This window comes from Kitasatospora sp. NPDC002543, assembly GCF_053594915.1.
In genome coordinates this window covers 1-55806 of the sequence record NZ_JBSFWR010000051.1, presented here as the reverse complement: position 1 = coordinate 55806, position 55806 = coordinate 1, and the positions used below count along the sequence as shown (strand labels likewise).

The window sequence follows — 55806 nt, the reverse complement described above, 5'->3', positions numbered from 1 at the left end:
GCAGGGGGGACCCTGTGGGAGAGTAGGACGCCGCCGAACAATTCTTCTGAAGAACCCCCATCCGGGACCCGGATGGGGGTTCTTCGCATTTCCGGATCATCTCACCTGCTGGTGAGCGGAACGACACCAGCAGGTGGTCCTAGGTCCACCCCGGAATTGGGGTGCCATGGCCAGTGTGGGTGGTGGACGGTTCGTGAAGACTGATGGAGGACGATCGGTACCGGCATCAGGAGCTTCCCGTGACAACAGCGAGTCGTACGAGCGGCGCCTCCGTACGCGCTCAGGCCCAGGCGGCCTTCGTCGCCGGCGGTGAGGGGCTGGCGCGGCTTGCCGTGGTGGTGCTGGCGGCGGTGCCCGGGGCGGCTCTCCCGGTGGGTGCCGCGGTCTTCTCGGGGGCGGTGACGGCCCGGGTCCTGGAGTCGTACGAACTCGGGCTCCTCCTCGCCCTTCTGGTGGCCGTGGCTGTCGGCGGAGCGGTGGCCGCGGCCAACATCCGGCGGACGGCGAACCGCACCCGCCGTCAGCTGGAGCGCTGGTTCGGCATACGGCTGCCGGCGGTCTACGAGCCCATGCCGGAGCTCGAGCAGGACGGCCGGGGGCACTGGTGGACGGGCTACACCTACCACCGGTCGCAGCTGGTGGCGAAGTACGCGCAGCTGGTCCACTGGGGCCTTCGGGACCGGACGACCCGCGCCGAGCTGGCCTGGCTGCTGGTGAACCCGTTCCTCGCGGTGGCTCTGGTCGGTCCGGTGCTCGTCCTGCTCGGGCTCGGTGCCGCCTACACCATGGCGGGGCCGGTGCCGGCCGACGGGTTCGGCCCGTTGAGCAGCAGGATGGTGTCCGTCGTGCTGAGCGCCGTGCTCGGGGTCGCCATGATCGCCGTCGGGATAGTCGTGGCACCGCTCGCGGTGCGCTGGTACGCGGAGGTGGCCCGCCGGGTGCTGGACCAGGACGGCCGGGCGACGAACGCCCAGCTGACCAGGCGGGTGGCCGAGCTGACGGAGACGCGGGCCGACGCGGCGGGCAGCCAGGCGGCGGAGCTGCGGAGGATCGAGCGGGACCTGCACGACGGTGCCCAGGCGCGGCTGGTCGCGATCGGGATGACGCTGGGCACCATCGAGCACCTGATGGACACCGACCAGGCGGCCGCGCGCGAGCTCCTCGCCGAGGCGCGGCAGTCCTCGGCCCGGGCCCTCCAGGAGCTGCGGGACCTGGTGCGCGGCATCCACCCGCCGGTGCTCGCCGAGCGCGGGCTGGGCGACGCCGTCCGGGCCCTGGCTCTGGACAGCGCGCTGCCGACCGAGGTGTGCGTGAGCCTGCCGGACCGTCCGGCGGCCCCGGTGGAGGCCGCCGTGTACTTCAGCGTCTGCGAGCTGCTGGCGAACGCGGCCAAGCACTCGGAGGCGGAGCAGGTGTGGGTGGACATCCTCCACCGGGCCGGCTTCCTGCGGGTCACGGTGACGGACGACGGAGTGGGGGTGGCGGATCCTTCGCGGGGGACCGGACTGCGCGGAATCGAGAAGCGATTGGGTACCTTCGACGGTGTCCTCTCCATCGACAGCACGTCGGGCGGACCCACCACCATCACCTTGGAGTTGCCGTGCGAGTTGTCCTCGCCGAGGACCTCTACCTCCTTCGCGAAGGCCTGATCCGGCTGCTGGAAGCGCATGGCTTCACCATCGCCGCGGCGGTGGAGACGGGGCCCGAACTGCTGGAGGCCCTGCTGACCCACCGGCCGGACGTCGCCGTGGTCGACGTCCGGCTGCCCCCGACGCTCACCGACGAGGGCCTGCAGGCCGCGCTCAAGGCGCGGCGGGAGATCAAGGGCCTGCCGGTGCTCGTGCTGTCCCAGCACGTCCAGCAGCTCTACGCGCGGGAGTTGCTGGCCGACGGCACCGGCGGCATCGGCTACCTGCTGAAGGACCGGGTGTTCAACGCCGGGCAGTTCATCGACGCGGTCCGCCGGGTGGCGGCGGGTGGCACGGCGATGGACCCGGACGTGATCGCCAAGCTGATGCAGACCACCTCGCGTCGGCCCGGTCCGCTGCTGGGGCTCTCCCCGCGCGAGCGCGAGGTGCTGGAGCTGATGGCCGAGGGCTGTTCCAACTCGGCGATCGCCGCTCGTCTCTCGGTGAGCGACGGCGCGGTGGCCAAGCACATCGCCAACATCTTCAGCAAGCTCGGACTCGCCCCCGACGAGGACGCCAACCGCCGGGTGATGGCCGTCCTGGCCTATCTCAACGGAACGGCGGAGCAGGCCCGCTGACGATCCGGCCGGTCCCCGTTCCGGCCCCGCGCGATGCCGGGCCGGGTCCCGCACCACCGCACGGTGACACCCCAGGCTGTGGAAACGCCTAAACACGTGTACGAGTAAACTCCGGTGGGCCGAGCCCGGAGGTTGCTTGCCCAGCCGTCCGGCGGCCCGACCAGCGGCACCCGGCAGCCGAGGCAGCGTACGGCAGCAGCCGACATCCAGGGGTTGATAGACGTAATGGCACGCCCAACGCTCACCAAGGCCCATCGGGGCCTGCTCGGCCTGGTCGCGGCCGGTGCCTTCATCATCTCGGGCATCGGCTTCGCGGGTTCGTACAACGCGGTGCGCGAGCTGGCCGTGGAGAAGGGCTTCGGAGCCTTCTCCTATGCCTTCCCGATCGGCGTGGACGCCGGCATCGTCGTGCTCCTCGCGCTCGACCTGGTGCTGACCTGGCTGCGAATACCCTTCCCGATGCTCCGGCAGACCGCCTGGGTGCTGACCGTCGCCACGATCGCCTTCAACGCGGCCGCCTCCTGGGGAGACCCGCTGGGCATGGGGATGCACGCCGTCATCCCGGTGCTCTTCGTCGTCGTGGTCGAGGCCTCGCGGCACGCGGTCGGCCGGATCGCGGCGATCACGGCGGACCGCCACATGGAGTCGGTCCGGGTGATGCGCTGGATCCTCTCCCCGGTCCCGACCTTCCGGCTCTGGCGGCGGATGAAGCTCTGGGAGCTCCGCTCCTACGACGAGGTCATCCGACTCGAACAGAACCGTCTGGTCTACCGGGCGCAGCTGCGCTTCCGGTACGGCCGTGGCTGGCGCCGCTCGGCACCGATCCAGGCGCTGCTGCCGCTCAAGCTCGCCAAGTTCGGCGTTCCGCTGGACCCGGCACTGCTCGACCGGCTGGACGACGAGGGCCGTGAGCGCGAGGCCAAGGAACTGTCGAAGGACCAGCAGGCGCAGGAGGCCGTCCCCCAGGAGGGCCGCGCCACCGCGGCCATCGCCCCGGCTGCCGGGGCCGGCGCCCCGCGGCAGGCCCCGCACCCGCAGCAGGCACCGCAGGTCGTCCAGCAGACGGCGCCGCCGCAGACGGTCCCGCAGCCTGCCCCGCAGGTGCAGCAGGACCAGCCCGAACAGCCCCAGCCCCAGCCGCAGGCGCCCGCTGCCGTCGCGCCGATGTCCGCGGAGGTCGCCGCACCGATGCTCGCGAAGCTGGCCGCCGTGCGGTTGCGGGCCGCCCAGGAGCCGGACGGGGTGGCCGACGCCGTCCCGCAGTCGCGCGGCGAGGAGCTGAACGTCTGGACCGAGCGCCCGGTCCGCACCACCGGTCACCCGGCGGACGCGGCCCCGGGCGGCCGGGTGCCCGGGCAGGCCTCGCCCTGGTTCAAGCCCCCGCGCCCGGTCGCCGGTGAGCCCGCCGCCGCTCCCGCCGCCGAGCCCGTGCCCGGTCCGCAGATCCAGGACCCGGCCGGCCCGCAGCAGCAGCCCGAGCAGTCCACCGAGTTCGAGCAGCCGGTCCCGGCCGAGGAGCGTGCCCGCACCGAGCAGCCGACCCGCACCGAGCAGCCGGTCGGTGCCGAGGAGCGCGCGGTTCCCCCGGCTCCCGCGCGCCTCGACCCGGACCTCGCCTACGAGGCACTCGTCTCGTACATGGACAGCTACGGCCACCAGCCCGACCCCCAGCGCCTCGCCGACTGGCTGACCAGGGAGTTCGGCGTCACCGGCAAGGGACCGGACGGTTCGGTCCACCCCAAGGAGGTCGCCGACCTGTACCCGGAGCTGAACGAGCGCTACGCCGCCGCCGGGAGGGACTGACCGCGGCCGCCACCGGCCCGGGCTCGTCCGGCCATTGACGCCCGATCCCGCCGGAGCTACCTTCGCCTCAACAAATTGTTGAAGCGCTGGTTCGGCACGGAGGAGTGCGGATGACACGGGTCGGGGTCGACGGGAACGGACCGACGGACGGGGCCTCCTTCTCCACCGCGGCCCGCGCCGCCGTCGAGGCACTGCTCGCCCCGGTCGACGCCGACCTGGCGCGCCGGTACCCGGGCGAGCCCGGGACCAGGCAGCCGGTGCACACCGTCTACGTCCCGGCCGACGCCTTCGGCGCCGACACCGTGCGGGAGTGGGGCCGCCGGGCCCTGGAGTCCTTCGACCGCCACGCCGCCACCCCCGCGCAGCTGGCCCGTGCCCTCGGCGTCGCGGACGACGAACTGCTCGCCGACGTCCACGCCCGCGTCCGCGCCAAGCTGGTGCGCGAGCCGGTCGAGGACCTGCGGATCGACTTCGAGGACGGCTACGGCCCCCGCCCCGACACCGAGGAGGACGCGGACGCCGTCCGCGCCGCCGGACTGGTCGCCGCGGCGGTGGCGGCCGGCGACGCCCCGCCGTACCTCGGCATCCGGATCAAGTGCATGGAGGCCGCCGTCCGGGCCCGCGGCATCCGCACCCTGGAACTGTTCCTGGCCACCCTGCTGGCCGGCGGAGGGCTGCCGGAGGGCCTGGTCCTGACCCTGCCCAAGGTGACCTACGCCGAGCAGGTCACCGCGCTGGTCCGGCTGCTGGAGGACTTCGAGGAGCGGGCCGGGCTGCCCGCCGGCCGGATCGGCTTCGAGATCCAGATCGAGACCACCCAGGCGATCCTCGGTCCGGACGGCCGGGCCACCGTGGCCCGGATGATCGAGGCCGCCGAGGGGCGCGCCACCGGCCTGCACTACGGGACCTTCGACTACAGCGCCGCCTGCGGGGTGAGCGCGGCCCACCAGAGCATGGACCACCCGGTCGCCGACCACGCCAAGGCGGTCATGCAGGTGGCGGCCGCGGGCACCGGGGTGCGGCTCTCCGACGGTTCGACCAACGTCGTCCCGACCGGGTCCACCGGGCAGGTGCACGCCGCCTGGAAGCTCCACCACGACCTGGTGCGCCGCTCGCTGGCCCGCGCCTACTACCAGGGCTGGGACATGCACCCGGCGCACCTGCCCACCCGCTACGCGGCGGTCTACTCCTTCTACCGGGAGGGACTGACGGCGGCCGCCGCCCGGCTGGCCGCGTACGTCGCCGGGGCGGGCGGCGACGTGATGGACGAGCCGGCCACCGCCCGGGCGCTGAGCGGCCACCTGCTGCGCGGGCTGGACTGCGGTGCCCTCGACCTCGCCGAGGTCACCGCGCTGACCGGCCTGGACCGCGGGCGGCTGAACGCCCTGGCCGGGCGCTGACCCCGCCGTACCCGCTCGCCGCACCCGGTCCTCGTGCCCGGCTCTCGCACCCGGTCGTCCGCGGCCGATGACGCCTCCCGTCGCACGGCAACTAGGCTGGCGGTGCCGTTCCGCTCTCCGGGGCGTGCGCCGTCAGCCTTCACCGTCCTCGGGAGGACCCCCGCACCATGTCCGCCACGCCGGAGCCCACCGCCAGGCCGTACCTGACCATCCGGCGGGCCGGCAGCCACGAGACCGAGATCAAGAAGTCCCGGTTCATCTGCCACCTCGCCCGGGTCACGGACGAGGAGGAGGCCCAGGCCTTCATCGCCGGCATCCGCAAGCAGTACTGGGACGCCCGGCACAACTGCACCGCCTTCGTGGTCGGCGACGAACAGCGCCGCGAGCGCTCCAGCGACGACGGCGAACCCGGCGGCACGGCGGGGGTGCCGATGCTGGAGGTGCTGCGCCGGCGCGGGCTGACCGACACGGTCGCCGTGGTCACCCGGTACTTCGGCGGGATCAAGCTCGGTGCGGGCGGCCTGGTGCGGGCGTACGGGAACGCGGTGTCGGAGGCGGTGGACGGGATCGGCCTGCTGGAGCGCCGGCCGGTGGCGCTGCTCGCGGTGACGGTGGACCACGTCCGGGCCGGGCGGGTGGAGAACGACCTGCGGGCGGCCGGGTACGCGGTGAGCGACCTGGCCTACGAGGCGACCGGGGTGCGGATCGAGGTGGGCGTGCCGGAGCCGGACGTGGCGGACTTCCACACCTGGCTGGCCGAGGCGACCGGCGGCACCGCGGTGGCGGTCCCGGCCGGCCGCACCTACGTCGAGGTGCCGGTCTGACCACGGTGGCGGGTGCCGTCCGGTGAGGCCCGGGAGGCGGACGATCCGTCGGGCGGACCGCCCGTGACCGGCCGTTTCTCGTAGCCCAGGCTGCTCGCCACGCGGAAGACCGCTTGAGCAGATTCACCCGAACGTAGTGTCGTAGCCCGGAGTTGGAACTTCCGCTCCGGGCTGTGGCGTTTCCTGGGCAAGGATCCGGCAGAACCGGACGAAACCATCGATGGAGGACACAGGACCCCACCCCGCACCGCGGAGGTATGCGCATGGCCTCAGACCGTTCGACCTCGAATCCCCAGTCCGCGACGAACACGACGACCTCGAACCGCCCCACGAACCGTCCGACTTCGAACCACCCGATCGCGAACCACCCGACTTCGAACCACGCGGCCCCGAGCCTGCCCGCCCCGAACCGCGTCCGCTCGCACGCCGCCGCCGACCTGCCCGGCCCCCGCGGCCCCGCGACGCCCTACCGGATGACGGTCACCACGGCCCTGACCCACGCCGACGCCGTCGCCCTGGCCGACGAGCAACTGGCCTCCTGGCTGAAGCAGGAGGGCTTCGAGGAGCCCCCGCCGGTCCGGCCCGCCGCCACCGGGCAGGGCGCCGAGCCGACTCCCGGCCCCGAGCGCCTCCGCCTGGGCGAGCGGGTCCTGCTCGACCGCGACCACGGTCCGCTGCGCGGCGACCCGAGCGCCGGCCGGTACGACCGCCGCCGTCTTCGCACCCCGGCCCCGCACGGCACCCAGCAGCTCACGCTCACCGTGGCCACCGGTTCCGAGGGCCCCACCTGGGTCCGCTTGGAGGCCGAGACCCACAGCACCGGCAGCGGAGTGCGCACCCCGTGCCGGGTGCCGGTGCCCGAGCTCGCCCGCACACTCCTCCCGCTGCTCGACGCCACCGACGGGCCGACCGTCGTCCGCTCCGCTCCCCGGGTGATCACGGCCGACGAGGTCGACGCCCTGATCGACGAGCTGTGCGACCCCGAACGCAGACTGCCCACCGTGGTGGCCAGCATCCCGGTGAACGAGCCGCTGGACGGCTGGGTCCAGGACGTGGTGGTCCCGCTCTGCCAGCAGCTGCCCGGCCTCGCCACCGCCTACGTGCTGGACCCCGGCGCCCGCACCGGGTTCAACGTCGCGCTGGAGTACCACACCGTGTACGGCGGGGCGGTGCGCACCTACCTGCCCGAGGTCGACCCGGCCTCCCGGCAGGACAGCACCCGACATCCGGTACTCGCGCGCAGCCGAATAGAAGAGGATCCGCGCCGCGCCGCCGGGCTGCTCGCCCGCGAGCCGCGCCGCCTGGCCGCGGAGCAGCCGCTGCCACCGCCGTTGGCGGCCGTCCCGGTGCTGCGCGTCCCGCCGCCGCAGCTCCGCCGCACCGCGGAGCAGGCCGCCGAGCAGGCCGTCGAGCGGACGTCCGAGCACCCCGTCGAGTGCGCCGCCGAGCAGACCGCGGAGCAGGCCGCCGACCTGGCCGGGGAACGGGCCGCCGGCCGTCCCGGCCCGTACCGGGGCGTCGAACTGGCCGCGCTCGCCCGCGAGGAGCAGCAGGACCGCGCCGAGCAGCAGGCCAGGGCCGACGAGCTGGAGCGGGTCCGGCACACCCTGCGCCTGGAGCGGCGGGACCACCGGGAACGGGGCCCGGGCCGGGAGGTCCGCGACGGCCGGGACATCCGGGAGGGCCGCCTCCGCTCCGGGGCCCGCGCCCTCACCGGCCGCCACTGCGTCGTCCCGGGCAGCGGCCCGGCCGCCGGGCCGCACTCCGCCGCCCAGCCCCCCGACCGCCGCGGCACGCCCGAGACCTTCACCGAACTCATGGCCAGACTGGGCGAGTTCCCACTGGTCACCTTCACCGGTGACCAGAAGGTCGCGCTCGCCCTGGACGAGCTGCAGTGCGCCGGTGCGGGCTGGGCCCGGCTCGCCTGGGACGGACTGACGGCCCTCCAGGAGTACGCCGAGGCGGCGGTGCGCGGTGCGGCCGGCGGGGACTTCAAGCAGTGGTGCGAGCGCACCCCCGAGGGCTGCCACCGCTTCCCGCCCCGCAAGGCGGTGCGCGGGGAGTCCCGGACGGTGTTCAGCCACACCAAGTGGAAGCGCGAGCGGATGCTGCCGGTGCCGGAATGCGTCGACTCCTCCCGGCGCGCGTTCATGGGTGCGCACCTGCGGATCGGCGGTGGTCGCACCGCGCCGCGGCTGCACTACCTGGACGACTGTTCCGGCAGCGGCCGGATCTACGTCGGGTACATCGGTCTGCACCTGACCAACACCCGGACCAACTGAGCGGCTTGGCTGACCGCCACGCCCGTTCGGGGGACAATGTCCGGCAGCGGCGGGTCCACAGGCCCGCCGATCGCCCCGGGCAGGCGCCGGACGAGCATGGGGGAACGACGACCGATGCAGCACTCAGCAGACGGCCGGTCCGACGGCACCGCCACCGTCCAGTTCCCCCGACCGGGCTTCCTCGCCTCGGTCTTCCGCGACCTCGGCACCGAGGAGGGCCGGGAACCGGGCGCCGCCGCCGGCCGTCCCGGCGAGAGCCCGTCCGGCGGCGGCCCGTCCGGAGAGAGCCCGTCCGGCGACGGGCCACCCGGTGACGGCCCGTCCGGTGCTGCCACCACCGCTGACGGCACGGCCGGACCGGACCCCGTCGGCCCCGCTCCCGGCGGGGCCGACCCGGACGCGGCCGTGGCGGCGCACGCCCGGGCCGCCGCCCTGACCCACCACCGCACGCTCACCGTCCAGGCCGAGCACGACCGGCTGGCCGACCTGCTGCGGCGGGCCGCGCTGCCCGTCTCGGCCATGGACTTCGAGAGCCAACTGCGCCACTACCAGCCCCGCCCCTACCCGGCCGACGGCCCCGACGCCGACGCCGAGGAGCAGCCCGAACCCCGCTGGGAGGACTTCGCCCCCGCCGAGCCGCCCGCGGCCGACCCGCAGAGCGGCCCGTCCCGCCGGCTGCTCGACTCCGGCTACCAGCGCGAACTGGCCCAGGCACGGCTCACCCACCAGCGGGCCCTGCGGGAGTGGCGCACCCGTCGGGCCGAGGCCGGCAGCCCGGCCGCCGACGAGTCCCGGCGCGCCCACGAGGCGGCCGAGGAGGCCCGGGCCCGCGCCGTGCGCGAGTACAACGAGAGCCTGGAGGAATGCCGGAGGGCCTACCGGCTGGCCGAGCCGGCCGCCGTGGAGTCGCTGCTGGAGCGGGCCCTGGCCGCCGCGGAGACCGCCACCCAGGACCTGCCCGCCCCCTGCCGGGCGGTCTTCCGCCCGCTCACCCGCGCCGCCGTGCTGGACCTCGACCTGCCGCCGCTCGACCTGGTGCCCTCGCTCACCGGCTACCGGCTCGCACCGGACGGCGACGTCCTCCCGGTGCCGCGCCCGCCCGCGGACCGGGCCACCGACTACCTGCGGCTGGTCGCCCGGCTCGCCCTGCGCGCCCTCCAGGCGGCCGACGCCGTGGACACCGACGAGATACTCGCCGGTGTCGTCCTCAACGGCTGGCTGCGCGACCCCGCCTCGGCCGAGCCGCTCTGCCTGGTCAGCGTGGACGCCGACCGCGACGCACTGGCCCGCACCCGGCTGCTGCCGCCGGGCACCCCGTACGAGGAGCGCGACGACGAGGGCGTCTACGCCGACGCCGAGCAGGACGAGGCCCTGGTGCGGCTGCGCCGGCTCGGTGCGGCCGTCACCCCGGACCCGTACGACCGGGTGGGTGTCCAGCCGGCCGCCCGGGCCGGGGCCACCGTGCCGGCCGCCTCCGACCTGTCCGCCAACGAGTTCGCCCAGCTGGTGCGGGACCTGCTGACCCGCGGCGGGATCGCACAGTGGAGCGTGCGGCTGCGCGGCCCGGCCGGGCTGGTCGCCACCGGTGAGGGCGCGCCCGGCACCGCGCTGCCCGGCCGCTGGGTGGTGTGGGCCTCCCGGGACACCGAGCCGGTCGGCGTCGAGCAGATCGAGACCCTGGCCGAGGCGGTCGGGGAGGAGGCCGCCGAGCGCGGACTGCGGCTGACCACCGGCCGCTTCACCGAGGAGGTGCTGGACCTCACCGCGGAGGAGGGCCACCGGCACATCCATCTGATCGACGGCGCCGGCGTCCGCGAACTCGCCCACACCCACCTCGGCCTGCCGCTCGCCACGGGAGGCTGACCGGTCCCCGCCCGCCGTCCCGCCCGCGGCCCCCGTCGCCCGCTCCTGCCGACCGCCGCTCGCCCGCCCGGCCGGCCCGGTGGCGGCGTCACTCGGACGGCCCAGTCGACGGCCCGTCCGAGGGGCGGCCCGGGACCCCCGGGCCGAGGCTGGGGGAACCGCACCCCGGCCCCGGCACCCCCGGGTGATCACGGCCGAACGGGCGTCCGGTACGGTCGGCGGTCGGCCCGGCCACGGGCGGATCCCAGGGGGAGAGGAATGGGCAGAGCGCTCGGCGGACCACTCGGCACAGGCCCCGGCGACGACCCGGCCGGACGACCCGCGGCGGAGCCGGCCCGATGACCGCGGTCCTGGTCGCCGCCGCGGCGTTCCTGATGACCCTGGTCGGCGGTTTCGTCGCCCAGCGCACCCGCGACCGCCGCCACCTGGTGCTCGGCTTCGCCGCCGGGCTGATGCTCGGCGTGGTCGCCTTCGACCTGCTGCCCGAGGCGCTCCACCAGGCCCCCGGCGAGGTGCACGGAGTGCCGCAGGCGCTGCTGATGTTCGCGGGCGGCTTCCTCACCATCCACGTGGTCGAGCGCGCGGTCGCCATCCACCGCGGCCACGAGGGCGAGTACGCCGCGCACTCGCACGGCCACCACGGCCACGCCCATTCCTCCGGGCGCCAGGGCATCGGGTTGACCGCCGCGCTGGCCCTGGTCGGGCACAGCGTGATGGACGGCTTCGCGATCGGCGCCGCCTTCCAGGCCGGCAGCACGGTCGGCACGGTGGTGGCCATCGCCGTGGTCGCGCACGACTTCGCCGACGGCTTCAACACGTACACGATCACCCGGTTGTACGGGAACAACCGGCGGCGGGCGCTGACCCTGCTCGCCGCGGACGCGCTGGCCCCGGTGTCCGGCGCGGCGATCACCCTGGCGTTCACCATCCCGGGGCACCTGCTCGGCCTCTACCTGGGCTTCTTCTCCGGATTCCTGCTCTACCTGGCGACCTCCGACATCCTCCCCGAGGCGCACAGCCCGCACCCCTCGCGCAGCACCCTGCTCTGCACCGTGGCCGGGGTCGGCTTCATGTGGCTGGTGATCGGCCTCGCCGGCTGAGGCCGTACGGCCCGGGCCGTACAGCTCCGGGCCGGACTCGGGCGGGACTCCCGGCTGCCAGGCCGCCCGTCGGTCCTCAGACCGTAAGCCGCCCCCAGCACTCCCGCATCGAGGCCAGCGCCTCGGTGATGGCCGGCCGCCGGGAGGCCTGGGAGCGCCAGAGCGCGAACACCCGGCGGCTCGGCTCCGGAGTCACCCGGCGGGCCGCCACCCCGGGCGGCAGCGGGCCCCGTCCGAGCCTCGGCACCAGCCCCATCCCCAGACCGGCCGCGACCAGCGCGATCTGCGTCTCGAACTCCCCGACCTGGTAGCGCACGTCCGGTTCCTCGCCGGCCTCGCGCAGGGTGCGGACCAGCCAGTCGTGGCAGATGTTGCCCGGCGGCACGCTGATCCAGCGCTGCCCGCACAGCCGCTCCACCGGCACCGGGTCGAGTGCGGCCAGTCCGTCGTCGGCGGGCAGCAGCAGGTCCACCGGGTCCGTGCCGAGGTCCATCCGGGAGACCCCCTCCTGCACCGGCAGCGGCACGGTCGGCCAGTCCTGCACCAGTGCCAGGTCCACCTCGCCCCGGGCCACCAGCTCGGCCGCCGGGTACGGGTCGCGCTCCAGCAACCGGACGTCCAACTCCGGGCAGCGCCGTCGCAGATCGGCCAGCGCCCCGGGCATCAGCCCGCGGGCACCGGAGGGGAACGCGGCCACCAGCAGCCGCCCGACGGCCCGGCCGCGCTGCTCCTCCAGCCGCACCTCGGCCCGCTCCACCAGTCCCAGCACGGTCTGCGCGGTGGCGGCCAGCTCGCGTGCCGCGTCGGTCAGCACCACGCCCCGGCCCTGCCGCTCCAGCAGCACCGTCCGGGTCTCCCGCTCCAGCTTGGCGATCTGCTGCGAGACCGCCGAGGGCGTGAAGCCGAGCGCGGCCGCCGCCCCGCCGACCGAGCCGTGCACCGCCACCGCGTGCAGCGCCCGCAGGCGCCCCAGGTCCATCATGCAGCGATCCTAAAGTGTCCCCTTCAATATTCATCGCTGGTGCTACACAGTCCGGCCCACCATGCTCGTCCCATGACCGCGACGACCACCGCCGCCCCGAGCGGCCCTCCCAGCACGGGCGGTACCGGCACCACGAGCAGCACCGGCACCACGAGCAGTCCCGGCGGCGCGGCCGGCCGGGGCGGCATGAGCCCGCGCCACATCGCGCTGGCCGTCCTGGTGGCCGCCGTCTGGGGCCTCAACTTCGTCCTGATCCACGTCGGCCTGGACAGCTTCCCGCCCCTGCTGTTCTGCGCCCTGCGGTTCGCCGTCGTCGCGGTGCCGGCGGTCTTCTTCGTCGGCCCGCCCAGGGTGGCCTGGCGCTGGGTGGTGGCGGTCGGTGTGGTCCTCGGAGTGGTCAAGTTCGGGCTGCTGTTCCTCGGCATGCACGCCGGGATGCCGGCCGGGCTCTCCTCCCTGGTGCTCCAGGGACAGGCCGGCTTCACCGCGCTGTTCGCCGCCGTACTGCTGCGCGAACGGCCCGGCGGGCAGCGACTGGCGGGTCTGGCGGTCGCCTTCGCCGGCATCGCGCTGAGCGCCTGGGACCAGGGCACCGGCGGACCGCTCGGGGCCTTCGTCCTGGTCGTCCTGGCCGCCGTCGCCTGGGGCCTGGCCAACGTGCTGACCCGCAGGGCCGCCCCGCCGGACGCGCTGCGCTGGATGGTCTGGGTCAGCGCCGTCCCGCCGCTGCCGCTGCTGGGCCTGTCCCTGCTGGTCGAGGGCCCGGAGGCGGACCTCCGCGCCCTGCGCGACATCACCCCGGCCGGACTGGGGGCGATCGGCTTCGTCGGGCTGGTCTCCACCCTGTTCGGCTTCGTCGCCTGGAGCTTCCTGCTGCGCAGCTACGACGCCACCGCCGTCGCGCCCTACTCACTGCTGGTGCCGGTGTTCGGGATGTCCTCGGCCTGGCTGCTGCTCGGCGAGCGGATCAGCCCGACGGCCGCCGCGGCCGCGCTGCTGGTGATCGCCGGGATCGGGATCACCGCCCTGCGCCGGGGCGCGTGGGCCCGTCTCGTCGGCCGCCGCGGACCCGGGAACGAGCGGCAGGGCGCGCCCCGGGACGCGCCCTAGCGCCGTGGCGGCCCGGCCGCGAGGAAGCGGGCCTCGGCGGAGCGCAGCACCCGCAGCAGCACTTCCTCGTCGGCGGGGCTGACCTCGCCGAAGTACTCCTGGGCCACCTCGTCCCGGACCTGCCCGATCCGTTCCACCGCGGCCCGGCCGGCCTCGGTCAGCAGGACCCGTACCGCCCGCCGGTCGGCCGGGTCGGGGCTGCGTTCGACCAGGCCGGCCTCCTCCAGCGCGTCGACCACGGTGGTCGCCGAGCGCGGGGCGATGTGCAGCTTGTCGGCGAGGTCGCTCAGCCGCATCGCGTGGTCCGGGGTCTCGCAGCCGGGCACGTGGGCGAGGGTGCGCAGCGCCCGGGCCTGGCCGGGGGTGATGCCGTACGGCTCCAGCCGCCAACCGGTCTGACGGCGGATCCGCTTGATCGCCCTGGTCATCGCGTCGGCCAGTTCGGCGGCGGAGTCCGGGGTGCCGGGGCGGGGACCGGAGGAGGAGTCCGCCGGTTCGTCGGTCGGCGTGGTGGTCATCGGCGGTCTCCTCGGCTGGCGGTCGCCCCAGGGTAGCGGCCGGTCCCGGGCCCGCGGCCGACGGTGGAGGACGATCGCGGAAATATGTTGAGCCTAGCTCAGTAGTTGGGTTAGCTTTGCCTCAGTGAGGGGACCCTAACTTCCCCCTCCCCGACTCTGGAGGGCCCATGCCCCGCTCCGAAGCCCGCGTCGCCACCGACCGGCCGGGCCGTTACGCCAAGCAGCTCACCGCCCACATGGGGCGCAAGATCGAGGCCGTCTACTCCGAAGAGGCCGGCCGCGGCACGATGGTCTTCGGCGCCGGCACCGCCACCCTCGAGGCACAGCCCGACGCGCTGCTGCTCACCGTCGAGGGCGAGCGCGAGAACCTGCCCGGCCTGGAGGACGTCGTCGGCCGCCACCTGGTCCGCTTCGGCGCCCGCGACGAACTCGTCATCGAATGGCACCGGGACAACGGCGAGCCCGGCCTGGTTCACCGCAACGAGGACCCCGAGGCCTGACGCCCCCCGACACCCGGCCGGGGCAGCCACCGGGCCGGCAGCCACAGCACCAGGACGGCCAGGCACCAGCTCGCCACCACGTCCAACAGCCAGTGGAAGTCGCTCCACACCAGCCCCGCACCCACCCCGAGCGACAGCAGCACCGCACCCGCCGCCAGGATCCGGGCCGCCCGCGGCCCCGCCACCCGGGCCAGCAGCAGCGCCGCCACCCCGTACGAGATCGTCGCGGTCGCGGTGTGCCCGGACGGGTACCAGCCCCACTGGCCCGCCGCCAGCGGCTCCCCGAGCGGCCCCGGCCGGGCGAAGGCCCACTTCGCCGGGACCACCAGCAGCGGAATCAGCACCGCCGTCAGCGCCGCCACCGGAAGCGGCAGCCACCAGCGCCCCGACCCGGCCCGGCGCCCCCGCCAGGCGGCCGACGCGCCCGCCAGCAGCAGCACCGGAACCGCCGGGACACCGCCGCCCAGGTCCGCCAGCAGGTGCCCGAACCGGTCCAGCAGCGCGCTCGGGAAGTCCAGGTGAGCCGTACGGACGGCCCGGCGGACCCAACGGTCCACGCCGAGCAGCGGCCCCTCCGCCGCGACCTGCCAGGACACCACCGCCAGCAGCACCGCCGCCACCATCGGCACGGCCACCGACCGCGCCGCCCGGCCCGGGACGGCGGACAGCCGCCCCGGAGCAGGGGGGAGAGCTCCGGGGCGGCCCTGATGATCGCCGGTCCGTGCGCCCCGGGGGGTGTGGGTCGGACGGTCGGCCGATCGGCCTTCGGTGTGCGCCGGCCCTCCCGGGCCGGCCTGGTCGCCCCCGCCCGGCACCCGCGGAACCGGCCCCGGACGGGGCCCCGCGGACGGCCGCGCCGAGGGCTCAGGCTCGCTGTCCATCTGCGATGACACTACGTCAACAGCCCTTCCGCGCCGAGCGCCTCCAGCGATCCCGCACATCATCTTCACCCCGCGCCGGGCAGCCCCCGGCGACCCGTCGATCATGCCCCGGCCGCCCGGACGGCGCCCCCGGAAACCGAACGGCCCGTGCGGACCAGAGGTCCCCACGGGCCGTTCAGCGCTGTCCGGACAACCCTCCGGAAGGGGGTTTCACGACCTGACGGGCGACACCGCTCAGAGGGCGGCGAACGCACCCTCCAGGATGTCCAAGCCCTCGTTCAGCAGGTGCTCCGGCATGACCAGCGGCGGCAGGAAGCGCAGCACGTTGCCGTAGGTGCCGGCGGTCAGCACGACCAGGCCCTCGGCGTGGCAGGCCTTGGCGATGGCCGCCGTGGCCTCCGCGTTCGGCTCCTTGCCGCCCGGCTTCACCAGCTCGACGGCGATCATCGCGCCGCGGCCGCGGACCTCACCGATGATCTCGTGCTTCTCCTGCAGGGCCCGCAGACGGCCCAGCATGATCTCGCCGATCCGCTGCGCCTTGCCGTTGAGGTCCTGCTCCTTCATCGTCTCGATGGCGCCGAGCGCGGCGGCACACGCCACCGGGTTGCCGCCGTAGGTGCCGCCCAGACCACCGGTCTGCGCGGCGTCCATGATCTCGGCGCGGCCGGTCAGCGCGGACAGCGGCAGACCGCCGGCGATGCCCTTCGCGGTGGTGATCAGGTCCGGGACGATGCCCTCGTCCTCGCACGCGAACCATTGGCCGGTGCGGCAGAAACCGGTCTGGATCTCGTCCGCGACGAACACGATGCCGTTCGCCTTCGCGAACTCCACGATCGCCGGCAGGAAACCCTTCGCCGGCTCGATGAAGCCGCCCTCGCCCTGGATCGGCTCGATGATGATCGCGGCGACGTTCTCGGCGCCGATCTGCTTGTTGATGGTCTCGATCGCCTGCGCGGCGGCCTCGGTGGCGGCGTTCTCCGCACCGGTCAGCCAGCGGTACGGGTAGGCGACCGGAACCCGGTAGACCTCGGGAGCGAACGGACCGAAGCCCTGCTTGTACGGCATGTTCTTCGCCGTCAGCGCCAGGGTCAGGTTGGTGCGGCCGTGGTAACCGTGGTCGAACACCACGATGGCCTGGCGCTTGGTGTAGGCGCGGGCGATCTTCACCGCGTTCTCGACGGCCTCGGAGCCCGAGTTGAACAGCGCGGTGCGCTTCTCGTGGTCACCCGGGGTCAGCTCGTTCAGCTGCTCGGCGACGGCCACGTAACCCTCGTACGGGGTCACCATGAAACACGTGTGGGTGAAACTGGCCAGCTGCTCGGTCGTCCGGGCCACCACGGCCTCGGCGCTGTTGCCGACATTGGTCACGGCGATGCCGGAACCGAAGTCGATCAGTGAGTTGCCGTCCACGTCCTCCAGCACGCCGCCATTGGCACGGGACACGTACACCGGCAGGGTGGTGCCGACACCGGCCGCCACCGCACCCAGCTTGCGGGCGTGCAGCTCCTGCGACTTCGGACCGGGGATCGCGGTGACCAGGCGGCGCTCCTGCGGGAGCGGCGTTGCGGCGCTCATGGGGTTTCTCCAGACTTCTCGGCTCGGTGCTTCGCAGGCTACGGCCGCCCTCCCCACCCCGGCACGCGCCACTCGGTAGCAGTGAGCCGTCCGACTTGTCCGGCACGGCCAGCACGGGCGAGGCGACTACCCGCAGGCCACGCTCCACTACCCTGAGCGCGGGCGTGTCGCCGGTACGGCGGCATGGGTATGGCGGCACCGACGGCGGTCGGGCCGGGCGGGCGAGGGAGCGGGGCCGTACATGGCACAGGACGGGGCACACCACCACGGCGAGCGCACCACCACCAGACCCCCCGACCCCCTGCCCCACCAACGCCCCGGCGGGGGCGCCCCCTCCTTCGACCTCGCGGCCTGGGCCTGCGCCCCGCGCCCCGACGCCGACCCGGGCATCTACCGGCTCGGCTACCGCCGCATCGACCCGGAGCGGGCGGAGGTGGCCAAGGTCGCGACATGGCCGCTGCTGCTTCGGGCGGGGCTCAACGCGGTGGTGGGGTGGTTCGCCTTTGTCTACGGCACCCAGTTGGTGCTCCATCTGATCGTGAGGACCGTTTGGGTTGAACACCCCACCGCAACCCTGGTGACTGTCGTCGGGCTGTCGGTGAACGTGCTGGTCGCTGCGGCCGTCATCAAGATCTTCGGCCGCATGGGCCGCTGGCCCGAGGTGTGGCGCCGGTACGTCACGCCGCTGCTGTCGCGCACGGTGACGCGGGAGCAGCCCGGGGAGGAGGCCGCCCCGGGGGCGGTCGAGGCCGCGAGGGGGCGGGACCCGTGGGACGGGCTGCGGCAGGGCGGCGCGGTCGAGGCGGCCGCGCGGCTGGACGGCGAGGCCGTGGGGGACGTCGACTACGTGCGGATCCGGCGGGCCTGGGAGTCGGCCCAGGCGGACCCGGTGTTCGTCCCGGCCTTCACCGAGCAGGTGGCCGCCCGGGGTGCGGCGGCCTTCGCCCACCCGTCCGAGGCCCGCGAGTTGTCCGGTCGCGCGGAGTGCCACGATCTGCTGCTGGGTCAGGTCCGTCTCGGTACCGCGCAGGACGTCCCGAAGAACCCGCCGGGCCACCGGTCGGCCGGTTTCGCGCTGGGTCCGGAGCTGTTGGGGACGTCGTTGTTGGCGGTGGGCCCGGCCGGGACGGGGAAGACGGCGCGGCTGGCTCGTCCGGTGGCCGAGGCGTTGTGCCTGCAGGCGCTGTCCGGTACGGCCTGTGCGGTGGTGGTCGGGGCGGCGGACGTCGATCTCGGCCCGGATTCCTGGTACGACGTGGTGATCGCGCCCGGCGACCCGTCCTCGCTGTACGGGCTGGACCTCTACGGGGCCGCGCGGGACCCCGACGAGGCGGCCGCCCGGCTGGCCGAGGCGCTGCTGCCGGACGAGCTGACCGCCCGGGCGGAGCACGCCCGTACCGCGGTGCAGCAGGTGGTGGGTCCGTTCCACGCGGCGTACGGCCGCTTTCCGGGGGTGCGGGAGCTGCGGGCGTTGTTGGCGGGTGAGCCGGATGTGCTCGCGGCCCTGGTGAAGGCGCTCGGCGTGGCCGGTCTGCTGGCCGTGCACGAGCGGGACCTGGAGTACCGGGAGCGGCAGCGCGACCGGGCGGACGATCCCGGGGCGCTGTTGGCGGACCGGCTGGCGCTGTTGGAGCGGCCGGCCTTCGAGGGTGCCTTCGCGACCGACGGCACCGGTCGGCCCCCGTTCGCGATGCGGGTGCTGGACCACCCGTTGCGGGTGCGGGTGAAGCTGCCCGAGCGGGGTCATCCGGAGGCGGCGCGGATGCTGTCCCGGCTGGTGGTGGGGCAGTTCGTGCAGGCGGCCGGGGCCCGTGAGGACCGTTCGCTGTTCGCGGGTCTGGTGGTGGACGACGCCTCGGCGGCGCTGGACGCCACCGCGGTGCGCGGTCTGCAGCGGATGCGTGGGGCCAATGCGGGCGCCGTGCTGCTGCTGCGGACGTTGGTGGACCTGCCAGAGGCGCTGCGGGCGCCGCTGTTCGGCGCGGTCGGCTGTCGGATGGCGTTCCCGGGGATCGCCCCGTGGGACGGGAAGCTGTTCTCGGAGGCCTGGGGGACGCACCTGGTGCAGGAGACCGCGGTCACCCACACCCCCGACACCTCCGGTGGCGTGATACGGCGGGCGGGGCGGGTCGGGCGGAAGGCGTTGTCGGGGACGACGGCGCAGACGGAGTCGGTGACGACGCGGGATGTGGAGCGGTTGCGGTGGTCGCCGTCGGATCTGGCGCACGCGTTGCCGGCGGGGCATGCGGTGGTGTCGTTGACGGCGGTGTCGGGGGAGCAGGTTCCGCCGTTGCTGGTGGACCTCAGGGGTTGACGGCGGGTTGCCGGGGAAGTCGCCTTCGAGGTGGATTCGGCAGTGCGGGTTGTCCGGAGCGTCCATAATGGAGGGGAGAGACCCTCACCAGTCCCACGTCCCTCTCCTCGCCCGGCCGCAACGGCGCGGTCAGGTCGATCCCTCGAAGGTGCCATGCCCCCCACACTCGCCTCCGTCGTCCGCAACACGTCGCTCCATCTGACGGTTCTCGCCGGTGCGGATCACCTGGAGCGGCCGGTCCGCTGGGTGCACACCAGTGAGCTGGACGACCCGACGCCGTTCCTGGAGGGTGGCGAGCTGCTGCTCACCACCGGTATCAAGCTGGGCCGTACGGCGGCGCAGTTGCAGGCGTACGTGCACCGGTTGGCCGATGCGGGGGTGGTGGGGCTGGGGCTCGGGGTGGGGTTGTCGCACACCGAGGTGCCGCAGCCGCTGGTGGACGCGGCGGCGCAGCGGGGGTTGCCGTTGCTGCGGGTGCCGGAGCCGACGCCGTTCATCGCGATCAGCAAGGTGGTGTCGGCGGCGCTGGCCGCGGAGCAGTACGAGGCGGTGACGACCAGCTTCGAGGCGCAGGAGGAGTTGACCCGGGCGGCGCTCGGCAAGGACGGCACGACGGCGGTGGTGCGTCGGCTGGCGGCCCGGCTGGGGGGCTGGGCGGCGCTGTACGACGGGTCGGGTGCGCTGTCGGTGGTGGCGCCGGACTGGGCGGCGCGCCGGGCGGGGCGGTTGGCGGCGGAGGTGGACCGGTTGCGTCGGCGGCCGGCGCCGTCGAGTGCGGCGTTGCAGGGGCGTGCGCCGGGGATAGACACGGCGGACGAGGACTACGTGGTGGTCCAGTCGCTGGGGGCGGACCGGCGGGCGCGGGGTTTCCTGGCGGTCGGGACCGAGGACCGGATCACGCCGACCGAGCGGTACGTGCTGAACGCGGCGGTGGCGCTGCTGACCCTCACCCTGGAGCGTTCGCGGGAGCTGCGGCAGGCCGAGGAGCGGATGGGCGCGGCGCTGCTGCGGATGGTGCTGGCCGGTGAGGTGTCGACGGCCCGCCAGGTGGCGGTGGGGCTGTTCGGGGGGATGCCGGAGGGGACGATACGGGTTCTGGTGGCGGGGGCCGGGCCGGCCAACGCGGATGCCGCGGAGGCGTTGGGGGAGCTGGGGGACCGGGCGGAGCAGGCGGGTTCCCGGGTGGGCGAGAAGCTGCTGGTGGCGCGGGAGGACGGTGCGCACGGGCCGCGGCTGATGGTGCTGGCGCTGGACAACGGCGCGGTGCACCGGGCCTGTCTGGGCGCGGTGGAGGAGCACGAGGGCTTGTCGTTGGGCGTTTCGGCGCCGGCCGCGCTGGAGGAGGCCGGGACGGCGCACGCGCAGGCCGAGCGGGCGCTGGCGGTGGCGTTGCGCGGTGGCCGCCGGTCGGTGGACCACGAGGAGGTCGGCGCGGGGTCGCTGCTGCCGCTGCTCGGCGAGGACGCGGTGACGGCTTTCGCGGAGGGGCTGTTGCGGCCGCTGCGGGAGCACGACCGGACGGCCCGCGGGGACCTGGTGGCTTCGTTGCGGGCGTGGTTGTCCCGGCACGGCCAGTGGGACGCGGCCGCGGCCGATCTGGGGGTGCACCGGCACACGCTGCGCTACCGGATGCGTCGGGTGGAGGAGTTGCTGGGCCGGTCGTTGGACGACACGGACGTGCGGATGGAGCTGTGGCTGGCGCTGCGGTCGGGCGAGGAGTGAGGCCCCGGCGAGGAGTGAGGCACCGGCGAGGGGCGGGGTACCGGAGCGCACCGCCGAAGCCGTCCACCGCCGAAGCCGCCCAACGGCGGTGATGCACGGCCCGGTAGGACGCGGTGGAGTGGCCCCGGGGGCGAACGCTCCTAGTCGGCCAATCCGGTCGGTGCGCCGCCCCGCCTACCCTCAAAACCGGGTCCCACGTCCGTGGGCCGTAGGACAGACGAGGAGAGGGCCGGTACCACGGTGACCACCACGTACGATTTCTGGCTCGCCGGCCGCCGGGCGAGCGGTGACGCCGACTTCGAGGTGCACAACAGCTGGGACGGCCGTCTGGTCGGCAAGGTGAGCATCCCGACCGAGGCCCAGGTCGAGGAGGCGCTGGACGCCGCCGTCGCCGCGCTGCCGGTGTTCGCCGCCACCCCGGCGCACCAGCGTGCCGCCGCCCTGGACCACGTGGCCAAGCGGCTGACGGAGCGCACCGAGGAGCTCGCCCAGCTGGTCAGCGCCGAGAACGGCAAGCCGATCAAGTGGGCCCGCGGTGAGATCGGCCGCGCGGTGTCGGTGTTCCGCTGGGCCGCCGAGGAGGCGCGCCGCACCAACGGCGAGACCATGCGGCTGGACACCGACCCGGGCGGCGTGGGCCGTTTCGCGGTGGTGCGCCGCTTCCCGCGCGGCGTGGTGCTGGGGATCGCCCCGTTCAACTTCCCGCTGAACCTGGTCGCCCACAAGGTCGCTCCGGCGATAGCGGTCGGCGCCCCGATCATCCTGAAGCCGGCGCCGTCGACGCCGCTGTCGGCGATGGTGCTGGGCGAGATCCTGGCCGAGACCGACCTGCCGGTCGGTTCCTGGTCGATCCTGACGGTGCCGAACGACCGGATGCCGGCCCTGGTGCAGGACGAGCGCCTGCCGGTGATCTCCTTCACCGGTTCGGACAAGGTCGGCTACCAGATCATGGACTCGGTGCCGCGCAAGCACTGCACCCTGGAGCTCGGCGGCAACGCCGCGGCCGTGGTGCTCGCCGACTGGTCCTCGGAGGCCGACCTGGACTGGGCGGCCACCCGGATCGCGATGTTCGCCAACTACCAGGGCGGCCAGTCCTGCATCTCGGTGCAGCGGGTGATCGCCGACGCCTCGGTGTACGACGCGCTGGCGGAGAAGGTCGTCGCCAAGGTCAAGGCGCAGGTCACCGGTGACCCGGCCGACGACGCGACCGACGTCGGCCCGCTGATCGACGAGAACGCCGCGAAGCGCGTGGAGTCCTGGGTCGAGGACGCGGTCGCCAAGGGCGCCAAGGTGCTCACCGGCGGTACCCGCGAGGGTGCGACCTACGCCCCGACCGTGTTGGCCGACCTGCCCGCGGACGCCATCCTGGCCAAGGCCGAGGTGTTCGGCCCGGTGCTGTCGCTGCACCGGGTGGACGGCGTGGACGAGGCCTTCGCGGCCGTCAACGACTCGGCGTTCGGCCTCCAGGCGGGCGTGTTCACCCACGATCTGCAGACCGCCTTCCGCGCCCACCGGGAGCTGGAGGTCGGCGGTGTGATCATCGGCGACGCGCCGTCCTACCGTGCCGACCAGATGCCGTACGGCGGCGTCAAGGACTCCGGTGTCGGCCGTGAGGGCGTCAAGTACGCGATGGACGACTACACCGTCGAGAAGGTCATGGTCCTGACCGGCCTCGACCTCTGATCGTCGCCGTGGCGGCGCGGTAGTGCCGCCACCGCGGGAGGGCCCGGTTCGCCGAACCGGGCCCTCCTCGCGTTCACGCCCCCGCAGGGCTCGGTGTCCGCGTCGCCGCGCACCGCGGAGCTCGCGCCCGCGGGGGTTCAGCCGTCGTGCCCGGCGGCCGCGGCGACCGCCTCCTCGACGGTGGCGTCCCCGGCGACCAGTTCCAGGGTCAGCCCGGCGGTGCCGGGTTCGCGCAGCAGGGCGGCCAGGACGGCGGCGACGTCGGCCCGGTCCACCGCGCCGCGGTCGACCGCGGGGGCCAGCCGGACCCGGCCGGTGCCGGGGCCGTCGGTGAGCCGTCCGGGGCGCAGCACCGTCCAGTCCAGCGCGGTGCGGGCCCGGACGGCGTCGTCGGCGGCGCCCTTGGCCCGCAGGTAGGTCTCGAAGACCTGGTCGGCGGGGTGGTGGGCCTCGGCGTCGGCGGCCATCGCCGAGACCATCAGGTACCGGCGGACTCCGGCGAGTTCGGCGGCGTCGGCGAGCAGGACGGCGGCGTCCCGGTCGACGGTGTTCTTGCGGGCGGCGCCGCTGCCCGGTCCGGCGCCGGCGGCGAAGACCACCGCGTCGGCTCCGGTGAGCAGTGCGGCGAGCTGGGTGGCGGTGGCGGCCTCCAGGTCGAGCAGCAGCGGCTCGGCGCCGGCGTCGATGAGGTCCTGGGCCTGTTCGGGGCGGCGGATGATCCCGGCGGGGCGCTCGCCGCGGGCGGCGAGCAGCCGTTCCAGCCTGAGCGCGATCTGTCCGTGGCCCCCGGCGATGACGGTACGCATGGTTCCGACGGTAGTCCCGGGGGCCGGAGGTCGTCCTGGGGAGTGCCGCGAACAGGACACAATGGGCGCATGACTTCGCTCGCCCACCCGCAGCTGCGTTTCACGCCCACCGTGGCGGACCCCTCCGGCCCCCGGGAGCTGGTGATCCTCGGGTCCACCGGGTCGATCGGCACCCAGGCCATCGACGTGGTGCTCCGCAACCCGGACCGCTTCCGGGTGGTCGCCCTGTCGGCGGCCGGCGGCCGGGTGGAGCTGCTGGCCGAGCAGGCGGTGCGGCTCGGCGTGCACACCGTGGCGGTGGCCGATCCGGCGGCCGAGCCGGCGCTGCGCGAGGCGCTGGCCGCGAAGGCGGCGGGCCGTCCGCTGCCGAACGTGCTGGTGGGCCCGGACGCGGCGACCGAGCTGGCCGCCCTGGAGTGCCACTCGGTGCTGAACGGCATCACGGGTTCGATCGGCCTGCGGCCGACGCTGGCCGCGCTGGAGGCGGGCCGGGTGCTGGTGCTGGCCAACAAGGAGTCGCTGATCGTCGGTGGTCCGTTGGTGAAGGCGGTCGCGAGGCCGGGTCAGATCGTGCCGGTGGACTCCGAGCACGCCGCGCTGTTCCAGGCTCTGGCCGGCGGTTCCCGGGCCGAGGTGCGCAAGCTGGTGGTCACCGCGAGCGGCGGCCCGTTCCGCAACCGGACGCGTGAGCAGCTGGCCGGGGTGACCCCCGAGGACGCGCTGGCGCACCCGACCTGGGCGATGGGCCCGGTCGTCACGATCAACTCGGCCACCCTGGTGAACAAGGGCCTGGAGGTGATCGAGGCGCACCTGCTGTACGACGTGCCGTTCGACCGGATCGAGGTCGTGGTGCATCCGCAGTCGGTGGTGCATTCGATGGTGGAGTTCACCGACGGCTCGACCCTGGCGCAGGCCAGTCCGCCGGACATGCGGATGCCGATCGCGCTGGGCCTGGGCTGGCCGGACCGGGTGCCGGACGCCGCCCCGGGCTGCGACTGGACCAGGGCCGCGACCTGGGAGTTCTTCCCGCTGGACGACGAGGCCTTCCCGGCGGTCGAGCTGGCCCGCGAGGTGGGCACCCTGGGCGGTACGAATCCGGCGGTCTTCAACGCGGCCAACGAGGAGTGCGTGGAGGCATTTCTGAAGGGCCGCCTCGCTTTCACCGGAATCGTGGACACTGTTGCCAAGGTCGTGGCCGAGCACGGTCAGCGGGACGGCGGTTCGGCGGCGGGAACTTCCCTGACCGTGGAGGACGTCCTGCACGCGGAGGACTGGGCGCGTGCCCGGGCCCGCGAGCTGGCGGCCGGCTGACGGCCGACCGACGGCCCGATTGCGGTAGGACGAGACGATGAGCGGAGCGGCATGACGGAGGACCAGCGGTGGCAACGGTTTTGACGGTGGTCGGCATCCTGGTCTTCGTCATCGGGCTGCTCATCTCGATCGCCTGGCACGAACTCGGCCACCTCTCCACGGCCAAGCTGTTCGGCATCCGGGTGCCGCAGTACATGGTCGGCTTCGGCCCGACCCTCTGGTCGCGGCGCAGGGGCGAGACCGAGTACGGCATCAAGGCGATCCCGTTCGGCGGGTACATCCGGATGATCGGGATGTTCCCGCCGGGCGCGGACGGCCGGATCACCAAGCGCAGCAGCTCGCCCTGGCGCACCATGATCGAGGACGCCCGCGAGGCCTCCTACGAGGAGCTCCAGGAGGGTGACGAGAGCCGGCTCTTCTACACCCGCAAGCCGTGGAAGCGCATGATCGTCATGTTCGCCGGGCCGTTCATGAACCTGGTCCTGGCGTTCGGGCTCTTCCTGACGGTCATGATGGGCTTCGGCGTCTCGATGAACGTGCCGACGGTCAGCACCGTCGCCCAGTGCGTGGTCAAGGCGGGCCAGCCGACCGACAGCTGCCCGGAGGGCGCGGCGCAGACCCCGGCCGCCCGGGCCGGGCTGAAGGCGGGCGACCGGATCGTCTCCTTCGACGGGGACCGGATCGGCACCTACGACCAGCTCCAGGCGGACATCCGCAGGTCGGCCGGCCGGACGGTGCCGGTGGTGGTCGAGCGGGACGGGCAGCGGCTCACCCTCAACCCGACCATCGCGGTCAACGACGTCCAGAAGTACGACGGCAACGGCATCCCGATCAAGGGCCAGACCGTCCAGGCCGGGTTCCTCGGGTTCACTCCTGCGAGTGGTGTGGTCCAGCTCGGTTTCGGGCAGTCGCTCGACCGGATGTACGACATGACCGAGAACGGGGTGAAGTCGCTGATCGCCCTGCCGGGCAAGATCCCGGGGCTGTGGAATGCGGTCGTCGGCGACGCCCCGCGCGACCCGGACTCGCCGATCGGCATGGTCGGCGCGGCCCGGGTCAGCGGGGAGGTCTTCTCGCTCGACATCCCCGGGACCCAGCGGATCGCGTTCTTCGTGAACCTGCTGGCGGGGATCAACCTGTCGCTCTTCCTCTTCAACATGCTGCCGCTGCTCCCGCTGGACGGCGGGCACATCGCCGGCGCGGCCTGGGAGGCGGTCCGGCGCCGGTTCGCACAACTGTTCCGGCGGCCCGACCCGGGCCCCTTCGACGTCGCCAAGCTGATGCCGGTGGCGTACGTGGTGGCCAGCATCTTCATCGGTTTCACGCTGCTGGTGATGGTCGCCGACCTGGTGAACCCGGTGAAGATCAGTTAGGGCGTTCGGGTACCACGGGTGTGCTGGGCGCCATGGCGGTGCCGTACCGTGGAGGCCGGGTGCGCGACGTCAGCGCGCCCGGCCTCGGCCGTGTCACGGTCGGGCGGTCGACCACACCTCAACCCCGGGGAACCCTGCGCACATGACCGCGATCTCGCTCGGTATTCCGTCCCTGCCGCTCAAGCCGCTGGCGAAGCGCCGCTACTCCCGGCAGATCATGGTCGGCAACGTGCCGGTCGGCGGCGACGCCCCGGTCTCGGTGCAGTCGATGACCACCACGGTGACCTCGGACATCAACGCCACGCTCCAGCAGATCGCCCAGCTCACCGCGTCCGGCTGCCAGATCGTCCGGGTCGCCGTTCCCTCGCAGGACGACGCCGACGCGCTGCCGATCATCGCCAAGAAGTCGCAGATCCCGGTCATCGCGGACATCCACTTCCAGCCGAAGTACGTCTTCGCGGCGATCGACGCCGGCTGTGCGGCGGTGCGCGTGAACCCGGGCAACATCAAGGCCTTCGACGACAAGGTCGGCGAGATCGCCAAGGCCGCCAAGGACGCGGGCGTGCCGATCCGGATCGGCGTCAACGCCGGCTCGCTGGACAAGCGCCTGATGGAGAAGTACGGCCGGGCCACCCCGGAGGCGCTGGTCGAGTCGGCGCTGTGGGAGTGCTCGCTGTTCGAGGAGCACGACTTCCGCGACATCAAGATCTCGGTCAAGCACAACGACCCGGTCGTGATGATCAACGCCTACCGCCAGCTCGCCGCCGCGTGCGACTACCCGCTGCACCTCGGCGTGACCGAGGCCGGGCCGGCCTTCCAGGGCACGATCAAGTCGGCGGTCGCCTTCGGCGCGCTGCTGGCCGAGGGCATCGGCGACACCATCCGGGTCTCGCTCTCCGCCCCGCCGGCCGAGGAGATCAAGGTCGGCAACCAGATCCTGGAGTCGCTCGGGCTGCGCGAGCGCGGCCTGGAGATCGTCTCCTGCCCGTCCTGCGGCCGCGCCCAGGTGGACGTCTACAAGCTCGCGGAGGAGGTCACCGCCGGGCTGGAGGGCATGGAGGTGCCGCTGCGGGTGGCCGTCATGGGCTGCGTCGTGAACGGTCCGGGCGAGGCCCGGGAGGCCGACCTCGGGGTCGCCTCCGGCAACGGCAAGGGGCAGATCTTCGTCAAGGGCGAGGTCATCAAGACCGTCCCGGAGTCGAAGATCGTCGAGACCCTGATCGAGGAGGCGCTGAAGCTCGCCGAGCAGATGCAGGCGGCGGGCGTCGAGGCGGGGGCGCCGACGGTGGTCGCGGGCGAGTGAGGGGCCGCGGGGCGGTGGGCCCCGCGTAGTCCGTTCCGGCGGCCGTAGGCTGTCCGGACCGTGCGGGAGCGCCCGCGCGATGTTTTCCGGAAGCGGGGCCGTCCGTTCGCGGACGGCCCCGCGGCCGTAGCCGGGTGGGGCCACGGAGTAGGGTGCGGCCAGAGTCGTCTCAGTGAGGTGCTGTCTCGATGCTCGATCGAGGTGTGATGCTCCCGAGCTCCTTCCAGGCCGTCCGGGCCCTGGCCACCACCCGTGTGCTGGAGCCGCCGGACCTCCCGGACGCCCTGGAGGTCCTCCGCCGCGACCCGGTCGCCAACGCCTTCGTCGCCACCCGGGTCGAGGCCGTCGGGCTGGACCCGTGGCGGCTCGGCGGGGAGATGTGGGGCTGGTACGACGGGGACGGCGTGCTGGAGTCGCTCTGCTACGCCGGGGCGAACCTGGTCCTGGTCGACGCCGGTCCGGAGGCGGTCGCGGCGTTCGCGGAGCGGGCCCGCCGGCAGGGGCGGCGCTGTTCCTCGATCGTCGGGCCGGCGGCCGCCACCGCGGGCTTCTGGGCGCGGCTGGAGCGCAGTTGGGGGCCGGCCCGGGACGTGCGGGCGCACCAGCCGCTGATGGCGACCTCGGAGCCCTCGGCGGAGATCGCGCCGGATCCGCTGGTGCGCAGGGTGCGGCGCGACGAGGTCGAGGCCCTGATGCCGGCCTGCGTGGCGATGTTCACCGAGGAGGTGGGGGTCTCGCCGCTGGCCGGCGACGGGGGGCTCCTGTACCAGGCGCGGGTGGCCGAACTCGTGTCCACCGGGCGGTCGTTCGCGCGGTTCGGCGAGGACGGGCAGGTCGTCTTCAAGGCGGAGATCGGTGCGGTGACGGAGGGCGCCTGCCAGATCCAGGGGGTCTGGGTCGCGCCCGAGCACCGCGGGCGGGGGCTCTCCGAGACGGGGATGGCGGCCGTCTTGGAGATCGCGTTGCGGGAGGTGGCGCCGGTGGTGTCGCTGTACGTCAACGACTTCAACCTGCGGGCCCGGGCCGCGTACCGGCGGGTGGGGTTCCGGGAGGTCGGGGCGTTCATGAGCGTGCTCTTCTGAGCGGGCGGAGCGGGTCGCCCGGGGTGCTGTTGGGATCTTCGGCCGCGCTGCCGGGCCGCTGGTAGTAACGTCCGGAGCATGGATCAGCTGACCGGGGTGACGATCGAGGCCATCGACCTTGCGGCCTGGGCGCCGCAGGCGCTCGAGGTTCAGGCGGAGGCGTTCGGGCTGACGCCCGAGGAGGTCGCGGTCCGGCTGCACATCGTGGGGCGGCACGCCCTGCAGCCGGGGGTGATCGCGCTCGGGGCGATGAGCGAGGGCCGGCTGGTCGGCTTCGGGTACGGGATGCCCAACCAGCGGGAGCACTGGTGGAGCACCGTGATCGAGCCCTACCTGGCCGCCCGGGGGTACGGGGGCTGGCTGGACGGGGTCTTCGCCGTCACCGAGCTGCACGTGCTGCCGGAGTTCCAGGGGCAGGGGATCGGCTCGCGGCTCATCCGGGCGCTGTGTGAGCGTTCGGGGCTGGAGCGGAGCATCCTGTCGGCGATCGACGCGGAGACGCCGGCCCGGCGGCTGTACCGGGCGCTGGGGTACCAGGACCTGGCGCGCGCGGTGCGGTTCCCGGCGACGGACCGGCTGTACGCGGTGATGGGGGCCCGGCTGCCGCTGAGCGGGGCCGGGGCGTAGCAGCCCGCGGTCAGAGGGCGCCGGCGAATTCGAGGTGGAGCTCGGCGTCCTCCCGGCGGTCCGCGGCGAGGGCGCGCAGGGCGAGGTCGACGGCGCGGAACAGGGCCCAGCCGCGCAGGCGCTCCCGGTCGACCTCGAGGGCCTCGGAGAGCCGGCCCAGGCGGCGGCGGACGGCGGCTGGGGCGCCGGGGGATCCGAACAGGGTGTCGGCGCGGTCCAGGGCGAGGCGGGCCAGGTCGAAGGCGCGTTCGCCGGCCAGCGGGCGCGGGTCGATGGCCAGCCAGGGGGCGCGGTCGGCGGCCAGGACGTTGCCGTGGTGGAAGTCGCCGTGCAGCAGGAACGACTCGTCGGCGGAGCCGGCCAGGTCCCGGGCGGTGTCCAGGGCCTCGTCGATCAGCGGTCGCGCCTCGGCGGCGGTGTGGGGGCCTTCCGCGAGGCGGGCGGTGGCGGCGATCCGTCCGGGGACGTCGGGGAAGGGGTGGTCCTCGGGGAGCGCGGTCCAGAGGCGGTGCAGCAGGCTGGTGGCCTCCAGCATGGCCTTGGGCTCGGCGAGGGAGCGCAGCGGGATCTCGCCGTGGAGGCGTTCGAGCAGGAGGACGCCCTCGTCAGGGTCGGCGTCGAGGAGGAGGACCGCTCCGCGGCCGGCCCAGTGGGCGAGGGCGGCGTCCTCGTGGGCGGTCTCGGGGGTGGTCAGTCCGATCTTGAGCACGGCGGGGGAGAGGTCGTCGCGGTGGACGTACGCGACGAGGCTGAGGCTGCCGCCGGGGTCGAGGATCCGTTCCAGGGTGAGGTTCCGGGCGGTGAGGTGGGCGGCGGCCCTGGCGGGGAGGGCGGCCAGCCACCGGTGGCCGGGCTCGCCGTGGGCGGCGGTGACGGTGTTCGTCAGCCGGCTGGGGACGGTGATGGTGGGTTCGGCTCCCGACATGGGTCCATTGTCGGGGTTTGGGGCGCGCGGGCCGCTGCGGGCGCGCGGGCTTTCGCCCCGCGCGCCCGTGGCCGTCAGCCGGGGAGGCCGGGGAAGGCCGTGGCCGGGGCGCCCCAGCGCCGGGCGCGCAGGGCGGTCTCGCGCAGCGCGGTGGCGGCGGCCGGGCGGTGGCGGGCGGGGAGCTCGGTGACCAGGGCGCCGTAGGTGGCGGTCAGCCGGGTCTCCAGGTGGACGGCGAGTTTGCCGGCGTCGGCGGGGGAGGCGACGGGGAAGGGGAGCTGGTAGCCGCCCGCGGCGGGGGTGGGGGTGGCGGAGGCGCTGGTCAGGAGGCGCTGCCAGGCGTCGCGTTGGGCCTGGTGGGCGGCGTGGGTGGTGCGGGCCTCGGTGCGCTGGGGGTCGTCCGGGAGGTGGGCGCCGACCACCCCGTAGCCGTAGACGGCGGCGTGCTCGGCGCCGAGGGCGCCCTGCAGGACGGGCACGGCGGCGGGCTCGGCGGCGCGTTCGGCGCCGGTGCCGCCGTCGGGGGTCGTGACCGGGGTCGGGTCGCCCAGGGCCACGGCGTGCAGGGCGTTGGAGGCGGAGACGGAGGCGAGCAGCAGGGCGAGGGACGGGCTGACCCCGTCGAGGCCGCGGAGACGGGACTCGGCGGTCCGGCGCTCCGTGAGGGCCAGCTCCGGGAGGGTGGGCAGGGCACGGTCCGGGGTGCCGGTGGGGGAGGGGCTCGCGGTCGCGGTCGGCAGGCCCTGGGCGAGGGCGGCGCGGTGCCGGACGGTGTCGTCGCGCAGGGGCTGGAGCAGGGCGGTCTGGGCGCCCGGGGCGGCGAGCAGGCCGTCGTAGGCGCCGAGCAGGACGTCGGTGTCGGCGACCGCCCGGAGGCGCGCGGGGGTGTCCGGGTCCCTGGTCGGGGCCGGGTCGCCCGGGCGGCCGCCGTGGCCAGCGGTGCAGGCGGTGAGGGTGGTGAGCAGTCCGAGGGCCAGGAAGGTCCGTCGGCTGGGCGGCTGCATCGGGGTCACTCCGGCGGGTACGGGAGGACGGCCTCCCCGCCTGCCCTCGTTGGCGTGAATCATTACAGAATCCCCACGTTCCCGGGCCCGGTTCGAGGACGGCGTGCGGGGTGTGAGCTTGCTCGCAGTGGGTGGTGCGGGCGTGCTCGGCGGAGGTCCGGAATCGGTGGATGGGGGCTTGACCGGATAGGCTTTGGGCCGAGCTGCCGTGATCCGGTGTGGCACCGGGGACGCGGAGCGACCTTCTGACAACAGCAGACGCGGCCGAGGAGTCCACCCGGATGAGCACCACCCACACCGACCGGCTGCGAGCGTTGCTGGAGCCGCTGGCCGAGCAGGCCGGACTGGATCTGGAGGAGGTCAGGGTCACCCGGGCGGGCAGCCGTCGGCAGGTGCAGATCGACGTCGACACCGACGGCGGCGTGGACATGGACACCATCGCCGAGTTCAGCCGGGTGGTCGGTGAGGCCCTGGACGAGTCGGACCTGATGGGGGACGACGCGTACCTGCTGGAGGTCGGCTCGCCGGGTGCGGAGCGCCCGCTGGTCCTGCCCCGGCACTGGCAGCGCGCCGAGGGTCGGCTGGCCAGGATCCACCTGGTGGACGGCGGGGAGATCGTCGCCCGGGTGCTGGAGGCCGACGAGGACGGCGCACTGGTCGAGGTGCAGCCGGTGAAGGGGCGTGGCCGCCCGAAGGAGCGCCGTCTGGCGTACGCCGAGGTGGCCCGGGCCCGCGTCCAGGTGGAGTTCAACCGCAAGGACGACGAGGCGCTCCTGGACGAGGCCGCCGACCTCGACGAGGGGGAGGACGGCGCCGAGTGACCCTCCGGTGCCGTACGACCATGACGAACGTGACGAAAGACGAGGAGGCGTAGCCGTGGACATCGACATGAGTGCCCTGCGCACGCTGGTCAACGAGAAGAACATCCCCTTCGACCTGCTGGTCGAGTCCATCGAGTCCGCCCTCCTCACCGCGTACCACCGCACCGAGGGCTCGCGCCGCCGGGCCCGGGTGCACCTGGACCGCAAGAGCGGCCACGTCACCGTGTGGGCCATGGAGGACCCGGCGGAGCTGGACGAGGGCGTCGAGCCGAAGGAGTTCGACGACACCCCGAGCGGCTTCGGCCGGATCGCGTCCAGCATCGGCATCCAGGTGATGATGCAGCGCCTGCGCGACGCCGCCGACGACCAGACCTTCGGCGAGTACGCGGGCAAGGAGGGCGACATCGTCACCGGTGTCGTCCAGCAGGGCAACGACCCGAAGAACGTGCTGGTCGACATCGGCAAGCTGGAGGCCATCCTGCCGCCGCAGGAGCAGGTCCCGGGCGAGGACTACCGGCACGGCACCCGGCTGAAGTGCTACGTGGTGGCCGTGCGCCGGGGCGTCCGCGGGGCTTCCGTGACCCTGTCGCGCACCCACCCGAGCCTGGTGAAGAAGCTGTTCGCGCTGGAGGTCCCGGAGATCGCGGACGGCAGCGTGGAGATCGCGGCGATCGCCCGTGAGGCCGGCCACCGGACCAAGATCGCGGTCTGGTCGCGCCGCCAGGGCCTGAACGCCAAGGGCGCCTGCATCGGCCCGATGGGCTCCCGGGTGCGCGCGGTGATGGGCGAACTGCACGGCGAGAAGATCGACATCGTCGACTGGTCGGAGGACCCCCGGGAGATGGTGGCCGCGGCCCTGTCGCCCGCGCGGGTGACCAGCGTGGAGATCGTGGACCTCGCCCAGCGCTCCGCGCGGGTGATCGTGCCGGACTACCAGCTGTCGCTGGCGATCGGCAAGGAGGGCCAGAACGCCCGCCTGGCCGCGCGCCTGACCGGGTGGCGGATCGACATCCGGCCGGACACCGAGGGCCAGGCCGAGGAATCGCAGGCCCAGTAATCAGTGTTGTCGTCGGCGCCCCTGTCGGTCCTCCGGGACCGGCGGGGCGGCGCCATGTCGCTTCGGAGGGGTAGACTTGCCTTCGTCTGGCCGGACGCATGTCCGAGCACGCCCGGAACGCACCTGCGTGGGCTGCCGCAAGCGCGCGGCCAAGCACCAGCTGTTGCGTGTCACGGCGGTCGAGGGCGAGTGCGTCCCTGATCCCCGTGGCGCACTCCCGGGCCGGGGCGCTCACCTGCACCCCGACTCGGCCTGCCTCGACCTCGCGGTCCGCCGCCGGGCGTTCCCCCGGGCCTTCCGGCTCCAGGGCGCGCTCGACACCGAGCGGCTCCGCGAGTTCATCGGGGAGCGGGCGGGCGAAGCCTCGTAGCAGGGCCGCCTTCCGCGACGGCCGCCGCTCGCGCGGCGGAGAACCACCGCAACAAGCACAGCGCTCGGGCAGCCGCGCGCCGTGCACCAGTCAGGTACCTCGCGATGTGGAAGTAGGTCGAGATTGCGATGAGCACTCGATGAGTACGCGATGAGTACGCGATGGGTACGCCCATGAAGTAGCGACAGTCCGGCGGACGAGACCCCCGGACTCATAGACAGGAGTGAAGTGGCTAAGGTCCGGGTTTATGAACTCGCCAAGGAGCTTGGCTTGGAGAGCAAGGCCGTCATGGCCAAGCTCACCGAGCTCGGTGAGTTCGTCCGTTCGGCGTCCTCGACGATCGAGGCGCCGGTCGTGCGCAAGTTGACTGACGCGCTTGGTGTGGCCCCCACCGGTGGTGGTTCCGCTGCCAAGCCGGGTCCGCGGAAGACCGCGGCGCCCTCCCCCGCCGCCGGTTCGGGTGCCCCGAAGCCGGGGGCTCCGACCCCGGGTCCGCGCCCCGCCGCGGCCCCTGGTCCCCGTCCGACCCCGGCTGCCGCCGCGCCTTCCGCGCCGGCCGCCACCCCCGCCGCCGCCCCGAAGCCGGGCTCGGCGCCGACCCCGGGCCCGCGCCCGGCCGCGCGTCCCGCCGCTCCGGCGGCCCCGGCCGCGCCCGCGGCCGAGTTCTCCTCGCCGGCTCCGGCCGGTGACGCCCCGCGTCCGGCCGCCCAGGCCCCGCGTCCGGCCGCCCAGGCCCCGCGTCCGGCCGCCCAGGCCGCCGGCGGTGCCCGTCCGGGCCCGCGTCCGGCCGGTCCGCGTCCGGGCAACAACCCGTTCACCTCGGGCAGCGCCACCGGCATGGGCCGCCCCGGCGACCGCCGTCAGGGCGGTCAGGGCGGTGCCCCGCGTCCGGGTGGTGCCCAGGGTGGCGACCGTCCGCGTCCGGGTGGCGACCGTCCGCGTCCCGCCGGTGCCCCGGGTGCCGGTGCGCCGCGTCCCGGTGGCGACCGTCCGCGTCCCGCCGGTGCCCCGGGTGCCGGTGCGCCGCGTCCCGGTGGCGACCGTCCGCGTCCGGGTGGTCCGGGTGCCGGTGCCCCCCGTCCGGGTGGTGCCCCGCGTCCCGACGGCATGCCGCGTCCGGCCGCGCCGCGTCCCGGTGGCCCGACCCCGTCCGGCATGCCGCGCCCGAACCCGGGCATGATGCCGCAGCGTCCGGCCGGCCCGCGTCCGGGCCCGGGTGGCCGTGGTCCGGGTGGCCCCGGCGGCCGTCCGGGTGGTCCGGGTGCCGGCGGCGCCCGTCCCGGCTTCCAGGGTCGTCCGGCCGGTCCGGGCTCGCGTCCGGCCGGTGGCGGCGGCTTCGGCGGCCCGCGTCCCGGTGGCGGTGCCCCGGGCGGCGGCGGTGGCTTCGGCCCGCGTCCCGGCGGCTTCGGCGGTCGCCCCGGCGGCCCGGGTGCCCGTGGTGGCACGCAGGGCGCCTTCGGTCGTGGCCCGGGCGGTCGCCCGGCGCGCGGTCGCAAGTCGAAGCGGGCGAAGCGCCAGGAGTACGAGGCCATGCAGGCCCCGTCCGTCGGCGGTGTGATGCTGCCTCGCGGCAACGGCCAGACCGTTCGCCTGTCGAGCGGCGCCTCGCTGATGGACTTCGCGGAGAAGATCAACGCCAACCCGGCCGCGCTCGTCTCCGTCATGTTCAACCTCGGTGAGATGGTCACCGCGACCCAGTCGGTCTCCGACGCGACCCTCGAGCTGCTGGCCGGCGAGATGGGCTTCCAGCTGGAGATCGTCAGCCGGGACGACGAGGACCGCGAGCTGCTGGAGTCGTTCGACATCGACTTCGGTGCCAACGAGGGCGACGAGGACCAGCTGGCCCCGCGCCCGCCGGTCGTCACCGTCATGGGTCACGTCGACCACGGTAAGACCCGCCTGCTGGACGCCATTCGCAAGTCCAACGTGGTGGCCGGCGAGGCCGGTGGCATCACCCAGCACATCGGTGCCTACCAGGTCGTCACCGAGGTGAACGGCGAGCAGCGCCCGATCACCTTCCTCGACACCCCGGGTCACGAGGCGTTCTCCGCCATGCGTGCCCGTGGTGCCAAGTCCACCGACATCGCGATCCTGGTGGTCGCGGCCAACGACGGTGTCATGCCGCAGACGGTCGAGGCGCTGAACCACGCCAAGGCCGCCGGTGTGCCGATCGTGGTCGCCGTCAACAAGATCGACGTCGAGGGTGCCGACCCGACCAAGGTCCGCGGTCAGCTGACCGAGTTCGGTCTGGTGGCCGAGGAGTACGGCGGCGACACCATGTTCGTCGACATCTCCGCGCGCCAGGGCCTGAACATCGACCAGCTGCTGGAGGCCGTGGTCCTGACCGCGGACGCCTCGCTGGACCTGCGGGCCAACCCGGAGCAGGACGCGCAGGGTATCGCCATCGAGGCGCACCTGGACAAGGGCCGCGGCGCCATGGCGACCGTGCTCGTGCAGCGCGGTACGCTCCGCGTCGGCGACTCGATCGTCGTGGGCGACGCCTACGGCCGCGTCCGCGCGATGCTGGACGAGAACGGCAACAACCTCGCCGAGGCCGGCCCGTCCCGTCCGGTGCTGCTGCTCGGTCTGACCTCGGTGCCCCGCGCCGGCGACAGCTTCATCGTCGTCGACGAGGACCGCACCGCCCGTCAGATCGCCGAGAAGCGCTCGGCCCGCGACCGCAACGCCGCCTTCGCGCAGCGTCGGGTCCGGGTGTCCCTGGAGGACCTGGACAAGGCCATCGCCGCCGGCTCCATCGAGCAGCTCAACCTCATCATCAAGGGTGACGTCTCCGGTTCGGTCGAGGCCCTCGAGGACGCCCTGGTCAAGCTGGACGTGGGCGAGGAGGTCGAGCTCCGGGTCCTGCACCGCGGTGTGGGTGCCATCACCGAGTCCGACGTGGACCTGGCGATGGGCTCGGACGCCATCATCATCGGCTTCAACGTGCGCGCCGAAGGCCGTGCGCGCGCCGCGGCCGACAAGGAAGGCGTGGACGTCCGGTACTACTCGGTCATCTACCAGGCGATCGAGGAGATCGAGAACGCCCTCAAGGGCATGCTCAAGCCGGAGTACGAGGAGGTGCGCCTCGGCGCCGCGGAGATCCGCGAGGTCTTCCGCTCCTCCAAGTTCGGCAACATCGCCGGTGTCCTGGTCCGCGACGGCATCATCCGCCGCAACGCCAAGGCCCGCCTCATCCGCGACGGCAAGGTCGTGGCGGAGAGCCTCACCATCGAGGGTCTGCGCCGCTTCAAGGACGACGCGACCGAGGTCCGCGAGGGCTTCGAGGCCGGTGTCACCCTGGGGTCGTTCAACGACATCAAGGTCGAGGACATCATCGAGACCTACGAGATGCGCGAGAAGCCGCGCGCCTAGTCGGTGTCAGCCGGGGCCGGTCGACGGGTGGTATTTCCGTCGACCGGCCCCGGTCTCGCTGTGTAGGGTCCGGGAGTAGTCAGACACAGCGGCGCGAGCCCGGTTGCGGGTCGCTCCCCGAGGCCTTCCAGGTCGGCGAGACCTGTCATACATGTTCGTGGGAACACTCACGTTCGACCTGCTGCTGGGCGACGTCCACTCGCTCAAGGAGAAGCGTTCGATCGTGCGGCCCATCGTGGCCGAACTGCAGCGCAAGTACAGCGTGTGCGCTGCCGAGACCGGGAACCAGGACCTGCACCGCCGGGCCGAGATCGGCCTGGCGGTGGTCTCCGGCGAAGCCGGGTACGTCACCGAGGTCCTGGACAGCTGTGAGCGGTTGGTCGCCGGCCGCCCCGAGGTGCAGCTCCTCTCCACGAGGAGGCGCTACCACAACGACGACGACGAATGAGGACCGTGGAGCCGGCCGGCGGAAGTCGCCGTTCTCACACGGATCAGGACCGAGAGCGCCCGCAAGGCCGGGCGCGGGCCGGTACTTTGGGGCGTGGGCCCCGACGGGTGCGCAGCTCACCCGGGTACCGGGCCCACTGCACGAGGAGGCAACGTGACCGACACCGCAAGGGCGCGCAAGCTCGCCGACCGCATCCAGGTGGTCGTCGCCCAGACCCTGGAACGGCGGATCAAGGACCCCCGTCTGGGGTTCGTGACCATCACCGACACCCGGGTGACCGGAGACCTGCGCGAGGCCACCGTCTTCTACACCGTCTTCGGTGACGAGACCGAGCGCGAGGCCACCGCGGCCGCGCTGGAGAGCGCCAAGGGCGTGATCCGCTCCGAGGTCGGCAAGATCGGGGTGCGCTTCACCCCGACGCTGACCTTCGTCGCGGACGCGCTGCCGGACAACGCCCGGAACATCGACGACCTGCTCGACCGGGCCCGCACCTCGGACGCCGCCGTGCGCACCCGTGCCGCGGGCGCGAGCTACGCCGGTGACGCGGACCCGTACCGGGCCCCTGCGTCCGAGCGTGACGACGAGGACGAGTAGTCATGGCGGGTGAGCCGGCGCAGGCCGCCTCGCGAGCCGGATCGACCACGGGGGCGTCCTCCACCAGCACGGTGGAGGGTGCCCTCGTGGCGCTCCCGGGGCCGCGCACCGAGGAGTCCGGGTTCGAACTGCTCTGGCAGCAGGTGGTGGCGGAGATCGGGCGGGCCCGTTCGATCGACCTGATCTGCCACATCTGCCCGGACGGCGACGCGCTGGGCTCCTCGCTGGCGGCCGCGCTGGCGCTGCGGGCGCTCGGCAAGCAGGTGCGGGTCTCCTTCGGCGACGACCCGCAGATCGTGCCCGAGTCGCTGGCCTTCCTGCCCGGCCAGGAGCTGATCGTGCCGGCCGCCGAGGTGCCGGACGTTCCCGAACTGGTGCTCTGCTTCGACGTGGCCGCGGAGAGCCGGCTCGGCCTGCTGCGCGACAAGGCCTTCGCCGCGCCCGTCCTGGCGGTGTTCGACCACCACGCCTCCAACCCGGGCTTCGGCACCCACCAGCTGATCGACCCGACCGCTCCGGCCACCGCCGTGCTGGTCGACGAACTGCTGCGCCGGCTCGGCGTCGAGCTGGACCAGGAGCTGGCCACCTGCCTCTACACCGGTGTCGCCACCGACACCGGCTCGTTCAAGTACCGGGCCACCACGCCCGCCACCCACGAACTGGCCGGCCGGCTGCTGGCCACCGGCATCCGGCACGACCTGATCTCCCGGCAGCTGTGGGACACCTCCTCCTTCGGCTACCTCAAGGTGCTCGCGGGCGCGCTCGACCGGGCCGTCTACGAGCCGGCGGCGGCCGGCGGGCTGGGCCTGGTGTGGACCTGGGTGCCGTACCAGGACCTCGCGCTGTTCAGCGTCACGGTCGAGGAGATCGAGGGCCTGATCGACATCCTGCGCCGCCCGGCCGAGGCCGAGGTGGCGCTGGTGCTCAAGCAGGACCCGGACGGCACGCTGCGCGGCTCCTCGCGCTCCAAGGGCGCGGTGGACGTCGCCGCGGCCTGTGCCGAGCTGGGCGGCGGGGGACACGTCTTCGCGGCCGGCTTCAGCGTCCGCGAGGACGTGGCCGAGGTGGTCGAGCGGTTCCGGGGCGCGCTGCGACCGGTACGTTGATCGTCTCCCCTGATGTTGTTGAGAGAAAGAACCCGATGAAGCGCAAAGGCACCGGCCCGGACGGCCTGGTGATCGTCGACAAGCCCGAGGGCATCACCTCGCACGGGGTCGTCGCCAAGCTGCGGTGGCTGGCCGGGACCCGGAAGGTCGGGCACGCCGGCACCCTGGACCCGATGGCCACCGGCGTGCTGGTGATCGGCGTCGAGCGGGCCACCCGGCTGCTCGGCCACCTGATGCTCACCGCCAAGACCTACGAGGCGACCGTCCGGCTCGGCCAGACCACCGTCACCGACGACCGGGAGGGCGACGTCACCGCCTCGACCCCGGCCGACGCCGTCACCCGGGAGGCGATCGACGCCGGGATCGCGGCGCTCACCGGCGAGATCATGCAGGTGCCGTCCAAGGTCAGCGCGATCAAGATCGACGGCAAGCGCTCGTACGCGCGGGTGCGCGAGGGCGAGGACTTCGAGCTCGCGGCCCGGCCGACCACGATCCACTCTTTCACCGTGCACGAGCAGCGCGCGGCGGTCGCCGAGGACGGCACCCCGGTGATCGACCTGGACGTCACCGTCGAGTGCTCCTCCGGCACCTACATCCGGGCGCTGGCCCGGGACCTGGGCGCCGGACTGGGCGTCGGCGGGCACCTGACCGCGCTGCGGCGCACGAAGGTGGGCCCGTACGGGGTGGAGTCGGCGCGCACCCTGGAGCAGTTGGAGGCCCAGGTCACCGGCGAGTCCGCGACGGGCCTGGAGGTGCTGCCGATCGCCGAGGCCGCGGCGGCCGCCTTCCCCCGCTGGGACCTCGACGAGGCCTCGGCGCAGAAGCTGTCGCACGGTGCCCGGCTGAAGGCGCCCGGGTTGGGCGCGGACGGACCGATCGCGGTGTTCGGGCCGGACGGGCGCTTCCTCGCGCTGGTCGAGGAGAAGGCCGGGCAGGCGAAGCCGGTCGCGGTCTTCGTCGGCTGACGGCTTCTGCCGCTCGGAGCCCCGTGGCTCGGAGCCCCCGTCGCTCGGAGCCCCCGTCGGGAGTCACCCCGACGGGGGCTTCCGCGTTCCCGGCACCCCTTCACCCGCACGAGGGAGCGCACGGAGTGAACGCCCGTGGTGAGCGGCGCGGGTGCGGTCGGGGTGCGGCCCCGGCGGGCAGGCTTCCGGCGGCGAGCGAGCGACGGCCGAGGGGGCACGAGATGCCGGGGTTCCTGGAGGGCGATCCGGGGCGGTACCTGCTGCGGATCCGCGACCTCAACGGACGGCTGCACGGATTAGGGTTCGTCGCCGACCGGCGGGGGAGCGTGCTGACGGCGCACGAGAGCGTGGCCGGACTGGACCGGGTCGTCCTGCACACCCCCGGCGGGCAGACCAGGGTGCTCGGCCCGGACGCCGTGCTGCCGCTGCCCGAGCACGGGCTCGCCCTGCTGTCCACCGAGGCGCTCGGCGGCCTGCCGGTGCCGCCGCTGCCGCTGGCCGCCGTCGCGGCCGGGCACGAGGCGCTGCTGCCCGCGCTGGCGGGGGAGGACGGGCGGGTGGTCGCGCTGCGCTGCGGGCTGCTCGGTGTCACCGGCGCGGCGTACGGCGGGCACCGGCTCGGCGGGGTGCTGCTGCTGGACGTGCCGGTGGTCGGGGGGATCGCGGTGCCGGCCGGTTCCCCGGTGCTGGACGCCCGTAGCGGGGCGGTGGTCGCCCTGGCCGCGCCCGCCGCTTGCGAACCGCGGCACGGCGGGGCGCTGACGGCCGTGCCGGTGGGGACGGGCCCCCCGGGCGGGACGGCGGCCGCCGAGGCACTGGCCGGGCTGCTGGCGAGCAACGCGGCGGCGGTGCCCGGCTACGGCCCGGCGCTCAACCTCGCCGGGGTGCTGCGGCTGACCGCCGCCCAGGTGGCGGAGGCCGGCGCCGGGCCGGGCCGGGTGGCCCACCTGGCCGCCGACCGGGTGGACCGGCCGGACGGCCTCGCCGGGGACGAACCGGCCGCGACCGTCACGGCCCTGGTCGGCGCCCCCGGCAGCGGCCGCACCACCGAACTGGCCGCGCTGGCCGCCCGCCGGGCCGACGCCGCCCACCCGCTGCCCACCCTCTGGCTGCGCGGCGCCGACCTGCGCGCCGGGGACCGCTCGCTCGCCGAGCCGGTGGAACGCGCGCTGGCCGCCGCGGCGGCCGTGCTCGGCACCCCGGCGCCCGCGCCGGAACCGGTGGCGGCGCTGTGCGCGGCGGCGGGCCGGCCGCTGCTGGTGGTCCTGGACGGCCCCGAGGAGGCCCCGTCGGCGGTGGACGCGCGCTGGCTGCGCGGCGCCGGCCAGTGGCTGACCGGCTGCGGGGCCCGGCTGGTGACGGCCTGCGGGGAGGAGCTGTGGGAGCGGCTCGCGGCCGAGGCCTGGGGCATCGGCACACCCGGCCCCCGCCGCACCGGGGAACCGCACCCGGACGGCGGCCTGGGCAGCGCCCCCACCGTGCGGATGGACGGCCGCGGGCCCGGTGGGCCGAGCCTGGCCGGGCACCGGCTCGGCCCGCTGCCCCCCGAGGCGGCCGAGCGCGTGCGCCGCCGGTACGGGCTGCCGCCGGGCCACCCGGCCGCCGCCGAGGACGCCCGGCACCCGCTGGCGGTCCGGCTGGCCGGGGAGCTGTGGGCGCAGGGGCTGCACGGCGGGCCGGTGCGCCGGAGCGAGCTGTTCGAGGCCTTCCTGGACCTGCGTTGCCTGCGGGTGGCCCAGCGGCTGGCCGAGGGCGGCCGGCCGCGCCGTCCGGGTGCCCACCGCCGGGGCGCGGTGCGGTCGGCCGGGCCGCGGCACCGGCGGGTGCGCCGGCTCGCGGCGGCGGTGGCCGGGCGGGTGCACGAGGCGGCCCGGCGGATGCTGGGCGGCCCCTCGGGCGGCGGGCTGGACCGGGCCGTGTTCGAGGAGCTGTTCCCGGTCGAGGGGGGCTGGGCCACCGCGGTGCTCGCCGAGGGCCTGTTCGTCCCCGCCGGGCCGGGATTGCGTTTCGCGCACGGGGAGTTCGCGGACTGGCTGCAGGGCCGGCACCTCGACCTGGACGTGGCGTTGCGACTGCTGCTCGGCGAGGCCGAGGACACCCCGCCCTGGCCCGCCGAGGAGGGCGAGGAGCCCGCGGGCCGCCGTCCGGCGGGGGCATCGGCCGCGGGGGCGAGCGCCGTCCCCCGGCACCGGATCGGCCCGGTCGCCGCCGCGCTGCGCCGGGTGGCCGAGACCTGGGGCGCCGGCGCGCTGGACCCGTGGCTGCACCGGATCTGGCGCGCCCTCGACCTGCGCCCGCCGGGCAGCGAACCGGCGTGGTGGGCGGCCCGGCTGCTCGTCGCGGGCCTGGCCGCCAGCCCGGACCGGGCCGAACACCGGGCCCTGCTGGAGCAGTTGGCGGCCCGGATCGCCGAACGGGCGGGCGCGGCGGGCGCGGTGGCGCTCCCGGCGGCCGGGCTCGGGCGCTTCGGCCCGGCCTTCTGGACCGGCCTCGGCCTGCCCGTCGAAGCCGAACTCGCCCTGCTGCGCCGCCTGGTGACCGCCGACGGCCCCGGGCAGCGCTTCCTCGCCGTGGTGGCCGAGCGGCTGCGCGCCGACCCGGTCGCGGTGTTCCCGCTGCTCTGCGCCTGGTTCGAGGACGCGCGCGGCCTGCCCGGCCGCCCCGGCCGCACGGTCGCCGACCTCGCCCACGAGCTGCTGCACGCCCACCGCCGGCTCGCCCTGGACGAGTTGGCCGACGCGCTGGCGGCCGCCGCGCACCCGGGGGCGGACGCGCTGCTCACCGTCCTCGCCGCCGAGGAGCCGTCCGCGCTCTGCCGGGCGGTGGACCGCTGGAGCCACGACCGGCGGCCCGAGCGGCACGTCGCGGCGGCCGTGCACGCGCTGCGCGTGGCCCCGTACGCCTCCGGGGCCGGGGCCGAGCTGCTGCGGTACGCCGCGCTGACCCTGCTCGGCCGGGAGGACGAGCCCGGTCTGCACGGGGCCGCGCTGGCGCTGCTGGTCGGCGACCCGGCGACCCGCGCCGCGTACCTGCCGGCCGCGCTCGCCCGGTTCCGGGCCGGCGGCGACGCCTTCCTCACCCCGCGGGCGCTCGCCCCGGCCCTGGAGAGCGACCCGCAGGCCGTCGTGGCCGCGCTCGCCGACCGGGCGGCCGCCCCCGGCGCGGCCCTCGCCGAGACGCTGCGGGTGCTCGCCGACGCCACCGCCCCGGCCGCCGTGCGGTGCGGCGCCGAGCTGGCCGTCGGGCTGCTGCGCGGGGACGGGGGATCGGCCGGTCCGGTCGCCGTCGACTACCTCGGCCGTCGGCTGGCGCGCCCCGCCGGGGTCGGTCAGGCCGGTCGGCCGGAGCTGCGGGTGCTGCTCGGCGCCGCGCTGGCCGCCCGCAGCGCGGCGGTCCGGCGGCCGTTCGCCGAGGTGCTGTCCGTCCCGGTGGCCGACCCGGCGGCGGACGCGCTGCGCTGCGAACTGCTGGACGCCCTGCTCGCCGCCGAGGCGGACCCGGCGGTGCTGACCGCCGTGGTGGAGCGGCTCGCCGAGCACTGCGCGGCCGAGCACCCCGCCCGGGCCCGGGCGGTGCTGGCCCGTACCGTCCCCGTCCTGCCGGGCGCGGACGAGCTGCTGGCGCGCTGCGCCGGGCGGTCGGCGGCCTTCGCCGGGCTGCTCGCCCGGTGGCCGTCCGGCCCCGTGCGGACCGCTCCGGACGGGCCCCGGCCGGGCCGGACGCAGGCCCTGGCGGCCGCCGGACGGGACCTCGGGCACGCCGCCGGGGAGGCCGAGCGGGCCGTCTCCCGGCGGGCGGCGGGGCCCCCGGGTGGGCCCAACCCGTATTCCGGTGCCTGAGCCGGGGCAGGCGCATGGCACGCTATAGGGGTTCGGGTTTTGAGCGTTTGAGCGTACAGAGGGTACGCACCGTACGGAACAAGGAGCGGTCAGGTGCAGCGCTGGCGTGGCCTGGAGGAGATCCCCGGGGACTGGGGACGCAGCGTCGTCACCATCGGCTCGTTCGACGGGGTGCACCGCGGACATCAGCTGATCATCGGGAAGGCGGTCGAGCGGGCCCGCGAACTCGGCATCCCGTCGGTCGTGGTGACCTTCGACCCGCACCCGCGCGAGGTCATCCGCCCGGGCAGCCACCCGCCGCTGCTCGCGCCGCACCCGCGCCGTGCCGAGCTGATCGCGGAGCTGGGCGTGGACGCGGTGCTGGTGCTGCCGTTCACCACCGCGTTCTCCCAGGAGTCCCCGGAGACCTTCGTCCGGCAGGTCCTGGTGGACGCGCTGCACGCGCGGGTCGTCATCGAGGGCCCCAACTTCCGCTTCGGGCACCGGGCCGCCGGGGACGTCGCGCTGCTCGGCGAGCTGGGCCGGGCGGACGACTTCGAGGTCGAGGTGGTCGACCTCCAGGTGTGCGGCACGGCGGGGGACGGCGAGCCTTTCTCGTCGAGCCTCACCCGCCGACTGGTGGAGACCGGGGACATGGCCGGCGCCAACGAGGTGCTGGGCCGCCCGCACCGGGTCGAGGGCGAGGTGGTGCGCGGCGCCCAGCGCGGCCGCGAGCTGGGCTACCCGACCGCCAACGTCGAGACCGTGCCGCACAGCGCGATCCCGGCCGACGGCGTGTACGCGGGGTGGCTGACCGCGGACGGCGAGCGGATGCCCGCGGCCATCTCGGTCGGCACCAACCCGACCTTCGACGGCACGGCCCGCACCGTGGAGGCCTACGCCATCGACCGGGTCGGCCTGGACCTGTACGGGATGCACGTGGCCGTGGACTTCCTCGCCTACCTGCGCGGGATGGAGAAGTTCGACTCCATCGACGCGCTGCTCGACCGGATGGCCGACGACGTCAAGCGGGCCCGCGAGCTGACCGACGGCATCTGACCGAGGGCGGCCGGCGCCGCGACGGCGGAAGGGGCCCACCGACCTGGTGTCGGTGGGCCCCTTCCGCCGTCTCACTGCCGGGGTGCCTGCGGCGGGTAGCCGTAGCCGTACCCCGGCCCCGGCTGCTGCGGCCAGGGCGCCCCGGGCGCGGGCTGCTGGGGGTAGCCGTACCCGGGCGGGGGCGGCGGGGCCTGGCCGGGCTGCGGCGCCCACGGAGCGCCGGGGGCGGGCGGGCCGGCCTGCTGCGGGTAGGACGGGGGCTGCTGGGGGTCGGCGTACGGCTGCGGCTGGCCGCCCTGCTGCGGGTAGCCCGGCTGTGCCTGCTGCTGCCAGCCGGACTGCTGGGCGGCGGCCTGCTGGGCCCGGGCGATGTCCTCGCCGACCAGGGTGGCCAGCTCGAAGTAGGCCTCCCGGACCTTGGGCCGCATCATGTCGAGGTTGACCTCGGCGCCGGCCGCCAGGCTCTCGTCGAACGGCACCACGATCACGCCGCGGCAGCGGGTCTGGAAGTGCGCGACGATGTCCTCGACCTTGATCATCTTGCTGGTCTCGCGCACCCCGGAGACCACCGTGATGCTGCGCTGCACCAGGTCCGCGTAGCCGTGCGCGGAGAGCCAGTCCAGGGTGGTCGAGGCACTGGAGGCGCCGTCCACGCTGGGGGTGGAGACGATGATCAGCTGGTCGGCCAGGTCCAGCACCCCGCGCATCGCGCTGTACAGCAGGCCGGTGCCGGAGTCGGTCAGGATGATCGGGTACTGGCGGCCCAGCACGTCGATCACCTGGCGGTAGTCCGAGTCGTTGAAGGTGGTCGACACCGCCGGGTCGACGTCGTTCGCCAGGATCTCCAGGCCCGAGTTCAGGTCCTGCGAGGTGAACTGACGGATGTCCATGTAGCTGCGCAGGTGCGGGATGGCCGTCACCAGGTCGCGGATGGTCGCGCCGGTCTGGCGCTTGACCCGGCGGCCCAGGGTGCCGGCGTCCGGGTTGGCGTCGATCGCGATCACCTTGTCCTGGCGCTCACTGGCCAGGGTCGCGCCGAGCGCCGTGGTGGTCGTGGTCTTGCCGACGCCGCCCTTGAGGCTGATCACCGCGATCCGGTAGCAGCTCAGCACCGGCGTGCGGATGATCTCCAGCTTGCGGGCCTTCTCGGCCGCCGCGGCCTTGCCGCCGAACTGGAAGCGCGGCTGCTGGCGCTGCTGCTTGGGCTGGCTGCGCAGCAGCCGGTCCGAGGACAGCTCGACGGCGGCGGTGTAGCCGAGCGGCGCGCCGTGCGCGGTCTGCTGCGGGGCGGCGGACTGCTGGAAGGCGCTGGGCTGCGGGCCCTGGGGCTGCTGGTGCCAGGCCTGCCCCGGCTGCGGCTGTCCGGGCTGCGGGAAGCCGGGCGGGGCCTGCGGGCCGGGCTGCGGCGGGACCGGCTGCTGGTACGCGGCGGGCTGCGGCCAGCCGCCCTGGCGCGGGTCCACCGGGCCGGGCTGCGGTGCCGCCGGGCCGGGCTGCGGCGGCACGGCGGCCTGTGGGGCCGGCTGCGGAGGCTGGGCCTGGGGGGCCTGCTGGGCCTGCTGGGCCGCCCACGCGGCCTGCGGGTCCCAGGCCGGCGGCGCGCCCTGCGGATCCTGGGGGTGCTGGGGGTGTTGCGGCTGGGCCTGCTGGACCGGCGGCTGCGCGAAGTCCTGCGGCTGAACCGGCTGAACGGGGTGGGCGGGCTGCCCCGGCAGTCCGGCCGCGGCGGGCGCCGGGTACGGCTGCGGCTGGGGTGCGGGCGGCTGCGCCGCGGCCTCCGGCACCGGCCAGGCGGGGGCACCGGTCGGCGGCTGCTCGACGGCCGGCGGAGCCGGGGCGGCCGCCGGGAACGGGACGTGCTGCGCCTCGGCCTGCACCGGCGGGGCGGGTGCGGGCGCAGGCGCGGGCGTCCGAGCGGGGACGGCGGCCGCCGGGGCGGCGCCCTGGTCGGGCACCGGCGGCTGGGCCTGGGCCTGGGCCTGCTGGGGCTGGGCCGGCGGCGCGGGCTGCTGGGCCGGAGTCTGCCGGGCCGGCGCGGGATCGGCGGCGGGCACCGGGGCGTCGGCCGAGGCCGGAGCGGAGCCGGGGGCCGGAGCCGCCGACGCCGCCGAGGGCTCGGTCTGCACGTACCAGGACGGGGGAGTGTAGTCAGGCGCGTCCGACCAGTCGTCGTCGTCCTCTGCCGCGTTGTCGCCGACGTAGACGCCGTCCCGATCGCTGCTCACTTCTGGCTCCCTCGTGTTCGCCGCCGCTTGTTCAGCGGTGCCGTTGCCGCATCAAAGACTAGGCCGTACGGCAACCCCCGTTGAAGGCGGCTTCGTTTCCCCGCCGGGCCGACCGGCGCGGCGAGCGGCTGCTCAGTCCATCCGGCGCGGCCCGCCCAGCACCTGCTGTTCGGCCTGTCCGGCCACGGCCCGTACGTACTGACGCCGCATCCGGGTCGCCCACAGGGTGAGGTCGTCGCCGAGGGTGGGCAGCGCGGCGACGTCCTCCGGCGGCAGCGACAGCACCCGGCCGGTCAGTTCCGCCTCCTGGGGCGAGATCCGCTGCACGCCGACCAGGTCGGCCGCGTTCAGCACCCGGGAGGCGTTCGGGCCCAGGTAGGGCAGCAGGGTCAGGGTGGTCTGCCAGGGCGCGGCGGAGAGCCGGCTGCGCGGCGGGCGGGCGCCGAGGTCGCGGACCACCAGCACCGGCGAGGCCACCGAGGCGCCCTGCGGTCCGAGTCGGCCGACCTGGTGGATCGTCACGCACGGCTGGCCGCCGCCGGCGGCCTGGGCCATCGGGCCCCACAGCTGTCCGCGGGCGGTCTCCACCGCGACCCGGGCGCCGATCGCGGCCGCCCGCAGCGCGATGACCTGCGCCGTCCACATACCGCCGACGAGCACCAGGTCGTACGAGGTCGGGCGGAACAGGCCGAGGACCGCGGGCAGCCCCTGCGGGTCGACGCCGATCACCACGCCGTCGTCGCCGACCGGGAAGGCCAGCGCCGCGAGGTCGGCCGGTTCCAGGACGTGCTTCTCCCGGCGCGGGCCGCGCAGCCCGAAGCCGGGCAGGACCCGCGGCCGGGTCCGGCGCTGCTCGGCGCCGGGCTGGGGGCCCGCCGTGGGGTAGGTCTGGTACGCCATCAGGAAGCCCCTCCGAGCGGCAGGGTGGCGAGCATGCCGGGGGCCTGCTCCAGGTCGAGCCGGACCAGGCCGAGCCCGGTGCTCTGGGCCCGGGACTCCACCTGGCGGCCGATGTCGCCGACCTCGCTCTCGTTGCGGCCGGTCACCCGCAGGTGCCCGCTGACCGTCACCGAGCCGCCGGTGCCGTGCCCGGCGGTCAGGCTGAAGGTGCTGGCGAGGGCGGGCGAGCCGGTGATCAGGTTGACCAGGTCCGGCGCGGCGATCCGGCCGGGGGCGCCGTCCGGGCGGCTCAGCTGCGGCCAGCGGGAGACCCAGTACGTGGTGTGCCAGCGGTCGTCGATCCGCCAGAACCGGTTGCCCTCCTGGGTGCGGCGGGTGGTGCCGCCGCCGCTGCCGGTGCCCTGGCGGCCGGCCACCGCGATCGGGTTGGCGCAGGCGGAGATGGCCAGGGCGGCGATCAGCTCGCGCTCGTCCAGCACGGTCGCGTTGAAGCCGGCGCTGTTGAGCCGGCCGGCCAGCTGGTCGGTGACCCGCTGCAGCGCCTTGCGGGCGCCCTCCTCGCCGCCGCCGCGGGCCCGGACGGCGGTCGCCGCGCGCTCCGGGTCGAGCTTGAGCGCGATCCAGGTCAGCCGCAGTCCGGGGGTGGCGGTGCCGTCCGGCAGCTCCCGGTAGGCGCGGGCGGCCAGCGACTGCTCGGGCAGGTGCTGGGCGGGGGCGGGCTGGGTGTGCTGGACCAGCTGCACCGACTCCAGGGTGATGTCGTCCACCGTGAGCGCCGAGCAGATCACGTCCAGCGGCAGCGGCAGCGCGGTGCGCACCGGCCGCAGCGGCTGGTCCTTGGCCTGGACGAGCAGGACCGAGGTGAGGAAGGTCCCGTCGCCGACCATGCCGGTCTCCCGGCGGACGGGGCGGCCGCCGAACTCGGCCTCGGTGGCGTGGGTGCAGGTGCGCAGCCCCGGTTCGAGCTCCAGCGCGGGGGCCAGGGCCGGGTCGGTGCCGGCCGGCGGCAGCAGCGTCCTGGCCTGCCTGCGGCGGGACTTGAGGGCGGCGCGGACCCGCAGCAGATCCGGGAGGGTGCGGCCGCGCACCGGGACGAGCGCGAGCACCAGCAGCACCAGGGCGACGGCGCCGAAGCCGGCCGCGGCGGTGCGGCTGATCGTCCAGCCGACCGCGACCAGGGCCGCCGCGACCTCGACCAGGACGAGCTGCTGGAGCTTCAACCGCCCGCCGAGCAGCCCCGGTCGGGGGTTGATCCGGACCTGGACGGCACCACCGCGCCCGGTGCCGGCCGGCTGCGGCCGGGCGGCCTCCGTCCCGGTCGCCGGTGCGTCGTGCCGCGCCCGGCCGGCCCGGCGCGTCCTCCCGCCGCCCGCACTGCGGCGGCGTCCTGGAGCGGTCTGGCTTGGCATCCCCCGGTGGCCCTCTCTGCATCCGTTCCCGCGGCCCGGCTGGCTGTGTCGCGGACCGTACCCGTACGGTACTCACCGTCTGCTGCCGCATCGTAGAGGGTTCGCGCCGGTTCGTGCCCGGCGGGTGATCACGGGGCAGGGCGGTCTGACAACGCCCGACGACGTCTGACTAGGGGGACGACGAGGTATGGCATCGCGCCGGGACGAGCTGAACGCGTACACCTTCGCCCGCAAGCGCACGGTGGGCGCCTTCCTGCTGCCCGCCGGCGGCGGCAGCGACGAGGACGCGCCGCGTCCGGTGAAGGCGGTGCTGCCGAGCGTGCTGGCCGGGGCGGTGGTCGTGGCCGGCTTCGGGCTCTGGGGCGTCTTCAAGCCGAGCGCGCCGGTGAAGTGGGACGACGGCAAGAACATCATCCAGGGCAAGCAGTCGACCACCCGGTACGTGGTGCTCACCGACCAGGACAACAAGACCAAGCGGCTGCACCAGGTGCTCAACATGTCCTCGGCGCGGCTGGTGCTGCCCGCGGGCGCCAAGGTCGTGGTGGTGGACGACGGGGTGCTCGACCGGTACCCCAACCACGGGCCGACGATCGGCATCCCGTACGCGCCGGACAAGCTGCCGACCACGGACAACGCGAGCAAGCCGATGAAGTGGGCGGTGTGCGACCGCCCGGGCTCGGACGACAAGCAGGAGACCGTCAACCAGGCGGTGTTCGTGGCGGCCGGGGAGGACGCGGCGGCGCTGGCGGCCAAGGACCGGATGCTCGGCCCGGACCAGCTGATGCTGGTGCAGCAGGCCGACGAGCAGCAGATCTCGGCCGCGCCGGCGCCGGGCCAGCCGGCCGCCGCGGGCGCGGCGGTGTACCTCGTCGACGCGCAGGGCCGCAAGCACCAGATCGGTTCCCCGCAGTCGGACGACAAGGAGCGCAAGGCGCTGATCACCGCGGTGTTCGGGCCCAACGCGGTGCCGCAGCGGGTCAAGCGGGACTGGCTGGACACCCTGGTGAACGCGACCCCGGTCACCTTCCCGCAGGTCGACGGGGTCGCGGACAGCCCGGGCGCCAACTCCAAGGTGGAGCTGAGCAACCAGGCCGACCGGCGGGTCGGCCGGCTGGTGCACTACCAGGACCGCCACTACGTGGTCGGGAAGGACCAGCTCTACCTGGTCACCCCGTTCCAGGCGGAGCTGATCCGGCAGAACCCGGCGTACCAGATGCTCTACAAGTACGACCAGGACAAGAAGCCGCGCAGCGACGAGATGATCCCGGCGGACAACGCCCAGTGGGGCGGCGACGTCCCGCTGAAGGGCACCGCGGCGGACTGGCCGCTGAGGACCGGTGCGCCGGTGAACAACTGGCAGGACCGCCAGGACGCCCGGATGGTGGTGTGCAGCACCTACGACGGCGTGGCCGCGGACGGTGTCACGGCCAAGCGCAGCGTCTGGGCCTGGACGTCCTACCCCGCTCCCTACGACAACGGTGCCGGGGCCGCGTACGTGACCCCCGGTCACGGGCTGTTCTACCGCTCGTTGGACAACTCGGCGGCCGGCTCCGGGACCGACTTCCTGATCACCGAGACCGGGTTGCGCTACTCGGTGCCGTCCAACGGCGACGGCGGCCGGCGCCCCACCGCCACGCCGCAGCCCGGCCAGAGCGCGCCCGCGAAGCCGGCGACCGCGCAGCCCGCCGCGACGCCCGCCCCCGGGGAGCCGTCCCAGGAGCCGGGCCGGCCGCAGGACGAACCGGGCGGCAACCAGGCCCGGTTGGGCTACCAGGGGGTCCAGCCGCTGCCGGTCCCGAAGGAGTGGTCGAACCTGGTGCCGGCCGGTCCGCCGTTGACGGCGAAGAGCGCCGTCCAGCCCCAGAACGCCTGACCGGAAGGCCGCAGAAGGCCTGGCCGGGAGCCCCGGAACGCCTGATCGGGAGCCCTGGAACGCCTGACCGGCCAAGCGCGGCAACCGAATTGGCCTCAGTGTCATGGTCTGGTAACTACCGGGTGATCGGTGTTGGGCGAGCTGCGTGTGCCGACTACAGTGCTGCTGGACATCACACCGGTGTGATGCGGCGGTCGGCCCCTAGGGCCCTCCGTACACGCAAATGTTGTCTCATGGGGGACGGTGGAGCATGGCTCAGGGTCAGTTCACGATGACCGCACAGGAGATGCTGGCGTTCGCCAAGCAGATCGAAGAGGCCATCGGCAAGATCGAGGCTGAGCGGACCAAGCTGATCAGCACGGTCTCCGGCATCACCAGCGGCTGGCAGGGCCAGGCCGCGTCGGCCTACGCGAGCCTGCAGAACAAGGTGAACGAGGACATCGCGAAGCTCAAGGAGTCGCTGAACGCGATCAAGCACGCGATCGAGCTGACCACCAAGCACTACGCGAGCACCGAAGAGGAGCAGAAGGCGATGTTCTCCTCGGCCCAGGGCTGATCCGCGCACCCGCGCCGATCCCCGGACCCGAGCCGACCGCCGTCCCGCCCCGATCCACCGCTCCGCGGAGCGCCCGTCACCGATCGTGTGGCGCTCCGCCCCTCGCCCAGGGAGACAACGTGTCCGACCACATTCTCGTCAACTTCCAGACCGTCCACACGGCGTCCGAGGAGGTCAAGGCCTCGGCGGCGCGCATCGACCACCTGCTGAACGACCTCAAGGGCAACGTCACGCGCATCGCCTCCAGCTGGCAGGGCGCCGCCCAGCAGGGCTACCAGGCCCACCAGGCCCAGTGGGACGCCCGCGCCGCCGACCTCCAGCAGGTCTGCACGCAGATCGCCGGTTCGCTGGACAAGGCCGCGCAGAGCTACAAGTCGACCGAGGACGCCAACGCCAAGCTCTGGGGCTGACGTTCGGGTTCCTCAGGGAACGACAGGGGGCGGGTACCCGGATTCCGGGGCCCGCCCCCGACGCGCGACACGGGTGGACGACATGAGGGGTGGCAGGGTGTCCCGACACGGGTACCGGAAGGCGGCCGCGGCGCTCGCCGCGCTCACGGTGCTGGGCGGGCCGCTCGCCGCCCCGGCGTACGCCGAGAGCGGCCCCGGTCTGGCCGCGGCCGGTGACTGCCCCAAGCCCGCGCCCGACGTGAAGACCGTGCCGTGGTCGCTGCAGCGCCTGCTGCTCAACGAGCTGTGGCAGGACGGGAGGACCACCGGCGCGGGCGTGACGGTCGCGGTCATCGACACCGGTGTGGACAAGCACAACCCGCAGTTGACCGACAAGGTCGACGCCGGCTCCAACCTGCTGGTCGACCGGGAGACCAAGAAGCCGATCGAGGGCGACTCGGTGACCGACCCGGTCGGCCACGGCACCAAGGTGGCGGGCATCATCGCCGCCCGGGTCAGCCCGGCCACCGGCTTCGTCGGGCTGGCCCCCGACGCCCGGATCCTGTCGATCCGGCAGAACGACAGCGACGGCAACGGCGACGTCTCCACCCTCGTCCAGGCGATCAGGGAAGCGGTCGACAAGGGCGCCAGGGTCATCAACATCTCCCAGGACGTGCGCGGCGCGGGCGACGCCCGCTTCGGCGGCTACCAGGAGCTGAAGGCCGCCATCGACTACGCCGAGGCGCGCGACGCCGTGGTGGTCGCCTCCACCGGCAACGACGGCAAGGAGGGCGACACCTACCCGGGCGCCTTCCCGACCGTGCTGGCCGTCGGCGCCTCCGACCGCAACAACGAACGGGCACCGTTCTCCCAGTACGGCGGCTTCGTGAAGGTCGCCGCGCCCGGTGTCGACATGCTGTCCACCGTGCCCGGGAGCGGCCAGTGCGTGGACAACGGCACCAGCTTCGCCGCCCCGTACGTCTCCGGGCTCGCCGCGCTGCTGAGGGGTGCCCACCCGACCTGGAAGGCGGCCCAGGTGCGGGCCTGGATCGAGCAGACCGCGCAGCGCACCCAGCGGGACCCGGACACGTTCATCGGCTGGGGCGTGGTGGACCCGGTGAGGGCCGTCACCAAGGCCCCGGCCGACGCGCCCTTCGCGCCCACCCCGGACGCCCCGGTCCAGCTCGCCGCCGCGCCGATCGTGCCGCGCCCGGTGGGCCTCGGCGAGACCCAGGCCGACCGTGACGGCCGCACCGCGACGTACGTCCTCGGCATCGGGGCGCTGCTGGTCGCGCTGCTGGTCGGCGGCGGCGTGGTGCTGCGCGACCACCGGCGCAAGTCGGCCGGCTGACCCGCCCGGGGCCGCCGCCCGGCCCCGCCGCCCGGGACCGCTCGGACCGGGCGCCCGGGGAATCCGCCGGACCCCTGTAACACCGCCGCCCGTCCGCCGCATCGATGAGGTGTCGGGCAGGGCGGACCGCGGGGGGCAGGGCGCATGGGGTGGATCGGGGCGGGCCGGGAGGCCAAGGACGCGGAGTTCCTGGAACTCGTCTCCGGCCGGACCGGGCACCTGTACCGCTCGGCCTGCCTGCTGACCAGCGGCGACACCCACTACGCCGAGGACCTCGTGCAGGAGGCCCTCAGCCGGATGTACGTGCTGTGGCGGCGCAGCGCCTTCACCGGCCGCGGCCGGATCGACAACCCGGCGGCCTACACCCACACGGTCATGGTGCGCACCTTCCTCGCGCAGCAGCGCCGTCGTTCCAGCAGCGAGCGCCCCAGCGACGCGCTGCCGGAGCCGGCCGGGCAGGAGACCGACCGCACCCTGCGGCTGACCCTCCTCGACGCGCTCGGCCGGATGCCTCCCAAGGACCGGGCGGTCCTGGTGCTGCGCTACTGGGAGGACCGCAGCATCGAGCAGACCGCCGAGGTCATGCGGGTCTCCTCCGGGGCCGTCCGCACCCGTACCACCCGGGCCCTGGCCCGGCTGCGCACCCTGCTCGGCGACTCGTTGGCCGAGCTGGCCGGCCGCTGAGGCGGATGCCGCCGAGGTCGAAGCCGATGCGACCGAGGCCGGTGGCCGCCGAGGCCGGTGCCGATGCGACCGAGGCCGGTGCCGATGCGACCGAGGCCGGTGCCGTCGGCCGCAGGGGAACTTCTCTCGCAACCCGCGACGCAAGGAGACGGTGAACACCCATGTCCGAACCGGACAAGTTCGAGGACGATCTTCTCTATGCCCTCACCCGTACGGGTGAAGGCTTCCGTGCCGACCAGGCCGACCTGGTCGCGGGCGGCTACCGGCGGGGCCGCGGCCGCTGGCGCCGCCGCTCGACCGCCGCCGTGGTGGGCGGCGCGGCCGCGCTGGCCCTGGTGGGCACCGGTGCGGTGTACCTGGGCGCGGCGGGCCCGAAGGGCGCGGGCACGGTGAGCGCGGCCTCCGCCCCGGCGTCCGGTGCCGGCACCGCCGGCAGTGCCGACGCCGCCGCCTCGGCCACCCCGACCTCGGTGAAGTCCTCCGCCCCGGCGGTGGTCACCGGGGACGAGATGGTCGCCACCCTCCGGGCCCTGCTGCCCAAGGGCCAGGTGTCCGACGCCAAGGGGCACGGGACCGACGAGAACGGGGGCAGCTTCGTCAACGCCAGCCTGGTCCTCGACGACGGCCAGGGCGGATCGCTGCTGGGCCTCAGCGTCCAGAAGCACCGCCCGAAGGACGTCCAGCCGCAGACCTGCCCGTCCAACCTGAAGGCGGCCTCGCTGGACTCCTGCGCCGTCACCACCCTGCCGGACGGGTCGAAGCTCATGCTCACCCAGGGCTACGAATACCCGGACCACCGGGCCACCACCAAGGAGTGGCGCGCCGAGCTGGCCCGTCCGGACGGCGGGCTGATCGGCCTCAGCGAGTGGAACTCGCCCCAGGAGAAGGACGCGCCGGACAGCCGGCCCAACCCGCCGCTCACGCTGGACCAGCTGAAGGCCGTCGTGACGGACAAGTCCTGGGACCGGGTCGTCGCGGCCGTCAAGTTCGACGGCGTCGACGACGAGGCGATCGACCCGGGCCTGTCGCTGCAGGAGCGCGAGTCCGTCCTGACCGGGCTGCTGCCCGCCGGGGTGAGCGTGACCGACCGCAACATCCGGTCGCTGCGGTCGGACTTCGAGCTGGCCGGGGGCGGGCGGACCGGGACCCTGTCGCTGACGGTCAAGAACTGGGCGAAGGACCCCGACGGCCGGCCGTCGGAGGCGTACCGGGACGCGGAGACCCTGCCGGACGGGACGAAGCTCCTGGTGAACCCCGCGATGGCCAAGGCCCCGACGGGCGTGCTGGTCATGTACGCGATGCGGCCGGACGGTCTGGAGGTCCTGGTCTCGCTGATGCCCAAGGGCGAGTCGCCGCTGACCGACGCGCAGCTGCGGGCGATCGCCACCGGCCCGCAGTGGCAGTCCAGGAAGTAGCGGGCGCTTCGGGAGGTGGCGAAAGACAGCGGTGCCCCGGGCTGGGCCTGGGCGGCGAGCTCGGCGCCCTCCAGGGTGCTGATCACGGTGCCGGCCAGTTCGCGGGCGTCCTGCTCGCCGATGCCGGCGGCGAGAGATCG

Annotated in this window: 44 protein-coding genes; 34 read left to right on the top strand and 10 right to left on the bottom strand. The window is 74.6% G+C overall.

Annotated elements, in window-relative coordinates:
* Positions 1-239: 239 nt before the first annotated feature.
* The 8 genes from ACWD4P_RS21900 to ACWD4P_RS21865 all read left to right on the top strand — a co-directional run bounded on the left by ACWD4P_RS21900 (position 240) and on the right by ACWD4P_RS21865 (position 11538).
* Positions 240-1649 (top strand): sensor histidine kinase, encoded by a 1410-nt coding sequence (locus tag ACWD4P_RS21900; RefSeq protein WP_359822316.1) that lies wholly within the window; start codon positions 240-242, stop codon positions 1647-1649.
* The gene (locus tag ACWD4P_RS21895; protein ID WP_359822314.1) at positions 1601-2266 is read left to right on the top strand and encodes a response regulator transcription factor; all 666 of its coding nucleotides are present in this window, start codon (positions 1601-1603) and stop codon (positions 2264-2266) included. The genes ACWD4P_RS21900 and ACWD4P_RS21895 overlap by 49 nt, the downstream gene beginning before the upstream one ends.
* A gap of 225 nt (positions 2267-2491) precedes the next feature.
* Positions 2492-4069 carry a DUF2637 domain-containing protein gene (locus ACWD4P_RS21890; RefSeq protein WP_449780690.1) on the top strand — a complete coding sequence of 526 codons (1578 nt, stop codon included), beginning with the start codon at positions 2492-2494 and terminating at the stop codon, positions 4067-4069.
* Between the two features lie 110 nt (positions 4070-4179).
* Entirely contained in the window at positions 4180-5469 is a 1290-nt protein-coding gene (locus ACWD4P_RS21885) for a DUF6986 family protein (RefSeq protein ID WP_449780689.1), read from the top strand.
* Between the two features lie 167 nt (positions 5470-5636).
* Entirely contained in the window at positions 5637-6293 is a 657-nt protein-coding gene (locus ACWD4P_RS21880) for a YigZ family protein (protein ID WP_359822306.1), read from the top strand.
* 473 nt (positions 6294-6766) lie between these two features.
* Positions 6767-8575, top strand: coding sequence for a hypothetical protein (locus ACWD4P_RS21875; protein ID WP_449780688.1), 1809 nt, complete (start codon positions 6767-6769; stop codon positions 8573-8575).
* A gap of 114 nt (positions 8576-8689) precedes the next feature.
* Positions 8690-10438: a restriction endonuclease gene (locus tag ACWD4P_RS21870; RefSeq protein ID WP_449780687.1), complete on the top strand. Its 1749-nt coding sequence runs from the start codon at positions 8690-8692 to the stop codon at positions 10436-10438.
* Between the two features lie 338 nt (positions 10439-10776).
* Positions 10777-11538, top strand: coding sequence for a ZIP family metal transporter (locus ACWD4P_RS21865; RefSeq protein WP_359822299.1), 762 nt, complete (start codon positions 10777-10779; stop codon positions 11536-11538).
* Between the two features lie 76 nt (positions 11539-11614).
* Here ACWD4P_RS21865 and ACWD4P_RS21860 read toward each other — a convergent pair whose 3' ends face one another.
* The gene (locus ACWD4P_RS21860) at positions 11615-12520 is read right to left on the bottom strand and encodes a LysR family transcriptional regulator (RefSeq protein ID WP_359822298.1); all 906 of its coding nucleotides are present in this window, start codon (positions 12518-12520) and stop codon (positions 11615-11617) included.
* A 72-nt stretch (positions 12521-12592) separates the two neighbouring features.
* Here ACWD4P_RS21860 and ACWD4P_RS21855 point away from each other — a divergent pair, with 72 nt between their 5' ends.
* Complete coding sequence (locus ACWD4P_RS21855) at positions 12593-13630, top strand: EamA family transporter (RefSeq protein WP_449780686.1); 1038 nt, start codon at positions 12593-12595, stop codon at positions 13628-13630.
* Here ACWD4P_RS21855 and ACWD4P_RS21850 read toward each other — a convergent pair.
* Complete coding sequence (locus ACWD4P_RS21850; protein ID WP_449780685.1) at positions 13627-14148, bottom strand: MarR family winged helix-turn-helix transcriptional regulator; 522 nt, start codon at positions 14146-14148, stop codon at positions 13627-13629. The two genes, ACWD4P_RS21855 and ACWD4P_RS21850, sit on opposite strands and share 4 nt — an antisense overlap.
* A 167-nt stretch (positions 14149-14315) precedes the next feature.
* Between ACWD4P_RS21850 and ACWD4P_RS21845 the strand changes: the two genes are divergently transcribed.
* The gene (locus tag ACWD4P_RS21845; protein ID WP_359822292.1) at positions 14316-14648 is read left to right on the top strand and encodes a DUF2218 domain-containing protein; all 333 of its coding nucleotides are present in this window, start codon (positions 14316-14318) and stop codon (positions 14646-14648) included.
* Here the strand turns inward: ACWD4P_RS21845 and ACWD4P_RS21840 are convergent.
* Together ACWD4P_RS21840 and gabT are read right to left on the bottom strand one after the other, a co-directional pair.
* Positions 14621-15283: a phosphatase PAP2 family protein gene (locus tag ACWD4P_RS21840; protein WP_449780684.1), complete on the bottom strand. Its 663-nt coding sequence runs from the start codon at positions 15281-15283 to the stop codon at positions 14621-14623. The two genes, ACWD4P_RS21845 and ACWD4P_RS21840, sit on opposite strands and share 28 nt — an antisense overlap.
* Before the next feature lie 480 nt (positions 15284-15763).
* Positions 15764-17104, bottom strand: coding sequence for a 4-aminobutyrate--2-oxoglutarate transaminase (gene gabT, locus ACWD4P_RS21835; protein WP_359822286.1), 1341 nt, complete (start codon positions 17102-17104; stop codon positions 15764-15766).
* A 241-nt stretch (positions 17105-17345) separates the two neighbouring features.
* Here gabT and ACWD4P_RS21830 point away from each other — a divergent pair, with 241 nt between their 5' ends.
* The 3 genes from ACWD4P_RS21830 to ACWD4P_RS21820 all read left to right on the top strand — a co-directional run bounded on the left by ACWD4P_RS21830 (position 17346) and on the right by ACWD4P_RS21820 (position 22823).
* Positions 17346-19418 carry a type IV secretory system conjugative DNA transfer family protein gene (locus ACWD4P_RS21830; RefSeq protein ID WP_359822284.1) on the top strand — a complete coding sequence of 691 codons (2073 nt, stop codon included), beginning with the start codon at positions 17346-17348 and terminating at the stop codon, positions 19416-19418.
* A gap of 153 nt (positions 19419-19571) precedes the next feature.
* Positions 19572-21140: a PucR family transcriptional regulator gene (locus ACWD4P_RS21825; RefSeq protein ID WP_359822282.1), complete on the top strand. Its 1569-nt coding sequence runs from the start codon at positions 19572-19574 to the stop codon at positions 21138-21140.
* Between the two features lie 240 nt (positions 21141-21380).
* Positions 21381-22823: an aldehyde dehydrogenase family protein gene (locus tag ACWD4P_RS21820; RefSeq protein ID WP_359822280.1), complete on the top strand. Its 1443-nt coding sequence runs from the start codon at positions 21381-21383 to the stop codon at positions 22821-22823.
* Between the two features lie 137 nt (positions 22824-22960).
* Here the strand turns inward: ACWD4P_RS21820 and ACWD4P_RS21815 are convergent, their stop codons facing one another.
* Entirely contained in the window at positions 22961-23629 is a 669-nt protein-coding gene (locus ACWD4P_RS21815; protein WP_449780683.1) for an NAD(P)H-binding protein, read from the bottom strand.
* A gap of 69 nt (positions 23630-23698) precedes the next feature.
* Here ACWD4P_RS21815 and dxr point away from each other — a divergent pair, with 69 nt between their 5' ends.
* From dxr to ACWD4P_RS21790, 5 genes are all read left to right on the top strand, one after another.
* Positions 23699-24940, top strand: a complete 1242-nt coding sequence (dxr, locus tag ACWD4P_RS21810) for a 1-deoxy-D-xylulose-5-phosphate reductoisomerase (RefSeq protein ID WP_449780682.1) — start codon at positions 23699-23701, stop codon at positions 24938-24940.
* Between the two features lie 68 nt (positions 24941-25008).
* Entirely contained in the window at positions 25009-26313 is a 1305-nt protein-coding gene (locus ACWD4P_RS21805; protein ID WP_449780681.1) for a M50 family metallopeptidase, read from the top strand.
* Positions 26314-26455: 142 nt separating this feature from the next.
* Complete coding sequence (gene ispG / locus ACWD4P_RS21800; RefSeq protein ID WP_359822269.1) at positions 26456-27616, top strand: flavodoxin-dependent (E)-4-hydroxy-3-methylbut-2-enyl-diphosphate synthase; 1161 nt, start codon at positions 26456-26458, stop codon at positions 27614-27616.
* Positions 27617-27822: 206 nt separating this feature from the next.
* On the top strand, positions 27823-28698 hold the full coding sequence (locus ACWD4P_RS21795; protein WP_449780691.1) for a GNAT family N-acetyltransferase: 876 nt from the start codon (positions 27823-27825) through the stop codon (positions 28696-28698).
* Positions 28699-28776: 78 nt separating this feature from the next.
* Positions 28777-29325, top strand: a complete 549-nt coding sequence (locus tag ACWD4P_RS21790; RefSeq protein ID WP_449780680.1) for a GNAT family N-acetyltransferase — start codon at positions 28777-28779, stop codon at positions 29323-29325.
* Between the two features lie 10 nt (positions 29326-29335).
* Here the strand turns inward: ACWD4P_RS21790 and ACWD4P_RS21785 are convergent, their stop codons facing one another.
* Entirely contained in the window at positions 29336-30250 is a 915-nt protein-coding gene (locus tag ACWD4P_RS21785; protein WP_449780679.1) for an aminoglycoside phosphotransferase family protein, read from the bottom strand.
* Between the two features lie 74 nt (positions 30251-30324).
* Positions 30325-31254 carry a ferritin-like domain-containing protein gene (locus ACWD4P_RS21780; protein ID WP_449780678.1) on the bottom strand — a complete coding sequence of 310 codons (930 nt, stop codon included), beginning with the start codon at positions 31252-31254 and terminating at the stop codon, positions 30325-30327.
* A gap of 281 nt (positions 31255-31535) precedes the next feature.
* Between ACWD4P_RS21780 and rimP the strand changes: the two genes are divergently transcribed.
* The 10 genes from rimP to ACWD4P_RS21730 all read left to right on the top strand — a co-directional run bounded on the left by rimP (position 31536) and on the right by ACWD4P_RS21730 (position 44864).
* On the top strand, positions 31536-32075 hold the full coding sequence (gene rimP, locus ACWD4P_RS21775) for a ribosome maturation factor RimP (protein ID WP_359831442.1): 540 nt from the start codon (positions 31536-31538) through the stop codon (positions 32073-32075).
* Positions 32076-32130: 55 nt separating this feature from the next.
* Positions 32131-33132, top strand: a complete 1002-nt coding sequence (gene nusA / locus ACWD4P_RS21770) for a transcription termination factor NusA (RefSeq protein WP_359831440.1) — start codon at positions 32131-32133, stop codon at positions 33130-33132.
* 127 nt (positions 33133-33259) lie between these two features.
* On the top strand, positions 33260-33502 hold the full coding sequence (locus tag ACWD4P_RS21765) for a YlxR family protein (protein WP_449780677.1): 243 nt from the start codon (positions 33260-33262) through the stop codon (positions 33500-33502).
* A 228-nt stretch (positions 33503-33730) separates the two neighbouring features.
* Positions 33731-36874, top strand: coding sequence for a translation initiation factor IF-2 (gene infB, locus ACWD4P_RS21760; RefSeq protein ID WP_449780676.1), 3144 nt, complete (start codon positions 33731-33733; stop codon positions 36872-36874).
* A 151-nt stretch (positions 36875-37025) separates the two neighbouring features.
* A complete protein-coding gene (locus ACWD4P_RS21755) occupies positions 37026-37322 on the top strand; it encodes a DUF503 domain-containing protein (protein WP_238741325.1) in 297 nt (98 codons plus the stop codon).
* A gap of 153 nt (positions 37323-37475) precedes the next feature.
* The gene (gene rbfA, locus ACWD4P_RS21750; protein WP_359830297.1) at positions 37476-37916 is read left to right on the top strand and encodes a 30S ribosome-binding factor RbfA; all 441 of its coding nucleotides are present in this window, start codon (positions 37476-37478) and stop codon (positions 37914-37916) included.
* A 2-nt stretch (positions 37917-37918) separates the two neighbouring features.
* On the top strand, positions 37919-39022 hold the full coding sequence (locus tag ACWD4P_RS21745) for a DHH family phosphoesterase (RefSeq protein ID WP_449780675.1): 1104 nt from the start codon (positions 37919-37921) through the stop codon (positions 39020-39022).
* Positions 39023-39057: 35 nt separating this feature from the next.
* Positions 39058-39987, top strand: coding sequence for a tRNA pseudouridine(55) synthase TruB (truB, locus tag ACWD4P_RS21740; RefSeq protein WP_359830292.1), 930 nt, complete (start codon positions 39058-39060; stop codon positions 39985-39987).
* 221 nt (positions 39988-40208) lie between these two features.
* Complete coding sequence (locus ACWD4P_RS21735; protein ID WP_449780674.1) at positions 40209-43826, top strand: serine protease; 3618 nt, start codon at positions 40209-40211, stop codon at positions 43824-43826.
* A 93-nt stretch (positions 43827-43919) separates the two neighbouring features.
* Entirely contained in the window at positions 43920-44864 is a 945-nt protein-coding gene (locus tag ACWD4P_RS21730; protein WP_359831001.1) for a bifunctional riboflavin kinase/FAD synthetase, read from the top strand.
* 71 nt (positions 44865-44935) lie between these two features.
* Here ACWD4P_RS21730 and ACWD4P_RS21725 read toward each other — a convergent pair whose 3' ends face one another.
* The 3 genes from ACWD4P_RS21725 to eccE all read right to left on the bottom strand — a co-directional run bounded on the left by ACWD4P_RS21725 (position 44936) and on the right by eccE (position 49398).
* Positions 44936-47089 (bottom strand): MinD/ParA family ATP-binding protein, encoded by a 2154-nt coding sequence (locus ACWD4P_RS21725; RefSeq protein WP_449780673.1) that lies wholly within the window; start codon positions 47087-47089, stop codon positions 44936-44938.
* A gap of 132 nt (positions 47090-47221) precedes the next feature.
* The gene (locus ACWD4P_RS21720; protein ID WP_359829766.1) at positions 47222-47989 is read right to left on the bottom strand and encodes a hypothetical protein; all 768 of its coding nucleotides are present in this window, start codon (positions 47987-47989) and stop codon (positions 47222-47224) included.
* Positions 47989-49398 (bottom strand): type VII secretion protein EccE, encoded by a 1410-nt coding sequence (gene eccE, locus ACWD4P_RS21715; RefSeq protein WP_449780672.1) that lies wholly within the window; start codon positions 49396-49398, stop codon positions 47989-47991. The genes ACWD4P_RS21720 and eccE overlap by 1 nt, the downstream gene beginning before the upstream one ends.
* Before the next feature lie 187 nt (positions 49399-49585).
* Here eccE and ACWD4P_RS21710 point away from each other — a divergent pair, with 187 nt between their 5' ends.
* From ACWD4P_RS21710 to ACWD4P_RS21685, 6 genes are all read left to right on the top strand, one after another.
* The gene (locus ACWD4P_RS21710) at positions 49586-51271 is read left to right on the top strand and encodes a type VII secretion protein EccB (protein ID WP_449780671.1); all 1686 of its coding nucleotides are present in this window, start codon (positions 49586-49588) and stop codon (positions 51269-51271) included.
* Positions 51272-51521: 250 nt separating this feature from the next.
* Positions 51522-51827: a WXG100 family type VII secretion target gene (locus tag ACWD4P_RS21705; RefSeq protein ID WP_359829763.1), complete on the top strand. Its 306-nt coding sequence runs from the start codon at positions 51522-51524 to the stop codon at positions 51825-51827.
* A 119-nt stretch (positions 51828-51946) separates the two neighbouring features.
* A complete protein-coding gene (locus ACWD4P_RS21700; protein WP_359829762.1) occupies positions 51947-52237 on the top strand; it encodes a WXG100 family type VII secretion target in 291 nt (96 codons plus the stop codon).
* Positions 52238-52319: 82 nt separating this feature from the next.
* The gene (gene mycP, locus ACWD4P_RS21695) at positions 52320-53567 is read left to right on the top strand and encodes a type VII secretion-associated serine protease mycosin (RefSeq protein ID WP_449780670.1); all 1248 of its coding nucleotides are present in this window, start codon (positions 52320-52322) and stop codon (positions 53565-53567) included.
* Positions 53568-53711: 144 nt separating this feature from the next.
* Positions 53712-54251 (top strand): SigE family RNA polymerase sigma factor, encoded by a 540-nt coding sequence (locus ACWD4P_RS21690; protein WP_359829760.1) that lies wholly within the window; start codon positions 53712-53714, stop codon positions 54249-54251.
* Positions 54252-54412: 161 nt separating this feature from the next.
* Positions 54413-55666 (top strand): hypothetical protein, encoded by a 1254-nt coding sequence (locus tag ACWD4P_RS21685; protein ID WP_449780669.1) that lies wholly within the window; start codon positions 54413-54415, stop codon positions 55664-55666.
* Positions 55667-55806 lie beyond the last annotated feature (140 nt).

Coding starts and splice junctions, on each gene's coding strand:
- truB (WP_359830292.1), top strand. CDS start 39,058: ATGAAGCGCAAAGGCACCGGCCCGGACGGCCTGGTGATCGTCGACAAG.
- ACWD4P_RS21790 (WP_449780680.1), top strand. CDS start 28,777: ATGGATCAGCTGACCGGGGTGACGATCGAGGCCATCGACCTTGCGGCC.
- eccE (WP_449780672.1), bottom strand. CDS start 49,398: ATGCCAAGCCAGACCGCTCCAGGACGCCGCCGCAGTGCGGGCGGCGGG.
- ACWD4P_RS21865 (WP_359822299.1), top strand. CDS start 10,777: ATGACCGCGGTCCTGGTCGCCGCCGCGGCGTTCCTGATGACCCTGGTC.
- ACWD4P_RS21850 (WP_449780685.1), bottom strand. CDS start 14,148: ATGACCACCACGCCGACCGACGAACCGGCGGACTCCTCCTCCGGTCCC.
- ACWD4P_RS21710 (WP_449780671.1), top strand. CDS start 49,586: ATGGCATCGCGCCGGGACGAGCTGAACGCGTACACCTTCGCCCGCAAG.
- ACWD4P_RS21745 (WP_449780675.1), top strand. CDS start 37,919: ATGGCGGGTGAGCCGGCGCAGGCCGCCTCGCGAGCCGGATCGACCACG.
- ACWD4P_RS21870 (WP_449780687.1), top strand. CDS start 8,690: ATGCAGCACTCAGCAGACGGCCGGTCCGACGGCACCGCCACCGTCCAG.
- ACWD4P_RS21795 (WP_449780691.1), top strand. CDS start 27,823: ATGCTCCCGAGCTCCTTCCAGGCCGTCCGGGCCCTGGCCACCACCCGT.
- ACWD4P_RS21755 (WP_238741325.1), top strand. CDS start 37,026: ATGTTCGTGGGAACACTCACGTTCGACCTGCTGCTGGGCGACGTCCAC.
- ACWD4P_RS21885 (WP_449780689.1), top strand. CDS start 4,180: ATGACACGGGTCGGGGTCGACGGGAACGGACCGACGGACGGGGCCTCC.
- mycP (WP_449780670.1), top strand. CDS start 52,320: ATGAGGGGTGGCAGGGTGTCCCGACACGGGTACCGGAAGGCGGCCGCG.
- ACWD4P_RS21780 (WP_449780678.1), bottom strand. CDS start 31,254: ATGCAGCCGCCCAGCCGACGGACCTTCCTGGCCCTCGGACTGCTCACC.
- ACWD4P_RS21860 (WP_359822298.1), bottom strand. CDS start 12,520: ATGATGGACCTGGGGCGCCTGCGGGCGCTGCACGCGGTGGCGGTGCAC.
- ACWD4P_RS21685 (WP_449780669.1), top strand. CDS start 54,413: ATGTCCGAACCGGACAAGTTCGAGGACGATCTTCTCTATGCCCTCACC.
- ACWD4P_RS21845 (WP_359822292.1), top strand. CDS start 14,316: ATGCCCCGCTCCGAAGCCCGCGTCGCCACCGACCGGCCGGGCCGTTAC.
- ACWD4P_RS21890 (WP_449780690.1), top strand. CDS start 2,492: ATGGCACGCCCAACGCTCACCAAGGCCCATCGGGGCCTGCTCGGCCTG.
- ispG (WP_359822269.1), top strand. CDS start 26,456: ATGACCGCGATCTCGCTCGGTATTCCGTCCCTGCCGCTCAAGCCGCTG.
- ACWD4P_RS21690 (WP_359829760.1), top strand. CDS start 53,712: ATGGGGTGGATCGGGGCGGGCCGGGAGGCCAAGGACGCGGAGTTCCTG.
- ACWD4P_RS21855 (WP_449780686.1), top strand. CDS start 12,593: ATGACCGCGACGACCACCGCCGCCCCGAGCGGCCCTCCCAGCACGGGC.
- ACWD4P_RS21830 (WP_359822284.1), top strand. CDS start 17,346: ATGGCACAGGACGGGGCACACCACCACGGCGAGCGCACCACCACCAGA.
- ACWD4P_RS21875 (WP_449780688.1), top strand. CDS start 6,767: ATGACGGTCACCACGGCCCTGACCCACGCCGACGCCGTCGCCCTGGCC.
- ACWD4P_RS21825 (WP_359822282.1), top strand. CDS start 19,572: ATGCCCCCCACACTCGCCTCCGTCGTCCGCAACACGTCGCTCCATCTG.
- ACWD4P_RS21720 (WP_359829766.1), bottom strand. CDS start 47,989: ATGGCGTACCAGACCTACCCCACGGCGGGCCCCCAGCCCGGCGCCGAG.
- rimP (WP_359831442.1), top strand. CDS start 31,536: ATGAGCACCACCCACACCGACCGGCTGCGAGCGTTGCTGGAGCCGCTG.
- ACWD4P_RS21735 (WP_449780674.1), top strand. CDS start 40,209: ATGCCGGGGTTCCTGGAGGGCGATCCGGGGCGGTACCTGCTGCGGATC.
- ACWD4P_RS21880 (WP_359822306.1), top strand. CDS start 5,637: ATGTCCGCCACGCCGGAGCCCACCGCCAGGCCGTACCTGACCATCCGG.
- gabT (WP_359822286.1), bottom strand. CDS start 17,104: ATGAGCGCCGCAACGCCGCTCCCGCAGGAGCGCCGCCTGGTCACCGCG.
- ACWD4P_RS21785 (WP_449780679.1), bottom strand. CDS start 30,250: ATGTCGGGAGCCGAACCCACCATCACCGTCCCCAGCCGGCTGACGAAC.
- dxr (WP_449780682.1), top strand. CDS start 23,699: ATGACTTCGCTCGCCCACCCGCAGCTGCGTTTCACGCCCACCGTGGCG.
- ACWD4P_RS21815 (WP_449780683.1), bottom strand. CDS start 23,629: ATGCGTACCGTCATCGCCGGGGGCCACGGACAGATCGCGCTCAGGCTG.
- ACWD4P_RS21705 (WP_359829763.1), top strand. CDS start 51,522: ATGGCTCAGGGTCAGTTCACGATGACCGCACAGGAGATGCTGGCGTTC.